Below are 56,233 nucleotides of genomic sequence, written 5' to 3'. Positions count from 1 at the left end.
ACCGCCGCGCTGCTGACCAACAGCGCGCTGTTCGGCGAGGTCCTGCCGGTGGTGGCACGCGATCCGGCCGCGGACCTGTTCCTGCTCGACATCCCCGTGTCCGGCATGGGCTATGACGTACCGCGCTTTGCCCGCGACGCCGCCGCGTTTGCCGACACCGCGGGCAAACCGATCGCGGTCGCGGTGTGGCAGGCACCGGTGGCCGAGGCCTTTCGCCAGGCCGGCGTGCCCACCTTCGCCAGTGCCGCCGAAGCGCTGGCGGCGCTGGGGCAGCTGGTGTCGCACCGGCAGCGCCTGCGGCAGATCGCGCAGGAAGGCGAGCCGCCGCTGCCCGCGGCCCCTGCCTCGCCGGCAGATAACTCCGCGAGCGTGACGCTCAGCGAGGCCGCCAGCCTGGCCCGCCTTGCCGCCGCCGGCATGCCGGTGGTCGAACACTACCTGTGCCAGGATGTCGATGCGGCGGTGGCCGCATGGCGGCGCATCGGCGCGCCGGTCGCGGTCAAGGCCAGCTCGCCGCAGGTTCCGCACAAGAGCGAGCATGGGCTGGTTGCCCTGCACTGCAACGACCCCCAGGCCGTCGCCAGCGCCTTCACCTTGCAGACCCGCACCCTCAGCGCCATGGGCGCCACTTGCGAGGGCATCGTGGTGGCGCGCATGGCGCGCGGCCAGCGCGAATGCATGATCGGCGCACACTGGGATCCGGTGCTCGGCGCGGTGCTGGTGGCCGGCGATGGCGGCAAGTATGTGGAAGCGCTGCGCGACACCGCGGTGCTGCTGGCGCCGTGCCGGGAGGCCGACGTGGCGCGGGCGCTGGAGCGGCTGCGTATCGCGCCGCTGCTGCACGGGGTGCGCGACGAACCCGCGGTCGACATCGGCGCGCTGTGCCGGCTGGCGGTCCAGGTGGGCGACCTGGTCCATGCCGCCGGCGGCGCGATCCGCTCGGTCGATCTCAACCCGGTGATGGCAAGCCCGCAGGGCGTGGTGGTGGTCGATGCGTTGATCGAGGTGCCAGAGAGGTCGCTGCCCGTGCGCGGCTGAGGAACGTGCACGGGCACGTTGACCGATCAGACCTCCAGCTCCTCCAGCACCCGTCCCTTGGTCTCGATGCCCAGGCAATGCACGGTGACGGCCGCCAACGCCGGCACCACCGACAGCGCGAAGAAGGCAAAGCTCAGGTCGCCGCTGCCGATGGTGCTGGCGATCAGCCCCGGCGCGAAGATCGCCGCCAGCTTCAGCCAGGCCCCGCCGAGGCCGCAGCCCATGGCCCGCACGCTGGTCGGGTACAGCTCCGGCGTATAGACGTAGGCAGTGATAAAGCCGCTGGCGAGAAAGCCCAGCGCCAGCGCGCACAAGGTCGCGACCACGTACACGCTGGCGGCGTGGAACACGCCCGCCAGCACCAGCGACAGCGCGCACAGCAGGAACGACACATTGATCACGGGCTTGCGCCCGACCTTGTCGACGATCATGGCGCAGACCAGCGACCCCACCACGCCCAGCACCGATGCCGCCGCGGCCAGGTTCAGCGCCAGCTGCAGCGGCGCGTGGTAGACGGTCTTGTAGACCGTGGGCAGCCACGTCGACAACCCGTACTGGATAAAGCCGCAGGTGGCCCACAGCATCCACACCGCCATGGTGCGCCCAACGTAGGCCTTGCTGACCAGGTCACGCACGCGGCGGCGCGGGTGCCGGGTCATGCGGTCGTAGGCGCTGGCATTCTGCGGCGGCGGCAGCGCTCCTTTGGCACGCGCCTCGAACGCGCGCAGCGCGGCGTCGGCTTCTTCCAGGCGGCCCTTCTCGGCCAGCCAGCGTGGCGATTCGGGGATCACGCGCTTCAGGATGAAGAACAGCACCAGCGGCACGCCGCCGATGAAGTACATCACCTCCCAGCCATAGTGCGGCACCAGCCAGGCACCGACGCCGTTCGACACCATCAGGCCGATCGGGAACACCACCTCGTACAGCAGCACGAAGCGCCCGCGGCCGTGCGCGCGCGTGACTTCGTTGATATAGGTGGCGGCCACCGGCAGTTCGCCGCCAAGGCCCAGGCCCTGCACGATGCGCAGCAGCAGGAAGATCTCGAACGACGGCGCGAAGCCGCAGGCAATGCTCATCAGGCCGATGATGCCCGCGCTCCAGCCGATCGAGCGCAAGCGGCCGAAGCGCTCGGCCAGCCCCGGGAACAGCAGCGCACCGACCAGCTGGCCGACCGACGGCGCCGCGATCAGCACGCCGATCTGCGCCGGCGTCAGCGACCACTGCGCGATCAGCAGCGGCAGCGTGGCGGCGATGGCGATGACGTCGAAGCCATCGAAGAAGGTGGCCAGGCCGATCAGCAGCCGGGCGCGGACATGCATGGCGTTGCCCGGCATGCGTTCGATGCGGGCGACGATATTGCCGCGCGTGACCGGGCCGCTGCGGGCGGTGGCTGCGGCGCCCTGGCCGGCACTGTCGGCCGTGGTCACGATACCTGCGGTGGCGGCCACCGGTGCGCCGGGGGACGCTGCGTCTTGTCTCTGGGTTAGCACGGGTATTTTTTGGGTTGGGTCTTTCGAATGGCTCCCCTCTCCCGCTTGCGGGAGAGGGGAGAAAACACTCGCGGAACGAGCAGACCGCAGGATTACAAATCCAGCACCAGCTTGCTGCCCTTGCAACCGGACACGCACACCATCATGGTCTTGTTGCTGGCGCGCTCGCTGTTGCTCAGCACGCTGTCGCGGTGATCCGGGCAGCCTTCCAGCACCGCGGTCTCGCACGAGCCGCACACGCCTTCGCGGCAGCTGTATTCGACCTCGACGCCGGAGTCGAGCAGCGCATCGAGCAGCGACTTGCCCGACGGCACCTTGACCAGCGAGCCGGTGCGCGACAGCTGCACCACGTATTCGCCTTCCTGCACCGCCTCGGTCGACGGATCGGCGGCAAAGCGCTCGATATGGACATTGGGGTAGGCATGCGCCTCGCACGCGGCTTCGAACGCATTCAGCATCGGGCCCGGGCCGCAGCAATAGAAGTGCGTCTGCGCATCCTGTCCGCCCAGCATTGCCTTCAGGTCCGGCGGCGCGCCCGCTTCGTCGTCGAAGTGGAAGCGCACCGCATCGCCATAGGCCGACAGCTGTTCGACGAACGCCGCCTCGGCGCGCGAACGCGCGCAGTAGATCAGCGTGAACGACTTGCCCAGCTCGGCCAGCCGGCGCGCCATGCAGACGATCGGCGTGACGCCGATGCCGCCGGCGACCAGCACGGTGTGCGCTGCGCTCTCGTGCAGCTCGAAGTTGTTGCGCGGGGCGCCCACCGTCAGCGTGGCACCCACGCGCAGCTGCTCGTGCACGTAGCGCGAGCCGCCGCGGCTGCCGCGATCCAGCAGCACGCCCACGGTGTAGCGGTTGCGCGCTTCCGGCGCGCCGCACAGCGAGTAGCTGCGCACCAGGCCGTTGCCCAGGTGCAGGTCGATATGGGCGCCCGGGCTGTACTCGGGCAGGGTCTTCCCTTCGGGATCTTGCAGTTCGATGCTGACCACGCCGCGCGCTTCAAAACGCATGGCCTGGACGCGCAGGGTCAGGGACTGGTGGGCACTCATTGCTGCTTCCTTCTGTTGCGCTTCTCTCTCTTACCGCTTCTCGGTCAGGAACTTGCCTGCCGGGCCGCCGGCGTTCTTCTGGCGGCGGGTGTTGCCGTCGATGCCGCCCTCGATCGCCCATTCGGCGAACATGGTCGGGCCTGGCTCGAAGGCGCGCGGCTCCCAGTGCTCGTCGAGCTGGTCTTCATCGGCGTAGTACTCGATCAGGCCGCCGGCCGGATTCTTGAAGTACCAGAAATAGGCCGAAGAGATCGGGTGCCGGCCCGGGCCAAGCTGCGTGTCCCAGCCCTTGCGCGAGACATGCATGCCGCCGCCGAACACTTCATGGATATCGCGCACGGTGAAGGCGACATGGTTCAGGCCGCTCTTCGGTTCCGGCAGCTGCAGCAGGAACAGGTCGTGGTGGCCGCCGTCCGCGGTGCAGCGCAGGAACGCGCCGCGGTCGGGATAGCGGTCGGACGGCACGAAGCCGAACTTCTCGACGTAGAACTGCTCGGTCGCCTTGACATCCTTCACGAAGAACACTACGTGGCCGACTTCGATCGGCGTGGCGTGGTCGTAGATCGGGCTGCGCTGGTTCATGCGCGGCTTGTCGTTCCACGTATTCATCAGCGCGCATTCGACCTGCACGTCATGCTTGCGCGTAACCTGGAAACGCACGGCCAGGCCATTCGGGTCGGTGCAGCCGATGCGCAGCGCGCCGCCTTCGCCTTGCCTCACAAAGCCCGGCGCATCGGCGATCGCGTCAGCCAGATGATCGAGCGATGCCTGCGACTCGACCCCCCACACCACTTCGCGCAGCGTCGGGCCGGCCTCGATCGCGGGCGGCAGCGACGGATCGTCGATGCGGCGCACCAGCACGCGGCAGCCGTTCAGCGTTTCGAAGTCCAGGCCCTGCGCGTCATCGCGCTTGATGGCCAGGCCCCAGTCCGAGAAAAAGCCACGGCAGGCGTCAAAGTCATCCGCGCCGTAGACGATCTCGTCGATTCCCAATACCTTGATCATTGCTTCTCTCCTGCGTGCCGGGCTCAGTGGCTGGCCCACGGCAGCGGTTGTTCGTTCAGGCCCCAGTACACGCTTTTCTGCTCCATGTACTGCAGGATGCCCAGCCGTCCCTTTTCGCGGCCCAGGCCGCTGTCGCGCCAGCCGCCGAACGGCGTCGAGATCGAGAACTGCTTGTAGGTGTTGATCCACACATTGCCCGCCTGCACGGCACGGGCCACGCGCCAGGCGCGCTTGTAGTCGCGCGTCCAGATGCCGGCGGCGAGCGCGTAGACGCTGTCGTTGGCCTGTTCGATCAGGTCGTCCTCGTTGTCGAACGGGATCGCCACCAGCACCGGCCCGAAGATCTCTTCCTGGCAGATGCGGGCGTTGTTATCCAGGCCTTCGATGATGGTGGGCGTGTAGAAGTAGCCGTTGGGCAGGCCGGCCACCTCGGGACGCACGCCGCCAGTGCGCAGCTGGCCGCCTTCATGCACGCCGGTCGCGACGTACGATTCGATGCTGTCGCGGTGGCGGTCGGTGATCAGTGGCCCCATCTGGGTACGTTCGTCGGCGGGATCGCCAACGCGCAGATGCGCGGCACCGGCGGCCAGGCGGTCGATAAAGGCTTCGTACTGCGAACGCGCCACGAACAGGCGCGAGCCCGCGATGCACGATTCTCCCGACGAACTGAAGATGCCGTACAGCACGCCATTGACCGCGTGGTCGAGGTCGGCATCGTCGAACACCATGGTCGGCGACTTGCCGCCCAGCTCCAGCGACACGGGCATCATCTTGTCGGCGGCGATATGCGCGATGTGCTTGCCGGTGGTGGTGCCGCCGGTGAACGACACGCGGCGCACCAGCGGATGCTTGGTGATGGCATCACCGATCACCGAGCCCTTGCCCGGCAGCACGCTGATCAGGCCCTTGGGCACGCCGGCTTCTTCGCAGATGCGCGCCAGTTCCAGTGCCATCAGCGGCGTGACTTCGGCGGGCTTGACCACCACGGCATTGCCGGCGGCCAGCGCGGGCGCCATCTTCTGCGCCTCGCTGGCGATCGGCGAATTCCACGGCGTGATCGCCGCGACCACGCCCATCGGCTCGTAGACGCTCATGGTCAGGCAATCGCCGCGCTGGGGGGTGATGGTTTCTTCCAGCGTTTCGCAGGCGGCGGCAAAGAACTGGAAGGTGCCGGCGGCGCTGGCGACCAGTGCCCGAGTTTCGCTGATGGGCTTGCCGTTGTCGAGGCGCTGGCGCTGGGCCAGCTGCTCACCCTTGGCGCGGATTAGCTCCGCCACGCGGTACAGCACGGCGGCGCGCTCGTGCGGCTTGCGCCGGGCCCAGCCGCTGGTGAGGAAGGCATGGTGGGCGCCCTGCACGGCCTCTTCCACGTCAGCCAGGCTGGCGGCGTTGAGTTCGGCCACCACTTCGCCGGTAGCCGGGTAGCGGGTGCCGTAGCGGTCGCCGGTCCCCAGGCGCCATTCGCCCGCGATGCAGATGGGGAGTACTTCTTGCGTCTTCATTGTCGTTGCCTGCTAAGTCTGTGGGGCGTGGCTGCCGGGGCTAGATCGATACCGCGTGCGCGCGGTTGCCCAGTGCGCGCACCACGCTGAACACCGTCAGCGCGGAAGTCTTGGGATTCGCCGCGAGCGGCTTGCCCCGCATCGTCAGTTCAAACCCGCCGAACGCCCCGCGCGCTTCCACGTGGTGCACGTTCTCCACCGCATGCGGGTCGGCCAGCAGCTTGACGGAGGTGCGGTCCAGCCCGAGGCCTGCCAGCGACACCGTGGCGGCCACGTTGGCGTTCTTCGGATACAGGCGCGCCGCATCGCGCGCCGTGCCTTCGAAGATCACCGTGGCTTCGGTCAGCGCATCCAGATCGAAGAGCTGCTCGGCCGGGGTGCCAGTCCACGCGCGCGCCGGCTTGCGGCCGGTGTAGATCACTTCATCCAGCCCGCCGACACGCGCCGCGGCCAGCGCATCGATCGCGCCGATCGCGCCCGACAACAGCTGCACCTGCGTGCCGCCGCGGCGCGCCGCCGCTTCCAGCCGCTCGGCCATGCCGGGTTCGGACAGCGCGCCCACCGACACCACCATGCACGGGATGCCGCGCTCCAGCGCCGGCACGATGTGCTCTTCCAGCGCATGGTGGCCGGCGCACTCGACCAGCAGGTCGGGCCGCTGGTCGTCCAGGTGCGTGGCGACGCGGGCGCGCGGCGCCAGCGCTGAGACCGCGCCGCGGGCTTCATCCATCGTGTGCTCCGGCACGATCACCACGTCAAACACCACGTCCGGATCGCTCTTGAGCAATTCCATCACGCCGCGGCCGATCGCGCCGCAGCCAACCATGGACACATGCAGCATTGCGGCTCTCCCTCAGGCGGTGACAGTGGTTTGTTCGCGCGCCGGCTCTTCGTTGTCCTTGTTCACCGGGGGGCCGGCAAAGATGGTCTTGAAGGAACCGATCGACAGCATGTCGATTTCCAGCAGGAACGGGCCGGATTCGGCCTTGGCCGCCTCGAGCGCGGCACCGACCTCGGCCAGGTTGCTGACGCGTGCGTGGCGCAGCGACAGCGACTTCGCCAGCGTGGCGTAGTCCGGCGTATGCAGGTCCACATAGTGGCGGCGGCCGCCGTATTGCGCGTCCTGGATGTTCTTGATGACGCCGTAGCCCTTGTCGTTCATCAGGACGATCACCATGTCGGCGCGCTCCTGCACCGCCGTGGCCAGCTCGCCCAGGTTCAGGATGAAGCCGCCGTCGCCGGCCAGCGTGAAAGTCTTCTTGCCCGAAGCCGTGGCCGCGGCGCCGATCGCGGCGCCGATGCCCATCGCCAGGCCCTGGCCGATGCCGCCGCCCAGCGCATGCACGCCGGCGCGGGAGTCGAAGATGCGCAGCTGGCGGTTGCCCCAGGTGCTGTTCGACACGGTCACGTCGCGCACCCAGTTGAAGTTGCGGCCGACCGCGTCCTGCAGCGCCTGCACCAGCGCCGAGTACGGACCCAGCCCATCGACCAGGCTGTTGACCGCGGTGTCGTGCGCGCGGCGCAGGTCGGCGGCGAAGGCCGGGTCGATCTGCATGCGCTTCTCGAGCCGATCCGCCAGCGCATCCAGCGCCAGCGCGGCGTCGCCACTGACGAAGTAGTCGCTCATGTAGCAGCGGCCTTCGGCGGCGGGGTCGGCGTCGATGCGCAGCAGCGGGCGCGGCAGCTTCAGCTCGTACTTCAGGGTTTCATTGCCGCGCAGGCGCGAGCCCACCACCAGCATCGCGTCGCAGCTCTGGTAGAAAGACTCGACCGGCTTGTGCAGGTTGAATGCGCCCAGCGAGCGCGGGTCGTCCTCGGGCACGATGCCGCGACCCTGGGTGCTGGTGACCACGCCGAAGCCCAGGTCCAGCAGGCGCTGCACCTGCTTGCTGGCATGGCGCGCGCCGCCGCCCAGCCACAGCAGCGGGCGCTTCGCCTTCGCCAGGCGCTCGGCCAGCGCGTCCAGCGCATGCGCGGACGGCACGTGCTGCGGCACCGGCAGCGGCTGCAGATCGGCCGGCAGGTCGATCAGCGCGGCCTGGATGTCGATGGGGATCTCCACGCTGACCGGGCCGGTCGGCGCCGTCAGCGCGGTCTGCACCGCCAGCTTGATGGTGCTGATGGCGGTGTCGGCGCTGCGGATGCGGAAGGCGGCCTTGGAAACGGCTTTCAGCATGGTGAGCTGGTCCGGCGCTTCGTGGATGTAGGCGAGGCTCTGGTCCAGGTAAGGCGTTTCGATCTGGCCGGTGATGTGCAGCATCGGCGTGCCGGCGGTCAGCGCTTCGACCATGGCGCCGGCGGCGTTGCCGGCGGCGGTGCCGGTGCTGGTCAGGCACACGCCCAGGCCGCCGGTGGTGCGGGCGTAGGCGTCGGCCATATTGGTGCCGCCCGCTTCGCCGCGCGCCGGCACGAAGCGGATCTTGCCGCGCTCGCCCATGGCGTCGAGGATCGGCATGTTGTGGATCGAGATCACGCCGAAGGCGGCCTTGACGCCGCACTGCTCGAGAAACGCCGTGATGGCGCAGCCGACGGTGACCTGCTGTTGTTCGTACTGGTGTTGATTAGGCATGACGGGAGTGTCCTCCGGAGATATCGATATGGCTGCCCGTGGTGTACGAAGACAACGGCGAGGCAAGGAACAGGATGGCGCGGGCTGCCTCGACGGGCAGGCCCAGGCGGCCAAGGGGAATATGTTTCTGCCGGGCCAGGCGCGCGGTCCACGCGGCCCAGTCCAGGTGGCGGTCTTCCTCGGGGCGCGCGTCGAAGCGGCGACGCCACTGGCCCGATTCGACCAGCCCGATCAGGATGCCGTTGACGCGGACACCCTTGGGCGCAAACTCGGTGGCCATCGAGCGCACCAGATTGAGCACGCCGGCGCGAGCGGCGGAGGTTGCCACCATGTGCGGCTCGGGCTGCTGCGCCAGCAGCGAGTTGACGCAGACGATGGCGCCCTGCCCGGACTGCTCCAGCTGCGGCAGGAATGCGCGCGTCGGGTGGATCACCGAGAAGAACTTGAGCTGCAGCTCGTCCATCCAGGCCGCGTCCTCGGTATTGGCGAAGGTGGACACGCGGCCCTGGCCGGCGTTGTTGACCAGCATGTCGACGTTGCCCAGCTTCTGCTGCACGTCGGCCGCGAAGGCCGCGACCTGTTCGGGCCTGAGCACGTCGCAAGTGGCGGCATAAAGCCGGCAGCCGGGAAATTGCTCGCGCAACTGCGCTTCGGCGCTGCGCAGGCGCGCTTCGTCGCGGCCGCACAGGGCGACCGCGGCGCCTGCCTCGAGCAGCAGTTCGACGGTCGCCAGCCCGATGCCGGAGGACCCGCCGGTTACGACGGCAACCTTGCCGCCGAGTTCAATCATGGACATTGTCCTCACTCCCGATACAGATTCACGACCTTGCCGGCGCTGTGCAGCGACGGCCGGTAGTCGAGCAGGCGCGACAGCTCGCCCGCGGTGCTTCTCACCTTCTCCACCATCGCGTCCAGCTGTTCCGGATCGATATGCGCCGCAGGGATGGTGGCGCCCAGCGCCGCCACCACCTTGCCGGTGCGGTCACGCACGGGCGCCGCGATGGTCGAGATGCTCGATTCGAAAAAGCCTTCCTGCAGCACGTAGCCGCGCTCGCGGTCGCGCTGGACGATGGCGAAGAGCGCATCGGCGGTGCGCGGCGTGCTGTCGGAGAACACTTCGAGCTGCGCCTCCGGATACAGCGCGCGCAGCTCCGCCAGCGACAGGTCTTCCAGCAGCACTCGCCCCAGCACGGTGGCATGCGCGGGCAGCCGCGTGCCGACGTTGACCGAACTGGCGAAGGGCCGCGGCGACACCGCCTTGGCCACGTAGACGATCGAGCGCCCGTCGCGCACCACCAGGTTGGTCGGGTAGCCGATCTCGTCGCGCAGCCGCTCCAGCAGCGGGCGGCCCAGTTCGGTCAGCTCCAGCGACGCCAGGTACTCGAACCCGAGCCGCAGCACCGCCATGCCCAGCCGGAAATCCCGCCCGCCATCGGCGCGCTCGACAAAGCCGAGCATTTCCAGCGTGGTCAGCAGGCGGAACACGGTGGAGCGCGGCACCTTGAGTCGGCGCGCCAGTTCCGCGGCCGACATGGTGCGGTCCTTGCTGCTGAACTCGCCGAGCAGGCGCAGTCCGCGCTCGAGGCCCGGGACGATGTACTTGTCCGGGGTCTCGTTGGCGGCGGGCGTCGTCGGGATGGCGTTGGTGCTCATGGTCAGTGCGTGTGGACGGGCCGATGGCGCATCAGCGCTTGATCTTCGTCAGCGGGTGCTCGGGCGGGTAAGTCGGCGTGATCGGCTTCTTGGCGCCGAGCATCACGCACATCAGCGCGTCTTCCTCGCCGATATTGATTTCCTCGCGGTACACGCCCGGCGGCACCGAAACCAGGTCGCGGTCGGTCAGGATGGTCTCGAAGCGCTCGCCGTCCTTTTCCAGGATCAGCTTGATCTTGCCGCGCAGGATGAAGAACACCTCTTCCACGTCGGTGTGGATATGCGACGGGCCTTCATGGCCGGCCGGGATGATCATCGTCGAGAAGGTGAAATGCTCCGATGGCACGGTGTTGGTGTCCGCGGCCACGCCAGTGCCGCCGGTGCCCAGGTAGCGCATCTGCGCGCGGCGGTACTTGGGGTCGTAGTCGGCCTGGAACTTCAGCGCGTCCCAGTCGTACTTGCGCGTGGAGAAGCGCGCCACGCGGCTTTCCATCCACTGGTCGAACGAGGCGCCTTCCGGCTGGTCCCAGGAACGCTTGATGTTTTGCTGTTGGGAAAGATCGCTCATTTGGATTCCTTCGGTTTTCTTCAGTGGATTTCGGATCAATGCATGACAAAGCCGCCGTTGACCGCCAGCGTCTGGCCGGTCACGAACCGGGCGAGGTCGGACAATGCAAACAGCACCGCGCCGCAGACATCGTCGGGCAGTTGCTCGCGCGAGATCGCGCGTTGCTCGCGGTACAGGTCGTGCCGGTGCTGGGGCACGTACTCGGTGGCTTCGACCAGCGTCAGGCCTGGCGCCACGGCGTTCACCGTGATCTGATCCTTGCCCAGTTCACGTGCCAGCGAGCGGGTCATGCCGATGATGGCGCTCTTGCTGGCCACGTAGGCGAGCAGGTTGGGCGCGCCCCACAGCGGCGTGTCCGACGCCAGGTTGACCACCGCGCCGCGGCCGCTGGCGCGCAGCGCCGGCAGGCAGGCGGCAGTCATCAGCCAGGTGCCGCGCACGTTGACGTTCATCACGCGGTCCCAGGTGGCAATGTCGATGGCGCTGGCGTCGCGGCCGCCGGAGTCGGTCACGGCGGCGTTGTTGACCAGGCCGTCGAGGCCGCCCAGTGCCTTCACCGCGGCTTCGGCGCAGGCCTGCACCGAGGCGGGATCCGACAGGTCCAGCGTGACCGGCACCACCTTCAGGCCGCGGGCGCGCAGTGCGTCGGCTTCTTGCTGCAGGCGTTCGGCCAGGATGTCGGCCATGGCCACGCTGGCGCCGGCTTCGGCCAGCGAGCTGGCGAAGGCCAGCCCCAGGCCCCGCGCGGCGCCGGTGACCAGCACCTTGCGGCCCGCCAGCAGCGTGTCGTTCTTGATGGCCTCAGGCATGGCTGGCGGCTCCGGCGGGCTTGAGCATGGCAACCGGTTCGTCGGCGACTTCCTGCTCGGCACGGCGCTTGAGCAGACGGCGCACGCGGGTGATGCCGGCGTCGTGCTGGTACAGCATCTCGTGGTCGCGCGCATTCGGCGCCATCATTTCCAGCACCACGCGGTCCTGCTCCAGCACGTCCCAGTGCAGCTGCTCCAGGCGGTTGCGATACAGGAAGCGCCACACGTCGCGTTCCCAGCCCTGCACGTGGCGGGTGCGCCAGAAGAACACCATGCAGTGGTCTTCGTCCACCGGCGTGGCCATGCCGACGATGCCGAACGGGCCGCCGGGGCCGACCTTGGCGCGGTACGGGATCGCCAGGCGCAGCCACAGCGTGCCGGTCTCGCCGAACTCGACCCAGTCGAAGTTGACGCCGCGCTGGCCAGTCTTCTCGAACACCAGGCCGTGCTCGGTCTCGCGGATCTGCATCACGGCGGACTTCTCGCCGGAGGCCATCGAGTGCGACACCGCGTGCAGGTAGGCGCCGTGCATCGGGTCCATTACGTTGTCGATGGCGTAGCGGTAGTTGCAGTCCCAGTGCGCCACGCACAGGAAGTTGCTGTGCTCGTCGCTGACCAGCTCTTCCGGCAGGCGCAGCTCGTCCGGGCTGCCTTCGCCCTGCGGAGCCTGGTCGCCAAACCAAAGGAAGATCGCGCCGGCCTTTTCCTGCACCGGGTAGCTGCGCACGCAGGTGCGCCCTTCCAGCGGGCAGCTTTCCACCGCCGGCACGCTCTTGACCTGGCCGTCGCCGCCGACTTCCACGCCGTGGTACCAGCAGGCGACGCGGTCGCCCAGGTTCCAGCCCATCGACAGGCGCGCGCCGCGGTGCGGGCAGCGGTCTTCCAGCGCGTGGACCTGGCCGGCGCCATCGCGCCACAGCACGATGTTCTGGCTCAGGCGGGTGATGCCGATCGGGGCGTGGGACACCGCCCACGAGGCGGCGACCGGGTACCAGTAGTTGCGCAGGCCGGTGTTGAGGCGGGCTTCGGCGCGGGCTTGCTTGTTCGATTCCATGTGGTTCTCGCTTAGACGCTGTGCTGGGGCGGCTGGGGCTCAGGCGCCCAGGCGGCGCATTTCCGACAGGAAGCGCTCTTCGGTCCAGGGCTGGCTGTCGACGGTGAGGAAGCTGGCGGCGTTGAACGCGCGCACGATGTCCTGCGGGTTCTGCGCACCGCCTTCGAAGGCGGCCTCGAGCGCGTCGCCGAGCGCGTTCTCATACGCGCTCGGTGCGGCGGCGCGGGTCTGCCAGACGATGTTGGCGACCTTGCCGGGTCGCTCGATATGGCCCTTGCCCGCGACGTTGTTCGGCGCCGGACGCTCCCAGGGCACCAGGTTCGGGTTGTACGAGAGGCTTTCCATTGCGCTTGGCTCCATGTCTTGCAGCTGGTGGACCGTGTTCCGCGTGCGTGCTCGGCCGGTCTGCTGGCTGCGCGCTACGTTTTACTAATGAAACACTGGTTTAGATATTGAACACAGGTACGACTATAGACAACGACGGCCTAAAAATTGACTGGGGTTAACCCGCGACCAGGCAGATTGCCCGGCGGTGCGGCGCAAGCGAGGCGCCGCCAAGGCGGAACGCGGCGACAGGACGCCGCAGGGCGGGGAATTACTGGCCGGCCGGCAGGGCCGAACGGATCAGCCGCGCCGTGGCCGCGGCCTGGTCGATATAGCAGGCGTGCCCTGCATCCGGGATCAGCGCGAACGGCAGGCCGAAGCGTTCGGCCAGCGCGGCGCAGGCGGGCGGCGTGGTGACGACATCGCGGCCGCCGCAGGCGATCTGCGTCGGGAGACGGTCAGGGCGTCGCGCCAGGTAGGCGTCGATGTCGTCGCCGCACAGCATCGCCACCGCCTGGCGGTAGCCGGCCGGGTTCAGCCGCCGCATGTTCCAGCGCACCCACGCCTGCGCGCCCGCATCGGCCGCTTCGCTGAGCAGCCGCGCCGGGCCGCGCTCGGCCAACCCTTCGACGCCCAGCGACGCCAGCGCCTCCAGGCGCTGGCTTGCCACCGCGCTGGCCTGCGCCTCCTTGCCGGCCGCGCCGTAGCCTTGCGCCACGCTCAGCAGCAGCAGGCGCGCCGGCAGCGCACGCGTGGTGGCGGCATAGGCGGCCGCCATCAGCGCGCCCAGCGAATGCCCGACCACCAGCGCCGGCTGCACGCCGAGCGCCGCCAGCAGGCCTTCGAGCCGCCGCGCATAGTCCGCTGCCAGCGGCCGCGCCTGTGCCAGTGGCGAAGAATCGCCGTAGCCCGGCGCGTCCCAGGCGATCACGCGGGCATGCGCGGCCAGCAGGCTGGCGCAAGGCAGCCACGACGCCGCGCCGGAACTGATGCCATGCAGCAGCACCACCACCGGACCTGAGCCGCCGCCGCAGCGATAGGCCACGCGCGCGCCATCCACCTGCGCCACGCGCTGGGCAAACCCGCCATCCAGGGCTTCCAGCAAGCCACGGTCCGGTTCGGGGGGTGTCGTGCGCTGATTCTGTTCCATATATAAAACGTTAGTTGGCAAATAAAACTCCTGAAGGATAGGCGCTGCCGCAGTACCGACGGGATCAGGGTTAACGATAGGCACACCGAAAAAACGGCGTCGCAGCGCCAGCCCCGGTCATCCGGGCCGGCAGCTTTAGGGATAACCCTCCTCACATCTTCAGGAAAGTCGCGGCTATATTTTGCTCAACGTTTCTTATGTTGTTTGATGTTTCATATGTAAAACGCAAAAGAGACCGAGACGACATCCGGTGCCGCCATCCGCAGGGGCACCGGAGCACAAGAGCAAAACACCACAAGACGGAAAACGGAAGGAAACCGGTAGATGAAACTTGCACGAACCGCCGCGGCGCTGCTTGCGGCCTCCCCCCTGCTGGCCTCGGCGCAATCGGCGCAATCGTCGGTGACGCTGTACGGCGTGATCGACAGCGGCGTCGAGTACGTGAGCAATGTCGGCGCTAACGGCGACGGCCTGGTGCGCATGCCCAACAACACCGCCACGGTGCCGTCGCGCTGGGGCATCCGCGGCACGGAAGACCTGGGCGGCGGGCTCAAGGGCCTGTTCGTGCTGGAATCGGGCTTCTCGCCGGACACCGGCAGCGCCAACCAGGGCGGCCGCCTGTTCGGGCGCCAGGCGCTGGTGGGCCTGAGCAACCCGTACGGCCAGCTGTCGTTCGGCCGCCAGTACACCATGCTGTTCTGGGCCATCCTCGACAGCGATATCCTGGGGCCCAACGTCTACGGCTCGGGCTCGCTGGACAACTACCTGCCCAATACGCGCGCCGACAACGCGGTCGCGTACAAGGCCAACTTCAACGGCTTCGTGGTCGGCGCCACCTACAGCTTCGGGCGCGACGCGGTCAATGCCGGGCCCAGCCCGGCCGGCACCAACTGCGCCGGCGAGAACCCCGCCGACAAGAAGGCGTGCCGCGAATGGTCGGCCATGGTCGGCTACGACAACAAGACCTGGGGCGTGATCGCGGCCTACGACTCGCAGCGCGGTGGCCCCGGCGCTTTCGGAGGCCTGACCAGCAGCAACCTGACCGACGACCGCCTGTCGCTGGGCGGCTACATGCTGCTGAAGAACACCAAGCTCGGCGCCGGCTGGATCCGCCGCGACAACGAGGGCAGCCCGACGCCGGTCAGCGACCTGTACTACGCCGGCGTCTCGCACGACATCACGCCCGCGGTCAACCTGGCCGGGCAGGTGTACTTCCTGAACTATCACGGCAGCGACAACCAGGCCATGCTGTACGCGCTGCGCGCGACCTACAGTTTCAGCAAGCGCACCTCGGTCTATGCCACCGCGGGCTTTATCAACAACGGCGGCCAGCTTGCCATGTCGGTCAGCGGCGGCTCGCCCGGTTCGGCCCCGCGTCCGGGCGAGAACCAGTGGGGCTCGATGCTCGGCATCAAGCACATTTTCTGAGTCCGTCGATCCATCGTCGCCGCCGGCGCCGCGCGCCGGATTCCACTCCACGCGGCACCGCCCCCGGGCCGGTGCCCGGTTTTACCGAGGTCTGAAGATCATGAAGTCCGCACGACGCCACCTCCTGGCCACCCTGGCCGCCGCCACGCTCGCTCCCGCCGCCCTGCTGGGCGCTGGCAGCGCGCTGGCCCAGGGCTCGTACCCGAGCAAGCCCGTCACCATCGTCGTCGCCTACCCCGCCGGCGGCGACGTCGACGTGCTGGCGCGCATGCTGGCCGAGAAACTGGCCCCGCGCCTGAAGCAATCCGTGGTGGTGGAAAACCGCACCGGCGCCGCCGGCACCATCGGCAGCGCCTACGTGGCGCGCGCCAACCCGGACGGCCACACCCTGCTGCTCGCGCCCAACACCGTCGCGATCGCGCCGCTGGTGCTGCGCGCCGGTACCGGCGCCAGCTACGACGTGCAGCAGGACTTCACGCCGATCAGCCAGATCGGCACGCAGTCGCTGTTCGTGGTGGTCAACAAGGGCACCGGCATCACCAAGGTCAGCGACCTGGTGGCGCGCGCCAAGGCTGGCAAGGTCGAGACCTATGCCACCCCCGGCAATGGCTCGCCGATGCACATCATGGGCGAGCTGTTCAACAAGTCCGCCGGCATCAAGATCAGCCAGGTGCCGTACCGTGGCCTGGCGCCCGCCATCGTCGACGTGATCGGCGGCCAGGTGCCGGTCACCTACATCACCTACGGCGCGATTTCACAGTACGTGGGCAACGGCAGCCTGGTGCCGCTGGCGGTGGCCGACCAGAAGCGCTCGCCGTTCGCACCCAGCGTGCCGACGCTGGCCGAGCTGGGCTATAAGGATGTCGAGATCGGCGCCTGGCAGGCGCTGCTGGGGCCGAAGAACATGCCGGCCGAGGTGGTGCGCACGCTCAACGCGCACGTCAACGAGATCCTGAAGATGCCCGACGTGGTGTCGCGCATGGCCACCATCGCGGTCACGCCTTCGGGCGGCGATCCCGCCGTGCTGGCCAGGCTGATTGCCGCCGACACGGCGCGCTACACCAAGGTCGTCAAGGAGTTCGGCATCCAGGCCGATTGAGCCCGCTGCGCAAGGCCGGGCTTCATGGCCCGGCCGCGGCAAACCATACTCGGCCGGTGTAAGAATTACTGCAACCGCGGCGACCCCGGCGCCACCGGCGCGCGCATTGCAATGTGGCCTGGAAGTTGCTGGCTCTCGCGTATGGACCTGTCGTTCGACTGGCGCGAAGCCCTTCTCTTCACCCTGTCGCCGCTCGAGATCATCGTGCGCGGCTCGCTGATGTACTGGGCGCTGTTCCTGCTGTTCCGCTTCGTGGCCCGGCGCGACGTCGGCTCGCTCGGTATTGCCGACCTGCTGGTGATCGTGATCGTTGCCGATGCCGCGCAGAGCGGCATGGCCGGCAAGGGCGAGAGCGTCGCCGATGCCGTGCTGCTGGTGGTGACGCTGATCGCGTGGAACCGGCTGATCGACCTGCTGGCCTTCCACTTCCCCGGCTTCCAGCGCTTTGCCGAACCGAAAAAGGTGCTGCTGGTGCGCGACGGCACCAAGCTGCGCGAAAACATGCGGCGTGAATCCATCACCGACGAGGAACTCGAGGCCAAGTACCGTGAGGAGGGCCTCGATTCGATCGACAAGGTCAAGGCGCTGTACCTGGAGGCTGACGGCAAGGTCAGCGTGATCAAGAAAAAATAGCCAGGGCCGGCATGCAAAACAGCCCGCCGGTTGCGGCGGGCTTGGCATTGCGGGGGACCGGGGCTTCAGTTCACCTGCCGGTTCATGCCCTCCCAGAAGGGCTCGCGCAGCTTGCGGCGCAGCAGCTTGCCCGACGGGTTGCGCGGCAGCGCCTCGACGAACTCGATGCTCTTCGGCACCTTGAAACCGGCCACGCGCTGGCGCGTCCAGGCGAGGATGGCATCGCGGTCCGCCGCCTGCCCCGGCTTGAGCACGACGATGGCCTTGACCGCCTCGCCCCACTTCTCGTCCGGCACGCCGATCACGGCCACGTCGGCCACCTGCGGATGGCCATAGATGGCGCTTTCGACCTCGGCCGGATAGACGTTCTCGCCGCCGCTGATGATCATGTCCTTGACGCGGTCGTGGATGTACAGGTAGCCCTCGGCATCCATGTAGCCGGCGTCGCCGGTGCGCAGCCAGCCGTCGGCATCGATGGTGCGCGCGGTCTCTTCGGGCTGCTTCCAGTAGCCGGCCATGTTGTGCTGCGAGCGCACCACCACCTCGCCGACCTCGCCCGGGGCCAGCTGGCGCCCTTCGTAATCCACCACCTTCAGCTCGACCCCCGGCAGCGCCTTGCCCGCGGCGCGCATGCGCGGCACCTCGTCGGTGGTGTGGTCCTCGGGGGGCAGCGCGACGATGGTGCCGGTGGTCTCGGTCATGCCGTACTGCTGCACGAAGCCGCAGCCGAATACCTCGATGCCCTCGCGCAGCAGCGCCGCGGGAATCGGCGCGGCGCCGTACAGCAGGTACTTCAGGCGCGAATAGTCGACCTGGCGCGCGCGCGGGTCGCGCAGCACGATCTGCATCGCGGCCGGCACCAGGAACAGCTTGCTGACGCGCTCGTGCTCGATAAAGTCGAGCACCGCGCGCGGATCGAACTCGCGCGCGACCACGCCCTTGGCGCCCGACAGCAGGTTGCGCAGGCCCCAGCCGGAGCCGCCGATATGCGCCACCGGCATCGCCACCAGCGAAATATCGTCGGCGACCCAATGCGACCAGGCCAGGTGTTCGCGCTCGCTGACCTCGGTGCCGATGGTCAGGTTGCGGTGCGTCAGCATCGCGCCCTTGGGCCGGCCGGTGGTGCCTGACGTGTACAACTGCAGCACCACGTCGTGCGCCTCCGGCTCATGCGCGGGCGGCGTGGCCGGATGCGCGTCGCGCCAGTCGGTGTAGCAAGGCCAGTGGCCCTGCCCGTCGCACGGCTCCATCACCACCACCTTGCGCACCAGCGGCAGCGCCGGCAGCAGCTTGCGCACCATCGCCGCCGACTCGGCGCCGACAAACAGCACCACGGCATCGCAATGCGCGAGGATGAACTCCACCTCGGGCGGCGCCAGGCGCCAGCTGGCCGGCGCCATCACCGCGCCGGTCTTGGCCGCGCCCAGCAGCAGCTCGAAATAGTGGTCGCTGTTCTTGCCGATATAGCCGATGCGGTCGCCCGCGCGCACGCCTTCGGCCAGCAAGGCCTGCGCCACGCGGTCGGTGTTGCGCTCGAATTCGGCGTAGGTGGTCTGCCGGCCTTCGAACGAATACGCCACCGCCTCCGGCCGCAGGCGCGCGAAATGGCGCACCGCGTGAGGCAGCGTCGTCAGATAGCTGAAATCCATCCGCGTCTCCCAAAGATTTCATGCCATGTGCGGACTCGCGTGACGCGGGTCCGCACATGGCGACAAGCCGGTCGTGAGTTCAGCGCGGCGCCATGCGGATGGCGCCGTCCAGTCGCACCGACTCGCCGTTGAAATAGCCGTTGCGGCACATCTCGACCGCCAGCGAGGCAAACTCTTCCGGCTGCCCCAGGCGCTTGGGGAACGGCACCGAGGCGGCCAGCGCGGCCTTGACGTTCTCGGCCGCGCCCTGCAGCAGCGGGGTATTGAAGATGCCGGGCAGGATGGTGTTGACGCGGATGCCCTCGCCCGCCAGGTCGCGCGCGATCGGCAGCGTCATGCCGACCACGGCCGCCTTCGATGCCGAGTACGCCGCCTGCCCCATCTGGCCGTCCTGCGCCGCCACCGACGCGGTGTTGATGATCACGCCGCGCTCGCCGCCCGCGGTGTCCAGCGTCAGCATGCCGGCGGCCGAACGCGCGATGCAGCGGAAGGTGCCGATCAGGTTGATCTGGATGATGCGCTCGAAGGCATCGGACGGGAAATGCTTGATCTGGTCCGGCGCCTCCTTGGAGCGCGAGGCGGTCTTGATCGCATTGCCGGTGCCGGCGCAGTTGACCAGGATGCGCTCCTGGCCGATGGCGGCGCGTGCCTTGGCAAAGCCGGCCTCGACCTCGGCCTCGGAGGTCACGTTGACCTGGCAGAACACGCCGCCGAGTTCACGCGCCAGCGCCTCGCCCTTCTCGGCGTTCAGGTCGAACAGTGCCACGCGCACGCCCTGCGCCGCCAGCGCCCGCGCCGTCGCCGCGCCCAGCCCCGAAGCGCCACCCGTCACCACTGCCGATACCGATGCATTGAGTTCCATGCCGTCTTTCCTTTGTCTCTTGTTGCCGTGCGGCCGCGCTGCGCGGCCGCGTTCTGGTTGAAGCCGGCAGGCGCGAGAAGCGCCTGTGCCGGAGTGGGTTCGAGATTCGGGGATCGGGGCCGCCGATGCATCGTCTGAAGCGACGAATGCGACGAATGCGCCCGGTGCGCGCCAGAACGCCGCCCGGCACACCACGCGACCGATGCGTTACAGTGGCGCGATCGATGGCCATTCCGGCGCCGGCGCGAGCCGGCAGACGATCACCCGCCATGCGCAAACCCCAACCTCACGCCTTTTCCCGGCGCCGCCGGCATGCCGCCCTGGCCTGGCTGGCCGGCCTGCTGGCGCTGCTGTGCGCCATGCCCGCGGCCCCGGCCGGCCCGCTCGCGGCCTTGCTCGCGCCGGCGGAAAAACCCGCGGCTGCCGCCAGCGCGCCCGCCGCCAGCATGCCGCTGGCGCAGTCGCTGGACCAGGTCATCGCCACGCTGCAGGACGACGGCGCGCGGCGCGCGCTGGTAGGCCAGCTGCAAACCCTGCGGCAGGGCCTGGCGGCGTCAGCGGCGATGGCGCCCGCCGCGCCGGCCGCGGCCTCGGCGCCCGGGCTGATCGGTGCCATGGCGCAGGTGCTGGACGAGGTCGACTCGCACCTGCGCGAAGACCGTGGCCCGTGGCAATACTGGGGCTGGCGCACGCGCTTCGCGGCCGAGGAATGGCGCGCCGCGCTGACGCTGGGCGGCACGCGCCCGGCACTGGACTCGCTGCGCGAATTCGCGCTGGTGCTGGCGGCATGGGCGGTGTGCGGCTGGCTGCTGTACGAGGCCGGCCACCGGCTGCGGCGGCGGCGCACCGCGGGCACCGCGCGCGCGCCGCGCGGCAAGCTGCCGGAACTGCCCTCGTGGGTCGACGTCGGCCTCTACATGCTGCGCCATATCGGGCCCTGGGTGGTGGCATTCGGGCTGACGCTGTTGCTGGCCCGGCACCTGTTCGCGCAATCGCCGGCCAGCGTCGCCGCGGTGCTGGTGGCCTACGCGATCGTGGCCGGCGCGATCGCCGCGGCGGTGTGCCAGGTCATCTTCGCGCTGTTCCGCAGCGCACACCGGCAACTGGCGGTGCGGCAACTGCTGGCGCGTTCGCCGTGGCTGCTGTTCTGCACCGGCGCGCTGGCGGCACTGGGCAACGGCGCGGCCGACGGCCGCATGGTCGCGTTGCTGGGCAGCAACCTGTCGGCGCTGGTCTCCACCCTGGCCAATATCGCCGCGGCGCTCGGCATCGGTGCGTTCGCGCTGTGTTTCCGGCGCCAGATCGGCCAGCTGATCAGCCAGCGGCCGCTGCCCTTCCGCCAGGCCCATCCCGCCGTGACCGACCTGCTGCGCCTTGCCGGCCACGCCTGGCACCTGCCTGTGCTGGCCGTGGTGGTGGCGTCAGTAATCGGCACGGTGCTGGCCACGGGGCATGCCGACGTGTTCCTGCGCCGCACGGTGGCATCGGTGGCACTGTTTGTCGCCGCGCTGCTGATGACGATGGTGCTGGGGCGCTCGCCCAAGGCCGACGCGCGCGCGCCGCGCATCCGCGACCGGCGCCGCTCGGCCTACCTGCAGCGCTTCGGGCGCTTTGCGCTGGCGCTGGCGCGTGTGGTGGTGTGGGCAGGGTTCGTGGAAATGGTCATGCGCGTGTGGGGCTCTTCGCTGGTGCGGCTGGCCGAATCGTCGGCCGCCGGACGTCACCTGACCGAGGCCGCGTTGCGCGTCACCGGTACGGTGCTGCTGGCCTGGCTGGTCTGGCTGCTGATCGATACCGCAATCACGCAGTCCTTGTCGCCCGCGCACGCGCGCGCCGCCCAGCCCAGCCTGCGCGCCAGGACCATCCTGCCGCTGGTGCGCAATGCCTCGTTCATCGGCCTGCTGGTGCTCACCGTGATCGTGGTGCTCGCCAACCTGGGGGTCAACGTGACGCCGCTGCTGGCCGGCGCGGGAGTGGTCGGCCTGGCCATCGGCTTCGGCGCGCAAAGCCTGGTGCAGGACCTGATCACCGGCTTGTTTATCGTGGTCGAGGATTCCATCGCCATCGGCGACTCGATCGAGCTGCCCGACCACGCCGGCGTGGTCGAGGCCATGACCATCCGCACCGTCAAGCTGCGCGACGGCCGCGGCGCGCTGCATACGCTGCCATACAGCCAGATCAAGGCCGTCAAGAATCTCTCGCGCGGCTATGGCTATGCCGTGCTCAGTATCGGCATCAGCTACCAGAGCGACCTGGACCGGGCGCTGGAACTGATCCGCGCCACCGGCGCCGAACTGGCACGCGACCTCCGCTTCGGCCACAAGCTGATGTCCGGGCTCGAGATCCTCGGCCTGGACCGCTTCGACCCGAGCGGCCCGGTGGTGCTGGCCCAGATCAAGACCCGGCCGCTGATGCAGGCGGAAATCACCCGTGCCTTCAATGCCCGGCTCAAGCGCAACTTCGATGCCAGCGGCATCCGCATGGCGTCGCCGAACCTGACCATCCAGGTCGATGGCGGCGCGGTGGAGTTGCCTGCCGGGGAGCTGGCGACAAAGCCCGCGCCCCGGTGACCGCCTGCACTCGGGCGAGCGGCTGAAGTTGCTTCTGGCCCAGCTCGTATCCGGCCCCGAAAGTCCACGCAGATAAGCGTGATGAGAATTTTGCGCCGCACAATCGGGGTTTCCCCCTCCAACACGGGGTATAAAACATACAACATTGTTTGGCATGATTGCGGCAAGGCAAGCGCGACCGACCAGGCACTGCCGGCAGCAGCCGTATCGGCGCCACTACAGAACGCCAGAACGGAACCGATAACACGAAGGGATGTAGCCACTTGCCGTGGCGCAGAGCAAGAGGCGTTTGCCACCGGGGGGATCTGAACATGGGCGAACACCCGACAACGGACGAGGACTTCCATCGTCTGGTCGACTCCATCTATGAGTCCGCGCTCGACGTCGCGGCCATGCCCGCCGCCCTTGACCTGTTTTCACGGTACACCTGCACCGTCAGCCCGCGCTACCTGATCTGGGACAAGCTGGCAGGCCATGCCCGCCTGGGGGTCACCCCGCACGGCTGCTTCACCAGCGGCGCCAGCTTGCCCGACTGCCTGCCCGGACCGCTCGACTGGTCTGGCGGCGCCGACAGTGCACTGCCCGACGCCGCGGCGCGCTGTTGCGGTGGCGACGCGACCGATACCGCGGCGCTGGCCTGCAACGAGCTGGAACAAGGCGTGCGCCTGGTAGAGAACGCCGAAGTGTGCGTGCTGATGAGCGGCACCAACGCCGGCAGCATCAGCACGGGCCAGCGCGAGCGGCGCCTGTCGCATGTGATGCCGCACTGGGTGCGCGCCGCGCGCATGCAACAGCGCAACTTCGAGCTGAGCGGGCTGGCCAGCCTGGGCCTGGCCGGCCTCGATACCCTGGACTTCGGCGTGATGGTGCTGCAGGCCGACCTGCGCGTGCGCTACGCCAACAGCTGGGCCGAAGCGCTGGTGCAGGCCGACAGCCACCTGTCGCTGCGGGACGGCGTGCTGCGCGCCCACAGCGACACGCTGCAGGCGGTGCTGCGCAAGCTGCTCGACGGCGCCATGCGCGGCCGCGGCGCCGACGCCGCGTCGGGCTCGTGGATGCATATCACCTCGGGTGGGCAGCCGGTGCCGATCATCGTCACGCCGCTGGTTTCGCGCCAGCCGGTGGAGGGCCCGTGGCAGCTGCCGGCGGCGATGCTGCTGCTGGGCAATTCCGAATCGCGCTCGGTGCTGGATGCCGGCGTGCTGACCTCGCTGTTCGGGCTGTCGCGCAAGGAAAGCATCATCGCCATCCGGCTGGCCGCGGGTGAAACCCTCAACGAGATTGCCGAGCGCGAGTTCCTCTCGCCCCATACCGTGCGCGTGCATATCCGCGACACGCTGCGCAAGACCGGCACGCACCGCCAGTCCGAGCTGGTGCGGCTGCTGCACCTGCTGCCCGGCGTCAACCTGGAGCGCGCCGGCATGACCTCGGCGATCCGGCCGCGCACGCCGCGCCCGCGCGCCGCCTGACGCGGCGCACGTCCTCGCCGGCTATCTTTGCGCCGCCTGCACCGCGGCCTGCGCCGCCGCCAGGAAGCGCTGCACCTGGCGGTCGCCATCATCGGGCCGCGCCGCCAGCGCAATGCCGATGCGGCCCGCCGGACGCGGGCTCGACAACGGCAGGAAGCGCACGCGCTGGTTGGCGTAGCGCGCCGCCACGCTGGGCACCAGCGCCACGCCCAACCCGCTTTCCACCAGGCTTACCTGGGTCTGCACCTGCACCGCCTCCTGGGTGACGCGCGGCACGAAGCCTGCCTGCTGGCACAGCATCATCGCCACCGCATGCAGGTTGGGCACCTGCGTCGCCGGATACATGATAAAGGGCTGGTCGGCCAGCGCGCGCAGCGCGATCGCGTCGGCGCGCGCCAGCGGGCTGTCGGCCGGCACCGCGGCGACGAAGACATCGTTCTCCAGCGGCGTGAGCGCGTAGCCGCCGCTGCTCAGGATCGGGAAACGCACCAGCCCGGCATCGATCTGGTGCTTCTCCAGCCGGTCGAGGATCGCGGCGGTGGTCGATTCATGCAGGATCAACTCGATGCCGGGATGCGCGGCGCGGAACGCCGGGATCAGCTTGGGCAGCAGCGCATAGGTGGCCGAGCCGATAAAGCCGATGCGCAACGCCCCGCGCTCGCCCTGCCCCGCCGCCATCGCCGCGGCGCGCGCCTGCTGCGCATGGAACAGCGCCCGGCGCGCGTCATGCAGCGCGGCCTCCCCTGCCTGCGTCAGCCGCACCCCGCGCGAGGTGCGCACGAACAGCGCCGTGCCGAGCTGCTCCTCGAGCTTGCGGATCGAAATCGAAAGCGGCGGCTGCGCCATGTGCAGCCGTTCGGCGGCGCGGTGGAAATTGCCGGTCTCGGCCAGGGCGACAAACTGCTGCAGTTGGCGCAGGTCCATGGTTTCCAATATCCAGACGATATCGATTGCTAAAAAACTAATATTAGACCAGCCGGTCCGCGCTGATCTACCCTGTGGCCCACAGTACAAAAGACCGGAGACACTATGTTGCCGCTTGCAGGCATCCGCGTGGTCGACCTGTCCACGGTGGTGATGGGGCCATATGCCAGCCAGTGGCTGGCCGACCTCGGCGCCGAGGTGATCAAGGTCGAGCCGCCCGAGGGCGATTCCACGCGCCGCACCGGGCCCGCCGCCGAACCCGGCATGGCGGCGATCTTCCTGGGGGTCAACCGCGGCAAGCGCAGCGTGGTGCTGGACCTGAAGCAGCCCGCCGCGCAGGCCGCGCTGGCGCGGGTGCTGGACCGCGCCGACGTGCTGATGCACAGCATGCGCCCGCAGAAGCTGGCGGCGCTCGGGCTGGACCCCGACACGGTGCGGGCGCGGCATCCGGACCTGGTCTTCGTCAGCCTGCTCGGCTTTGCCGAGGACGGCCCCTATGGCGGCCGGCCGGCCTACGACGACATCATCCAGGGCCTGTCTGGCAATGCCGCGCTGATGGCCGCGCAGACCGGCGACAGCCGCTACTTCCCGACCATTGCCGCGGACAAGACCAGCGCGCTGGTGGCGGCGCTGTCGGTGTGCGCGGCGCTGGCTGGCCGCGCCCGGCGCCGGGCCGACGGCGGCAGCGGGCATGGCACGCTGGTCGAGGTGCCGATGTTCGAATCGATGGTGGCGTTCAACCTGGTCGAGCACTTCTACGGCCGGCATTTCGAACCGCCGCGCGGCCCGAGCGGCTATCCGCGCGTGCTGGCGCGATTGCGCCGCCCCTACCGCAGCGCCGACGGCCATGTCTGCATGATGCCGTACACCGATGCGCACTGGCGCGACTTCTTCCACGCCGCCGGCCGTCCGGACCTGGCTGCCGATGCGCGCTTTGCCGGCATCGCGGCCCGCACCGAGCATATCGAGACCCTGTACGAACTGACCGGCGAGATCGTGCAGGCACACAGCACCGCGCACTGGGTGGCGCTATGCGAACGGCTGCAGATCCCGGTGGCGCGCATCAACACGCTCGACGACCTGCCGCACGATCCGCACCTGGCCGCCACCGGCTTCTTCGAGACCGCCGACGATCCAGTCATGGGCAAGCTGCGCTTTCCCGGCGCGCCGGTGCGCTTCGACGGCCAGCGCGCACCGCTGGCGCTGCCGCCGCGGCTGGGCGAACACACCCGCGCGGTGCTGGCCGAAGCCGGGCTCGGCACCGAGCAGATCGCGCAACTGCAACAGAGCGGCGCGGCGCGCTGCGCCCCCGCCACGGAGACACCATGACGCATGCAGAACTGCCCCGCCTGGGCCAGGGCTTCTACTGGCAAGACCTGCACGAGGGCCAGGCCTTCCGCACCTTCTCCCGCACCGTGACCGAGACCGACCTGGTCAACTTCATCTCGGTCACCGGCATGGTCGAGGCCATCTTTATCGAAGCCGGCTACGACGGCGGCGCGATCCAGGGCCGGCCGGTGCCGGCGGCGCTGACCTATACGCTGATCGAGGGCTTCATCCTGCAGACCATGATCCAGGGCACCGGGCTGGCGATGCTGGAACTGACGCAGCAGATCCACGGCCCGGTGCTGGTCGGCGACACCATCCACGCCACCGTGACCGTGACCGGCATCCGCCCGACCTCGCGCAGCGGCCGCGCCGTGGTGGACTCCCGCATCGAGGTGTTCAACCAGCGCGGCGAACAGGTGATGACCTATACCGCGCGCCGGCTGCTGGCGGGTCGGTAACGCTGCGGGGAATCCAAAGCACGCCTCTGCCATATCAAGCGACAGGACTCAAACGTGACCGCATTGCTCTCCACCTTCACCCTCACCACCTTGCCGCCCCACGCCGCGGCATTCCGCGCCGAGGTGCGGGCCTTCCTGGACCAGCACCTGCCGGCGCTGCCGCCGGAAACGCGGGCGCGCTCGTGGATGGGCTTCGATGCCGGCTTCAGCCGGGCGCTGGCCGCGCGCGGCTGGGTCGGCATCACGCTGCCGGCGCAGTATGGCGGCGCGGGGCTGGACCCGTTTTCGCGCTTCGTGCTGGTGGAAGAACTGCTGGCGTGCGGCGCGCCGGTGTCGGCGCACTGGATTGCCGACCGCCAGAGCGGCCCGCTGATCCTGCGCTACGGCAACGACGCGCAGAAGGCGCGCTACCTGCCCGCGATCAGCCGCGGCGAGGCATTTTTCTGCATCGGCATGAGCGAGCCCAATTCCGGCTCGGACCTGGCCAGCGTGGCCACGCGCGCGGTGCGCCAGCCGGATGGCAGTTGGCGCCTGAACGGGCGCAAGATCTGGACCACCAACGCCGACCGCTGCCACTTCATGATCGCGCTGGTACGCACCTCGGGCACGCCGCAAGACCGGCAGGCCGGGCTGTCGCAGTTCATCGTCGACCTGCACGCGCCGGGCGTCACGGTGCGGCCGATCCGCGACCTGACCGGCGATGCGCACTTCTCGGAAGTGACCTTCGACGACGTGGCGCTGGCCCCGGATGCGCTGGTCGGCAACGAGGGCAGCGGCTGGGAGCAGGTCAACGCCGAGCTGGCGTTCGAGCGCAGCGGCCCGGAGCGGCTGTATTCCAGCGTGGTGCTGCTCGACACCTGGCTCGACGCCCTGCGCCGCCTGCCGCCCGCGCGCCGCGACACCGTCACCGCGGGCCGCCTTGCCGGCCACCTGGCGGTGCTGCGCGCGATGTCGCTGGCGGTCACGGCGCGGCTGGCCGCGGGCGAAAGCCCGGTGGTGGAGGCCGCGCTGGTCAAGGACCTGGGCACCACCTTCGAGCAGTCGGTGCCGGCCCTGGTCGAAGCCGCGCTTGGCGACGAACCGGCACTCGCGGCCGATGGAGCGCTGTACCGCACCCTGGCCTATGTGACGCAGATCGCGCCGTCGTACTCGCTGCGCGGCGGCACCCGCGAAATCCTGCGCGGCATGATCGCGCGCGGACTGGGCCTGCGCTGATCCGCTCCCGTCGACCGCCATCCTGAACGAGATTGCCCATGCATAACGCCTACTCCGACGCCCTCGACGCGCTGCTGCGCGACTGCTGCACGCCCGCCACGGTGCGCGCGCTGGAATTGCAGGCCGACCCGCTGCCGCTATGGCAGGCGCTGCAAGACAGCGGCTTCGCCGACTGCCTGTTGCCCGAATCCGCCGGCGGCGCCGCGCTGGCGCTGCGCGAACTGGCACCGGTGCTGTTCGTCACCGGCCGCCACGCCCTGCCTCTGCCGCTGGCGCAGACCATCTTTGCGCGCGCGCTGCTGCATGCCAATGGCGTCGCGCTGCCAGACGGCCCGATCGCGCTGGCGAGCTTCGACGACGGTGCCGCCGCCACGCTGGTAGCGGACGCCCGCCATGCGCAGTGGTTGCTGCTGCAGGACGGCGAGCGCTGCCTGCTGCTGCCAGCCGCGGCGGCGCGCACCGAGGCCACCGGCGCCCACGGCGACCTGACGCTGCGCGTGCCGCGCCCCGACGCCGCCGCGGCCGCGGCATTCCAGTTGCCGGCCGGCACCGTGCGCACGCTGGGCGCCTGCCTGCACGCGGCACAACTGGCCGGCGCGCTATCGCAAGTGCTTGACGTTACGCTGCAATACGCCAATGACCGCCAGCAGTTCGGCCGCGCCATCGGCAAGTTCCAGGCGATCCAGCACCAGGTCAGCGAGATGGCCGAGCATGTCGCCGCGGCGCGGGTGGCGGCGCAACTGGCCTGCGACAGCGACGGCGCCACGCCCGACCCGCTGCGCGCGGCAATCGGCAAGCTGCGCGCCAGCGACGCGGTCACGCCGGTGGCGGCGATCGCCCATGCCGTGCACGGCGCGATCGGCATTACCGAGGAATATGACCTGCAGCTCTATACGCGCCGGCTGCATGCGTGGCGCGTGGCGGACGGGTCGGAACGCTGCTGGAGCCGCGTGCTGGGCGAAGCGGTCTGTGCCAGCGACGGCCGCAAGGCGGTGGAACTGGTGCGCGACTGGTGCGAGCCGGCGCCCGCCGCCTGAAGCGGCGGGGCCCGGGGGCCGCCTGCCGGTCAGGCGGCCAGGCTCAGCCCGCTGCCGTGCGGGCGACGGTGGCGGCGCTCAGGCTTGCATTCGTACTTGAGCTCGGTGCGGCCGTCTTCATAGGCCACCTCCAGCCGCACGGTAAAGCCCCACAGCCGGGTCACGTGCCGCACCACCTCATCGAAGTTGTGCGCCAGCGGACGCCGGTCGTTCTGCAGATGGCGCAGTGTCAGCGAGCGGTCGCCGCCGACATCGACGTTGGTGACCTGGATATTGGGCTCCATGCTGGACAGGTCATACTGCGCCGCCATCAGCTGGCGGATGGCGCGGTAGCCCTCGTCGTCATGGATCGCGGTCACGCGCAGCTTGCCCTCGCGGTCATCGTCCAGCACCGAGAACAGCTTCAGCTCGCGGATCACGCGCGGCGACAGGAACTGCAGCAGGAAGCTCTCGTCCTTGAAGTTGCGCATGGCGAAGTCCAGCGTCTTGCGCCAGTCGGTGCCGGCGATCTCGGGCGCCCAGCGATAGTCTTCGTCGGTCGGGTTCTCGCACATGCGGCGCAGGTCCTGGAACATCAGGAAGCCCACCGTGTAGGGGTTCATGCCGCTGTAGTAGGGGCTGTGGTACGGCGGCTGGTAGATGACGTTGGTGTGCGCCTGCAGCAACTCCATCATGAAGGCGTCGTTGACCAGCTTTTCCTCGTACAGCTGGTTGATGATGGTGTAGTGCCAGAACGTGGCCCAGCCTTCGTTCATCACCTTGGTCTGGCGCTGCGGGTAGAAATACTGCGCGATTTTGCGCACGATGCGCACGATCTCGCGCTGCCACGGCGCCAGCTTGGGGGCATTCTTTTCGATGAAATACAGCAGGTTCTCCTGCGGCTCGGGCGGGAACTGGACATCCGGCTCGGCCGTTTCGTCTTCCGACGCGAGCGCGTGCGGCCGGTGCTTGGGCAGGGTGCGCCACAGGTCGTTGACCTGCATCTGCAGGTAGTTCTCGCGGTCGGCCTGACGCGCCTTTTCCTCGGTGATCGACAGCTTCTTCGGTCGCTTGTAGCGGTCCACGCCGTAGTTCTGCAGCGCGTGGCAGGAGTCCAGCAGCAGTTCCACCTCCTGCTCGCCGTAGCGCTGCTCGCACTCGGCCACGTAGTTCTTGGCGAACAGCAGGTAGTCGACGATGGCGTCGGCGTTGGTCCAGGTGCGGAACAGGTAGTTGCCCTTGAAGAAGGAGTTGTGGCCGTAGCAGGCATGCGCGATCGTCAGCGCCTGCATCGGCATGGTGTTCTCCTCCATCAGGTAGGCGATGCAGGGATTGGAGTTGATGACGATCTCGTAGGCCAGCCCCATGTGCCCGCGCTGGTAGCTGCGCTCCGACGCCAGGAAGTGCTTGCCGTAGGACCAGTGGCTGTAGCCCACCGGCAGCCCCGCCGACGCGTAGGCGTCGAGCATCTGCTCTGCGGTGATGATCTCGATCTGATTGGGATAGGTATCCAGGCCGAATTCGCCGGCGATGCGGGAAATCTCGCGGTCATACCGGTTGATCAGCTCGAAGGTCCATTCCGAACCCGTGGACAGATAAGCCATCGTCGCCCCTTTCGTCCGCGCAGGACAGGCAGGCCGGTGCTTGCGGCGCGGGCGCGCCGCCAGGTCCCCTGTCTTGCCAATATTGCCTTCTTCACCGCGGCTTGCCGGCCATTGCCGCCAATGGCCGGCCCAGCACTGATTATGCCGCGCGTTTCTGGAACAGGTCGTGCAGCACCGGGTAGATCTCGTCCGCGCCGATGATGCGCTGCATCGCAAAGTGATCGAACTGGCTCTTCACCGTCAGATACTCTTCCCAGAGGTTCTGCGGCTCTTCCGACGCTACCTCCACATAGGCGTAATACTGCACCAGCGGCAGGATCGACTCGCGCAACAGCCGCCCGCACAACTCGGAATCGCCGGCCCAGTTATCCCCGTCCGAGGCCTGCGCGCAATAGATGTTCCACTGGCTGGGCGGATAGCGGTCATGGATGACCTCTACCATCAGCTTCAGCGCGCTCGACACGACGGTGCCGCCGGACTCGCGCGAGTGGAAGAAATCTTCCTCTTCGACTTCCTTCGCCACGGTGTGATGGCGGATAAACACCACGTCGATGCGCTCGTAGTTGCGCTTCAGGAACAGGTACAGCAGCATGAAGAAGCGCTTGGCCAGGTCCTTGCGGCTCTCGTCCATCGAGCCGGACACGTCCATCAGGCAGAACATCACCGCCTGGGCCTGCGGACGCTTCTTCAGCACGCGGTTGTTGTAGCGCAGGTCGAGCTTCTCGATAAATGGAACACGATCGATGCAGGCGCGCAGGTGCCGCATCTTCTCCATCAGCTCGAGCGTGCCTTCGGCATACGGTCCGTCCTGCTCCAGTGCCTCGGCATAGGCCAGCTCCAGCTGGCGCAGGCGCTTCTGGTATGGGCTGGACAAGGCGATGCGCCGCCCCAGCGAACTGCGCATGGTGCGCAGGATCGACAGGTTGGACGGGGTGCCGTCGATGGAATAGCCGGCGCGCACCTTGCGCACCTCGGCAATCTTGGCGAGGTGGCGCTTGGCCAGGTCCGGCAGCGCCATGTCCTCGAAGAAGAAATTGAGGAAGTCCTCGCGCGACAGCGTGAAGACGAAATCGTCCTCGCCCTCGCCGCTGTCGCTGGCCCGCGAACCGGTCCCGCCGCCGCCCTGCTGCTGGCGGTCGAAGGAATCACCCTTGACGAATTTCTTGTTGCCAGGGTGAATCCATTCGCGCCGCCCGCCCGGGCCGTGGTGGAAGATCGGTTCGCTGATGTCCTTGACCGGAATGGACACCTGCCCGCTCTGCTCGATGTCCATGATCTTCCGGCCGGACACCGCCTTTGCCACCGCTTGCCGGATCTGCTCGCGGTAGCGCTTGATGAAGCGTTGCTGGTTGACGGCACTCTTGTTGCCGCCGTTTTCGCGCCGATCGATGACCGTAGCCATATGTTGCCCTCGTTGAGAGACCTGTTCCGCGGCGCCGTTACGATGACTTTCTTACGCGCAGATACCACTCCACCAACAGTCTCACTTGCTTGGGCGTGTACCCCTTCTCGACCATGCGGTTGACGAAGTTCTCGTGCTTGTCCTGGTCTTCGCGGGAAGACTTGGCGTTGAACGAGATCACCGGGAGCAGGTCCTCCGTGGTGGAGAACATGCGCTTCTCAATCACCATCCGCAGTTTTTCATAGCTGGTCCAGACCGGGTTCTTGCCACCGTTGTTGGCCCGCGCGCGCAGCACGAAGTTGACGATCTCGTTGCGGAAGTCCTTCGGGTTGGAGATACCCGCGGGCTTTTCCACTTTTTCCAGCTCGTCGTTCAGCGCGTTGCGGTCGAGGATTTCGCCGGTGTTGGGATCGCGGTACTCCTGGTCCTGGATCCACAGGTCGGCGAACACCACATAGCGGTCGAAGATGTTCTGCCCGTACTCAGAATACGACTCAAGGTAGGCGGTCTGGATCTCCTTGCCGATGAACTCAACGAACGGCGTGGTCAGGTACTCCTTGATATACGACAGCAGCTTGGCTTCCTGCTCCGGCGGGAACTGCTCGCGCTCGATCTGCTGCTCGAGCACGTACAGCAGGTGCACCGGGTTGGCCGCCACTTCGGTGTTGTCGAAGTTGAAGACCTTGGACAGGACCTTGAACGCGAAGCGCGTCGACAGCCCGTTCATGCCCTCGTCGATGCCGGCGTAGTCGCGGTATTCCTGGTACGACTTCGCTTTCGGGTCCACGTCCTTCAGGCTCTCGCCGTCGTAGACGCGCATCTTGGAGAAGATGTTGGAATTCTCGGGCTCCTTGATGCGCGTGAGCACCGCGAACTGCGCCATCATCTTCAGCGTGTTGGGCGCGCACGGGGCGGCCGACAGCGAACTGCTGCGCAACAGCTTGTCGTAGATCTTGACCTCGTCGGACACGCGCAGGCAGTACGGCACCTTGACGATATAGATCCGGTCGAGGAAGGCCTCGTTGTTCTTGTCCGCCTTGAAGGTCTGCCACTCGGCCTCGTTCGAGTGCGCCAGGATGACGCCGTCGAACGGGATCGCGCCGAAGCCTTCCGTGCCCTTGTAGTTGCCCTCCTGGGTCGCGGTCAGCAGCGGGTGCAGCACCTTGATCGGCGCCTTGAACATTTCGACGAACTCGAGCAGGCCGCGGTTGGCCAGGCACAGGCCGCCGGAATACGAGTACGCGTCCGGGTCGTCCTGCGGGAAGTCCTCGAGCTTGCGGATGTCCACCTTGCCCACCAGCGACGAGATGTCCTGGTTGTTCTCGTCGCCCGGCTCGGTCTTCGAGATCGCGATCTGCGACAGCACCGACGGGCGCAGCTTCACCACCTTGAACTTGGTGATGTCGCCGTTGAACTCGTGCAGGCGCTTCACTGCCCATGGCGAGGCAATGGTATTGAGATAGCGCAGCGGGATGCCGTAGTCCTCTTCCAGGATCTTGCCGTCTTCTTCCGGCGAGAACAGACCCAGGGGTGACTCGTGGATGGGCGAGCCCTTCAGCGCGTAGATGGGGATCTGTTCCATCAACGCCTTCAGCTTCTCCGCGAGCGAGGACTTGCCGCCGCCGGGAGGCCCGAGCAGATACAGGATCTGCTTGCGCTCTTCCAGGCCCTGCGCCGCGTGCTTGAAGAACGAGACGATCTGCTCGATCGTGTCCTCCATGCCGTAGAAGTCGCGGAAGGCCGGATAGATGCGAATGACCTTGTTGAAGAACAGGCGGGACAGCCTGGGATCGTGGTGGGTATCCACCAGCTCAGGCTGACCGATCGCGGCGAGCATGCGTTCGGCAGCGGTCGCGTAGGCAGTCGGATCCTTCTTGCAGATCTCCAGGTATTCCTGGATGCTGTATTCCTCTTCCTTGCGAGCTTCGAACCGCGTAGCGTAATGGCCAAAAATGTCCATACCTCACTCCCGTCAGAGTTCACGTCCGAGGCGTAGGTAGTGCTACCCCCAAGGCTTCGCGCAACGTTCGCGGTACACCACCCCGGCCTGGAGACCTGTCATGTTGCGAAGTCTTTACTTCATCATAGTCAAATAACGGCGATGGTGGAGTCCGAGTTGACGAATCGTGCATCGATGCAACGGGTGTTTCGCTGCTGCATTTCCCTCTGCATTCCGCCGGATTTCGCTGTCAGCTTTTGGCTGATTCCACTCGGCTTCGCCTCCGCGCGCGACGGGCCATTGACCATGCTTGTGACACACCTTACACCTTTCCCGCCATCCGTGCACAGCCGGTTTTGTAACCATAAGCACGAAAGCCGGCACAGGTGCCGGCTTTCATTTTTCGCATGGTCTCAGACGTTTTGCGTCATGCGCGCACTAGCACATGGACAGTGCTGATAGCGCTTTGCGCCCGCCGGGCAGGGTCACAGCGTGCGCGCGACCAGCTCCTTCATGATCTCGTTGGAGCCGCCGAAGATCTTGCTGACGCGGGCGTTCGCGTACATGCGCGCGATCGGGTATTCCAGCATGTAGCCATAGCCGCCGTGCAACTGCAGGCACTCGTCGATGACCTGGCAGTTCTGTTGGGTACACCACCATTTGGCCATCGCCGCGGTGGCCGCGTCGAGCTGGCCGTCCATCAGGCGCTGCATGCAGTCGTCGACGAAGGTCGCGGCGATGGTGGCCACGGTCTTGCATTCGGCCAGCTTGAAGCGCGTGTTCTGCAGGTCGCCGAGCGGCTGGCCGAACACCTTGCGCTGGCGCACGTAGTCGGTGGTCAGCTCGATCGCGCGCTGCATGGTGGCGACGGCGCCCAGCGCAATGATCATGCGCTCCTGCGGCAGCTGCTGCATCAACTGGTAAAAGCCCTGCCCCTCCTGCGTGCCGAGCAGGTTGTCGCACGGCACCAGCACGTCGTCGAAGAACAGCTCGGCGGTGTCCTGGCCCTTCTGCCCGATCTTTTCCAGGATGCGGCCGCGACGGAAGCCTGGCAGGTCGCGGGTTTCCACCATGACCAGCGACACGCCGCGCGAACCGGCTTCCGGATCGGTCTTGGCCACCACGCAGATCAGGTCGGCGTGGTAGCCGTTGGTGATGAAGGTCTTGGCGCCGTTGATGCGATAGCAGTCTCCGTCCGCGGTCGGTTCCCGCAGCGCGCGGGTGCGTATCGCTTTGAGGTCGGAACCGGCGCCGGGTTCCGACATCGCGATGGCGGCCACCAGTTCGCCGCTGGCCATCTGCGGCAGCCATTTCTGCTTCTGCGCTTCGGTGCCGTAGCGCAGCAGGTAATGCGCCACGATGCCGCTGTGCACGTTGTTGCCCAGGCTGGTGCAGACCGCGCGCGACATCTCCTGGGTGATGATGGCCTCGTGGGCAAAGGTGCCCCCGCCGCCGCCGTATTCCTCGGGGATGCTGGCGCACAGCAGCCCGATCTGGCCGGCGCGGCGCCACATGTCGCGGTCGATGTAGCCTTGTTCGGCCCAGCGCGCCTCGTTGGGAGCGAGTTCGCGCTCGACGAAGCGGCGCACCGTGTCCTGGAACATTTCCAGCTCTTCGTTCATCCAGGGGGTCTGGCGTGCGGCGGGCGCCGCGTTCTGGTCTTGAGATCCCATAAGTCGTACCGGTATCAGGGTAAACGTGAACAATGATGCGGCAGGCGTCGGACGATGCCGGATACCTGCCTATATAGATAAGGGCGAAAACAAGGGGTGACCGATGCTGCGGGCAGCAAGCCCGGCCGGCCCCTCAGTCCGGCCAGCGGTAGCGCAGCGGCTGCTTGGCCATGAAGCGGTCGGCGGCCTCGCGGCGGTAGCCGGTGGAGAAAGCGATGCCCTGCGCGTCCGCCTCCATCGCCAGCATGGTGCCCAGGTCCTGGCCCAGCGATGCATTGAGCGCCTGCTTGGTCAGGCTGACCGCCACCGGCGAGGCCTCGGTGAATGCCTGCGCGAGCGCACGGGCGCGCGCCTGCAGGCCGTCGGCCGGCACGATTTCCATGACGATGCCAAGGTCTTGCGCGGCCTGGGCGCTGAGCTCGCGCATCGAGAACATCAGCGCCTTGGCCCGCTGCAGTCCGATCATGCGCGGCAGCGTGTAGAACACGCCACAGTCCGGCACCAGCCCCATGCGCAGGAACGGCAGCCCGAAGCGCGCGCGCGGCGTGGCCAGGATGATGTCGGCCGTCAGCGCCAGGCTGAACCCTGCGCCATAGGCCGCGCCGTCGACCGCGGCAATGACCGGCACGTCGAGCTGGATCAGGTCCTCCAGCCAGCCGTGGAGCTTGCGCAGGCGCCTGCGGCCCTGCTCCGCGCTGATTTCGACCTGCATCGAGCTGATGTCGCCGCCCGACGAGAAATCGGTGCCGGCCGCGGTCAGGATCAGCGCGCGCACGCTGTCGTCGTCCCGTATCCGGCGAATCACTTCGCCGATTTCCTCACGCATCTGGAGCGACAGCGCATTCTTGCGCGCCGGCGCGTCCAGGGTCAGCGTGGCGACGCCGTCCTCGACGGCAAAACGGATGGTTTCCATGGCTTGGCCTCCGCTACGGTGTCAGTCCAGCTGGATGTTGGCGTCGCGCACGATCCTGGCCCACTTGGGCGTGTCGCCCGTGACCACGGCGGCGAGTTCCTGCGGCGTCGAGCCGACCGGCTGCAAACCCATGCCGGCCAGCTTCTGCGTCACTTCGGGCAGCCGCACGATGCGCGCGGTCTCGGCGGCCAGCTTTGCGGTCACGTCCCTGGGCGCGTTGCCGGGCAGGAACAGTCCGAACCAGCCATTGGGCTCGAACCCCGCCAGGCCCAGCTCCGAGAAGGTCGGCACATTGGGCAGCGCCTTGTAGCGCTGGGTTCCGGTGATGCCCAGGATCTTGAACTTGCCGCTGGTGAGATAGGGATTGGCCGAGGTCACGTCGACGAAGGCGCTGTCCACCTGGCCGCCGAGCAGGTCGCTCATCAGCGGCGCCGCGCCCTTGTACGGGATATGCGCGATCTCGATGCCGGCCTGCTGCCGCAGCAATTCGCCGTGCAGGTGCGACGAGGTGCCGTTGCCGTACGAGCCATAGCTGAGCTTGCCGGACTTGGCCAGCGCCAGGAACTCGCGCATGGTGCTGGCCGGCACGCGGTTGGGCACCACGAACAGGTCCGACGACTTGGCGATCAGCGACACCGGGGTGAAGTCTTTGGCGACGTCGTACGGGGTGCGCTTGTACAGCGCCGGCGACTGGATCAGTGCGGTGATCGCCAGCAGCAGGGTGTAGCCGTCGGCCGGCGCCTTGGCGACGGTGTCGTTGCCCAGCATGCCGCTGGCGCCGGGCTTGTTTTCCACCACCACCGGCTGGCCCAGGCTTTCGGCCAGGCGCTGGCCGATCAGCCGGCCCACGGTATCAGTGCCGCCGCCGGCGGGGTATGGCACGATCAGCCGGATCGGCTTGGCGGGATACGGCTGCTGGGCGAAAACCTGGCCCGCGCCGCCAAGGATGGCCGCGCCGGCCAGGGTGCCGGCCTGCGCCAGCCATTTGCGTCTGCTCTGCTGCATGGTGTCTCTCTCTCTTTGCTGCTCGGGTTGCTGCGCTGGGTGGGCATCAGCGCCACCATCAGTTGCCGGGGTGGTCCGGCTGCATCTCGCGCTCCTGCAGCGCGCGCCACAGGATCTTGCCGGTGGCCGACTTGGGCAGCGCCTCGACCACGTCGACGATGCGCGGCACCTTGTACGCCGCCATGTGCTCGCGGCACCAGGCCATGATGCGCTCGGGTTCGGCCTCGGCCGTGCCGCGCGCGTCGGGGCGCAGCGCCACCACCGCCTTGACGGTTTCGCCGCGGCGCTCGTCGCGCGCCGCGATCACGCAGGCTTCGTGGATGGCCGGGTGGCCGTACAGCATGTTCTCCACCTCGGCCGGCCAGACCTTGTAGCCCGACGCGTTGATCATGCGCTTGAGGCGGTCGCGCATGAAGAAGTAGCCTTCCTCGTCCATGAAACCCAGGTCGCCGGTGCGCAGGAAGCGCTTGCCGTCGAGCTCGATGAAAGTGGCGGCGTTGGCGTCTTCGTTGTGCCAGTAGCCCTGCATCACCTGGCCGCCGTGGACCACGATCTCGCCGGTCTCGCCGTGCGGCAGTTCGCGCAGCGTTTCGGGATCGACCACGCGCGCGTCCACGCCGAAGGTGGCGATGCCCAGGCATTCGCGCTTGGGCTGGTTGCGCGGGTTCGACAGGATGAAGGCCGCGGTCTCGGTCATGCCGTAGGCCTCGACATAGGGCAGCCCGAAGCGCTGCTGCAGCATGTTGGCCACCGCTTCCGGCATGGCCGCGCCGCCGCCGCCGACGTAGGCCAGGCTGGACAGGTCGCGCGCGTCGATGCCGGGCTGGGAGAAAAAGTCCACCATCATCGCCGGCGGCGCGCCCCACACCGAGACGCGGTAGCGCTCGATCAGGTCCGCGGCCAGCGCCCGATCCCAGCGCGGCATCAGCACCACCGTCGCGCCCAGGTAGAGCGGCGAGTTCATGCAATTCTGCATGCCCAGCAGGTGGAACATCGGCGCCACCGCCAGCACCACCGATTCGGCCGAGCCGCCGCGCCAGATCACCGAACCGGCAGCCGCGGTCATCAGCGTGCCGTGGGTATGCATGCAGCCTTTGGGGTTGCCGGTGGTGCCCGAGGTGTAGGCCAGCATGCACAGCGTGTCGTGACCGGCCTGGTGCGGCAGCGGCCGGTGTCCGGCGCGGCTGGCGGTGTCCCATGCCACCGGCATCGCGCCCGACGGCGCGGCCTGCGGCGCGGGCGGCGCTTCGCGCAGCCAGGCCGGCACCGGCAGGCCGCCGTCGTCGCGCAGCATGCCCGCGTAGTCGTGCAGGATCACGTGGCGCAGCGCGGGACCGTGCAGCGGCGCCATGCGCGGGTACAGCTCGCCGCCGGCGAAGGCGGCGACCGCGCCGCTGTCCTGCACCACGTGGGCGAGCTCGGCTTCGAGCCACATCGGGTTGGCGGGCACGACCACGCCTTCGGCGCGCAGGATGGCGTAATAGGCAATGATGAACTGCGGGCAGTTCTGGCTGAACAGCACTACGCGGTCGCCGGGCTGGATGCCGCAGGCCTGCTGCAGGTAGCCGGCCATCCGTTCGATCTCTTCGCGCAGCTCGCCATACGAGATCGCGGTGCCGAAGTACTGGATCGCGGGCTTGTCCGGATAGCGCTGCGCCGCGACCTCGACGTTGTAGAACAGGCTGGTGCGCGGCGTATGCAGCGTGGCGGGCAGGCCGGGCGGCCAGGCGGGGGAACGGAATGGCTGGGTGGTGCGTGTGGCAGGCTTCATTGCAGCAATTGGTGGGTCAGATGCAGGTCAGATACAGCTCAGGCGGAGAGGACTCAATCCAGGCGGATATTGCGCGTGCGGATCACCTTGCCCCAGCGCACGTAGTCGGCCTGGATGGTCTGGGCGAAGGCATCCGGCGTGCTGCCGGTCAGGATCACGCCAAGCTCGCTCATGCGCTTGCGCACGTCGGGCTGGGCCAGCACGCGGTTGACGTCGGCGGAAAACTTCTCGACGATCGGGCGCGGCGTGGCGGCCGGCAGCAGCAGGCCGAACCAGCCCATCGCGTCCATGCCTTCGATGCCGGCCTCGCGGAAGGTCGGCACGTCCGGCAGTTGCGGCGCGCGCGCGGGTCCGGTCACCGCCAGCGCGCGCAGGCGGCCGGTGGCGACATGGGGCTTGGCGCCCATCACCGAGATCACCGCGGCCGGCACCTGGCCGCCGAGCAGGTCGTTCAGTTCCGGCGCCTCGCCCTTGTAGGACACGTGGAGCATGTCGATCTTGGCGGCGTCGTTGAAGACCTCGCCATACAGGTGGCCGCTGGAGCCTGCGCCAAACGAGCCATAGGAGAACTGCTTGGGCTTGGTGCGCACCAGCGCGATAAAGTCCTTCAGGTTGGTGGCCGGCACGGCATTGGCATTGACGGCGAACACCAGGTTGGTGGTGCCGAGCTCGGAGACGGCGGCAAAACCCTTCACCGGGTCATACGGCGCGCGCGCATACAGGCTCGGCGCCTGCACCAGCGGCGTGATCGTCAGCAGCGCGGTATGGCCGTCGGCCTCGGCACGGGCGACCACTTCGGCGCCCAGCATGCCGCTGGCGCCCGGGCGGTTCTCCACCACCACCGGCCGCTTCCACTGCTTGCCCAGGCCCTCGGCCAGCGCGCGCGCCAGCACGTCGGTGGCGCCGCCGGCCGGGAACGGCACCACCATGCGCACGGTGCGTGCCGGGAAGTCAGCCTGGGCGTGGGCCACGCCCGCGCCCAGCATGCCGGCTGCGAGTCCGCTCCACGCCAGCAATCCGGCGCCGAGGCGGCCGAGGGTACGGCGACGCGGACTACGCTTGCCACTACGACGATCTGCCTGCATGTGCTGTCTCCTTTGGTTTTTCCGTGGGCGGGCATGGGCATTTTTTTTGCCGCATTGCAGGATCCGCCCGGGCCGGTGGGCCGGCCTTGTAGAGGTACTTGCCGGAGAGTGCGCGATGCTGCGGTGCGTGGACAATGACCAGACGCGCCAAAATGATTGGCCGAATCGCTCAGGCGGAAGGCAGGCTTTGGCAAATCCCGATTGTGCGGCGCCGCGCGCGCTTGCTAAGGTGGCGCCATGATGTGGCCAGAGGGCTGAAAGGCCTGGAGAGGCCGGCACCGGCGCGTCGCCGTGACGAGGAGACCCATGCAAACAGCCGTTCTGCCATCGCTGCGCCCGCCGATGCCGGGCAAGCCGCACATTGCCGGCCACGCGCTGCCCGCGGCGCGCCTGCGCGAAGCCGGCAGCCCGGCGGCTTCAGGCGCGACGGTGGAACCACCCGCGCCGGCTCGCCACACCATCGCCATCCAGCATGTGACGCATATCCTGCAAGGAGCGCGGCGGCTCGGCTACGACATCGATGCGCTGCTGCGCCGCGCCGACATCTCGCCGGCCCTGCTGGCCTCGCCAAGCGCGCGTGTGACGCAGGGCCAGTATGCGGCACTGATCCGCACGCTGCGCCGGGTCATGCGCGATGAGCTGTGGGGCCTGCTGGACCGGCCCGTGACGCCCGGCGTGTTCGCGCAGGTGTGCCGCAGCCTGGTCCATTGCGCCACGCTAGAGGACGCCATCCGCACCGGGCTGCGCCTGTACCGGCAGCATATCGACGCCTTCGCGCCGCGCCTGCATGTGGGCGTCGACGGCAAGACCGCGGCGGTGGTGCTGCATCCGCGTGCGCCCGCGTCGGCGTGCCGCAGCTTTGCCGAATCGACCTTTGTGTTCCATGCCTATGCGCTGGTCAGCTGGCTGGTGGCCGGGCAGATCCCGCTGACGCGGGTCGACCTGAGCGCCGCCGCGTCGCAGGGGCGCACCGATACCGAGCGCGTATTCAAGGCCGCGGTCAGCTACGGCCAGCCCGTTACCGCCCTGCACTTCGACGCCGCCTCGCTGCGCCTGCCGGTGATGCAAGACGCCGCCAGCCTGCGCGACTTCCTGCGCGAGACCCCGCGCAACCTGCTGATCCGCTACCGCGACAACAGCTGCCTGGCGGAACGCATCCGGCAGCACCTGCGCTCGCACCTGGACGACGAACTGCCGTCGCTGGAGCAGATGGCGCAGCTGCTGCGGCTCACGCCGCAGACCCTGCGCCGGCGCCTGCGCGACGAAGGGCGCGGCTACCAGAGCATCAAGGACAGCCTGCGGCGCGACGTGGCCATCGGCATGATGGAGCGTCCCGGCATGACGCTGCAGGACGTGGCGCTGCGGCTCGGTTTTTCCGAGCCGAGCACGTTCCACCGCGCCTTCAAGAAATGGACCGGCGTGGCGCCGGGGGAATACCGGATGCGCGGCATGCGCAGGGAAGGCGTGCCGGCGGCCTAGCCGGCGATGGCGCAGCCGGCGGCTTACTCGAGCCGAATCTCGCCGTCGAAGCGCGCCTGCAGCTTCACCGCCGTCAGCTCCAGCGTCACCGCCACAGGCAGGTGTTCGTTGCCGGCCAGCGTGCCGTCGGCCACGGCCCGGGCGATGGCCTGCTCGATCTCGCGCTGGGAATTCACGCCAACCACCTTCAGGAACTTGCGGATGCTGAGGTTGAAGGTTTCTTCGTCCATGGCTGTCTCCGGGAAGGGCGCGGCATGCGGCCGCTACCCGGACAGCCTACGCCAGTGACGCGATCCCTGCAGCGGCGCGCCGGCCCGCGCGCTCGACGCGGCGGCCGGCACGCGCTCAGACCACGCCCTGCTCGCGCAGCCGCGCGATGCGCTCGGCCGACAGGCCCAGCACCGTCTGCAGCACCTGCCCGGTATGCTGGCCCAGGCGCGGCGGCGGCGCATCGTATTGCACCGGGGTGGCCGACAGCCGCAGCGGGCTCTTGACGGTCGGGCACAGGCTGCCGTCGTCGCGCACCAGGTCGACCTGCAGCTCGCGATGCCGCACCTGCGGATCTTCCAGCACCTGGCCATAGTCGTTGATCGGCCCGCACGGGATGCCCTGCGCTTCCAGCGCCTGCACCCAGTGCGCGGTCGGCCGCGTGCGCATATGCGCCTCGAGCAGGGGCACCAGCGTGTCGCGGTGGATGATGCGGCCGGGGCCGGTGGCAAAGCGCTCGTCGGCGGCCAGGTCGGGACGCTCGACACCGCGGCAATACGCCTGCCACTGCCCGTCGTTGCCGGCCGCGACGATCATGTAGCCGTCGGCGGTGGCGAACACATGGTAGGGCACCATGTTGGCGTGCGCGTTGCCGTAGCGCGGCATGGCCTGGCCGGTCACGCGCTGCGCGATGATGGGGGTGGCGCCCACCGCCACCACCGCGTCGAGCAGCGCCATGTCGATATGCTGGCCCTCGCCGGTGCGTTCGGCATGGCGCAGCGCGGCCAGCACGGCCACGGTGGCGTACATGCCCGTCAGCATGTCGACCACCGCCACGCCCACCTTCTGCGGCCCGCCGCCGGGCAGGTCGTCGCGCTCGCCGGTGACGCTCATCAGGCCGCCCAGGCCCTGGAAAATAAAGTCGTAGCCGGGCTTGTGCGCGCTCGGCCCGGTCTGGCCATAGCCCGTGATCGAACAGTAGACCAGTGCCGGGTTGACCGCCTTCAGGCTGTCATAGTCCAGCCCGTAGCGCTTCAGGTCGCCGACCTTGTAGTTCTCCAGCACGATCTGCGACTTCGCGGCCAGCTCGCGCACGATCTGCTGCCCCTGCGGGCTGGCGATATCGAGCGTGACCGACTGCTTGCCGCGGTTGGCGCCGGCAAAGTAGGTGGCGTCGCGCGACGGCTGCCCGTCCGCGCCGGGCAGCCACGGCGGCCCCCACGAACGGGTATCGTCGCCGGCGCCGGGGCGCTCGACCTTGATCACCTCGGCGCCCAGGTCCGCCAGGTTCTGCGCGCACCACGGGCCGGCCAGGATGCGCGACAGGTCCAGCACGCGCACGCCGGCAAGCGCGCCGCGCACCGGGGCTTGGCCGGCCGTCATCAGATCGGGTCCCAGCTGATCACGTCGGGCGAGCGCTCCAGCTTGAAGAAGCTGCTGCGCATCGCCGGCATGGCGACCTCGCCCACCGATTCCGGCGTCCAGCCCTCGCTCATATGGACCGAGCGCACCGGACGCGGCTGGCTCATCAGGATGATCTCGTTGGCGCGCACCGCGAAGATCTGGCCGTTGACCTCGCTCGCCGCCGGGCTGGCCAGGAAGACCGCGACTGGGCCGATCTTGCCGGCTTCCATCTTTTGCAGCTTGGCCACGCGCGCCTTTTCTTCCGGCGTTTCGGCGGGGATCGAGCTGGTCATGCGGCTCCACGCGAACGGCGCGATGCAGTTCGAGCGCACGTTGAAGCGCTGCATGTCCAGCGCGATCGACTTCGACAGCGCGGCGATGCCCAGCTTGGCCGCCGAATAGTTGGCCTGGCCCAGGTTGCCGATCAGGCCCGAGGTGGAGGTCATGTGCACGTAGGCGCCGCTCTCCTGGTCCTTGAAGTAGTTGGCCGCGGCGCGGCTGACGAAGAAGGTGCCGTTCAGGTGCACGTCGATCACCGAGCGCCATTCTTCCTCGTTCATCTTGAAGAACATGCGGTCGCGCAGGTTGCCGGCGTTGTTGACCACGGCGTCGATGCGGCCGAAGTTGTCGAGCGCGCATTGCACGATGGCGTTGGCGCCGGCCCAGGTCGACACGCTGTCGGTGCTGGCCACGGCTTCGCCGCCGGCGGCACGGATTTCCTCGACCACGCGCTGCGCGGGACCGGCGTCACCGCCCTCGCCGGTCATCGACACGCCCAGGTCATTGACCACCACCCTGGCACCGGCGGCCGCCATGGCCAGCGCGATGCCGCGTCCGATCCCACCCCCGGCGCCCGTCACCAGCGCAACCTTGCCTGCCATCAAACCGCTCATTGCATGCTCCTCGGAACTCGTCCTCTGAATACTTTTTGTGCGGTCACCGACCGCAAACCCGGTGAAACAGCCGCCGCGCAGCGGGCCACGCCCGCCGCTGCGGTCAATCCGGATGTCCACGCCGCAGCGGATACGATAAATTGACGCCCGAGCCTTTGGAATTCACGAATCACAAAACTGGCCTTTGGCCTGACAGAAGCCCATGCATTACGACCTGACCGACCTCCGCCTCTTCCTGAATGTCGGCGAGACGGAGAACCTGACCCGTGCCGCCGAGCGCAGCTTTCTGTCGCTGCCCGCCGCCAGCACGCGGATCAAGCAGCTGGAAGAGGCGTTCCAGACACAATTGCTGATCCGCCAGGTCAAGGGCGTGCGGCTTACGCCGGCGGGCGACGCGCTGCTGCGCCACGCGCGCGAGGTCTTCCGCGAACTCGAATGCCTGCATGCGGACCTGCGCCCGTATGCCAAGGGCGTGAAGGGGCGCGTGCGGCTGCTGGCCAACACCACCGCGACCAACTCGTTCCTCGCCACCGGCGTGTCGCGCTTCCTCAGCGAGAACCCGGACGTGGATATCGAGCTGGAAGAGCACCTGTCGCAGGAGATCGTGTCGGCAATCAGCGCGGGCGCCGCCGACCTCGGCATCGTCGCCGGCGAGGTTGCCACCCAGGACCTGGATGCGATGCACCTGTGCAGCGACGCGCTGATCGTGATCGCGCCGGTCAACCATCCGCTGCCGACCTTCAAGCGGCTGCATTTCGCCGACCTGCTCGATACCTGCCGCTTTGTCGGGCTGAACCAGTTCAGCGCGATCCAGTCATTCCTCGACCGCATTGCCGCCGGCATGGGCAAGCGCATCAGCCTGCGCATCCAGGTAGGCAGCTTCGATGCGGTATGCCGCATGGTCGAGGCCGGCGCCGGCATCGCCATCGTGCCCAACAGCTGCGCGCGCCGCTATGCCAGCCGCAAGGTGCTGCGCTTTATCCCGCTGGAAGACGAATGGGCCAGGCGCGAGCTGCGCCTGGTGCGCCGGCCGGGGCGAGAGCTGCCGCAGTTCGCCGAAACCCTGATCCAGTACCTGGTCGACGCCGCGCGCGAGCCCGTCTAGAGCGCCGCGCGGTTTCAGCCTGCGCCGGGCGCGCCGCCCAGGACCATCAGCGCCGCCAGCGGACGCAGCGACACCACCATCACCAGCAACAGCAGGCCCATGGCGAACACGCCCGGCCAGCTGGTGCGGCCGCGGCGTTCCAGCGAGTCGTTCACCAGCTCGGGCGAGTAGTGGTACTCGCGCACATGGCGGATGGTGGCCTCGGCGTGCCAGCGGTACAGCTCGTTGCCGTACAGCCCCAGCAGCAGCGCCATCGCGTACAGCAGCGGCCGGCCCGCCATCGGCAGCTGCAGGCCGAACAATGCATGCAGCAGCGGCTCGGCGCCGACGATCAGCGCATACACGCCCACCTGCCAGTACATGCGCCGGTAAGCCATCCAGAACGGGCCCAGCAGGCACGCCGCCCAGTTCCACGAGATGCCGCCGTGGGTCTCTGCCACCGACCAGCGCTCGCCGTAATACGGAAAGCGCGGCCCCACGAATGCGGCCAGCGCCGCGTCGTCACGGATCGATGCATGCATGCCAACCTCCCCTCTGCTGCGTCGGCAGCGCCCTGGCTTCGCGGCGCAACCTGTGCCACAGCATAGGGCGCGCGGGGCCCCGGCTGTGTGCGCCGGCGCGCATTCGGCGCGCGTTGGCCGCACGAACACCAAGAAAAAGGGTGGATTGGCGCGCAAGGGCACAGACCGGCGCACCGGTCCGTGGTGCGGCGACGTTACTTCCAGCGCTGCAGGATCTGCAGGATGACCAGCGTGAACACCGTGGCGATCACCGCCGTGGTGTCGCGCCCGAGCCCGGCCGCCACGCCGATCGCTGCCACCATCCAGATGCTGGCCGCGGTGGTCAGGCCCTTGATATGAGCTTCATCGTTCTGCTTGAGGATGGCGCCCGCGCCGAGGAAGCCGATGCCGGCGATCAGCCCCTGCAGCACGCGGCTCATGTCGGCCAGCGGCACGCCCGCCTGCAGCGGCACCAGCACGAACAGGGCCGAGCCCAGCGCCACCAGCATATGGGTGCGCAGCCCCGCCGCCTTGCCCGAGGACTCGCGCTCATAGCCGATCACGCCGCCGAGCAGCACCGCCATGAACAGCCGCACCAGGATGCGGGTGGCCTCGGCCGCGTCCGGCACATCGGCAAATTCCGCGCGAAAGGTACGGAAGATATCGGTCCAGACAGACTCCATCGCCAGCCTCCGGGGACTAGGGTGCAGGCCTGAGCGTAGCACGGCACACCTGGCACGCGGCAAGACTTGTGCGGCACATCCGGTCCTTCCGGCGTGTGCGGCGGCGTCCTACACGGCAAGCGGAAGCTCCCCGACAGTCCCGCCGACGCGGCATTCCTATATTGGAATCACCAACAACAGTCCTCCAATGGAGTTGCACCATGCCCTATATCCTCGCCTGGCTACTTGGTGTTCCGGCCTTTGTCCTGATCCTGATCTGGCTCTTCGTCCACTGATCGGCAGGCAGTGCCACGGCACCGGCCCACCCTCCACCGGCGCCCCGCGCGCCACACCTGCACGCCCGGTTCGCCGGGCGTTTGCATGGTGGCGCGGCCTTCGCTGCGACGCTTGCTGCCCACCTAAGCCGGCCCTAAGCCGCTCTTTCGCAAATCCGAATTTCAGCGTGCAGGGGGCTCGGGAATAATGGCCTCCAGTTCCCATCGACCCGGCCACCATGCACGCAGACCAGGATCCCGACCAGCTGTACCCCGAAATCCGCGAGGCGGTGCGCAGCCTGTGCGCGGGCTTCGATTCGGCGTACTGGCAACGGGTGGAAGAGCAGGAAGCCTTTCCCGAAAGCTTTGTGCAGGCGCTGACGCAGGCCGGCTGGCTGTCGGCGCTGATTCCGGAAGCCTATGGCGGCTCCGGCCTGTCTCTGACCGCGGCGTCGGTCATCATGGAGGAAATCAACCGCAGCGGCGGCAATTCCGGCGCCTGCCATGGGCAGATGTACGTAATGGGCTGCCTGCTGCGCCATGGTTCCGACGCGCAGAAGCAGCGCTGGCTGCCGGCCATCGCCTCGGGCGAGCTGCGCATGCAGTCGATGGCCGTGACCGAGCCCACCACCGGCACCGACACCACCAAGCTGAAGACCACCGCGGTGCGCCAGGGCGACAAGTACATCGTCAATGGGCAGAAGGTCTGGATCTCGCGCGTGCAGCACTCGGACCTGATGCTGCTGCTGGCGCGCACCACGCCGCTGGACCAGGTCAAACGCAAGTCGGACGGGCTGTCGGTCTTCGTGGTCGACCTGCGCGATGCCATCGGCAAGGGACTGACCGTCAAGCCGATCCGCAACATGGTCAACCACGAGACCAACGAACTGTTCTTCGACAACCTGGAAGTCCCCGCCGACAACCTGATCGGCGAGGAAGGCAAGGGTCTGAAGTACATCCTCGACGGCCTCAACGCCGAGCGCATCCTGATCGCCGCCGAGTGCATCGGCGATGGCTACTGGTTCGTCGAGCGCGCCAGCAACTATGCGCGCGACCGCATCGTGTTCGACCGCCCGATCGGCCAGAACCAGGCCGTGCAGTTCCCGATCGCGCGCGCCTACGTCAACGTCGAGGCGGCCAGCCTGATGCGCTACCAGGCGGCACGGCTGTTCGACGCCGGCAGACCGTGCGGCAAGGAGGCCAATATCGCCAAGCTGCTGGCCGCCGATGCCTCGTGGGAAGCCGCCAACGTCTGCCTGCAGACGCATGGCGGCTTCGGCTTCGCCGCCGAATACGACATCGAGCGCAAGTTCCGCGAAACCCGCCTGTACCAGGTGGCGCCGATCTCCACCAACCTGATCCTGTCCTACGTGGCCGAGCACGTGCTCGAGTTGCCGCGTTCGTTCTGAGAACCCTACATGTCCCACTCCTCCCAAGGCATCCGCCCGCTCGACGGCATCCGCGTGGTCTCGCTCGAGCACGCCGTGGCCGCGCCGTTCGCCACGCGCCAGCTGGCCGACCTGGGCGCGCGCGTGATCAAGGTCGAGCGTCCCGGCGTGGGCGACTTCGCGCGCGGCTATGACCAGTCGGTGCACGGCCAGGCCTCTTACTTCGTCTGGCTCAACCGGGGCAAGGAAAGCCTGGCCCTGGACCTGAAGGACAATGAAGCGCAGGCCATCCTGCATCGCCTGCTGGCCGATGCCGACGTGCTGGTGCAGAACCTCGCCCCGGGCGCCGCCGCCCGCATGGGCCTGGATTTCGAGACTCTGCACGGCAAGTACGAGAAGCTGATCGTCTGCGACATCTCCGGCTACGGCGACTCGGGCCCCTATCGCGACAAGAAGGCCTATGACCTGCTGATCCAGGCCGCCGCCGGCCTGGTGGGCCTGACCGGCGGCCCGAACGAGCCGTCGCGCGCCGGGGTGTCGATCGCCGACATCGCGGCCGGCATGTACGCGTACAGCGGCATTCTCTCGGCGCTGCTGCAGCGCGGCCGCACCGGCCGGGGCCTGCGCGTGCAGGTGACCATGTTCGAGGCGATGGCCGAGTGGATGAACCAGGTGCTGTATTTCGGTCACTACGGCGGCACGCCGCCGGCGCGCTTCGGCGCCTCGCATCCGACCATCGCCCCGTATGGCGTGCATCGCACCAGCAATGGCAGCGTGATTTTCAGCGTGCAGAACGAACGCGAGTTCGCCAACTTCTGCGAGATCGTGCTCGACGACCGCGCGCTGGCGCAGGACGAGCGCTATTCCAGCAATACCGCGCGCGTGCGCAACCGCCCCGAACTGACCGCGCTGATCGAGGCTCGCTTTGCCTCGCTGACGGTGGCGCAGGCCGAGGCGCTGCTGGACCAGGCGCAGATCGCCAATGCGCCGATGAACGACATCGAGGCGGTGTGGAACCATCCGCAGCTGCAGGCGCGCCAGCGCTGGCGCGAAGTCTCCACCCCGAACGGCCCGATCGGCGCACTGCTGCCGCCCGCCAACCTGTCGGGAGTCGAACCGGTCATGGGCGACGTGCCGGCGCTGGGCGCGCACAGCCGCAAGATCCTGGCCGAGCTGGGCTACGGCGAGACCGACATCGACGCCCTGGCTGACAAGCGCACCATCTAAGCCAACACCGGCGCCCGGCCAGCCGGGCGCCCTTCTTTTTCCGCAAGCACTGTTCAATCTCCGGAGCCGGCATGAGCCAAGCCGCAGACACCACTTACCCGACCCGCCAGCTTTGCGAATTCCTGGCCAACCTCAAGCTGGCCGACGTGCCCGCGCCCGTGATCGAGCGCACCAAGGACCTGTTCCTGGACTGGATTGCCTCGGCCATCGCCGGCAAGGACGCCCCGGCCGTGCGCAAGCTGCAGGAATTCGCCGCGGCCATGGGCCCGTCCGACGGCGCCGCCGAAGTGCTGGTCGACCGCCGCCGTACCTCGCCCTACTTCGCCGCGCTGATCAATGGCGCGTCCTCGCACGTGGTCGAGCAGGACGACGTGCACAACGGCTCGGTGCTGCATCCGGCCGCGGTGGTGTTCCCGGCCGTGGTCGCCGCCGCGCAGGCCGAGGGCAAGACCGGTGCCGAGGTGCTGCTGGCGTCGATCGCCGGCTATGAAGCCGGCATCCGCATCGGCGAATTCATGGGCCGCTCGCACTACCGCGTGTTCCACACCACCGGCACCGTCGGCACGCTGGCCGCCGCCGCGGCGGTGGCCAAGCTGTTCGGCCTCGACGCCGAAGGCATCAACCAGGCGCTGGGCTCGGCCGGCACGCAGGCCGCCGGCCTTTGGGAATTCCTGCGCGACGCCGCCGATTCCAAGCAGCTGCACACCGCCAAGGCCGCCGCCGACGGCCTGCAGTCGGCGTGGCTGGCGCGCGCCGGCTTTACCGGCGCGAAGCAGATCCTCGAAGGCGCCCAGGGCATGGCCGCCGGCATGTCGAGCGATGCCAACCCCGCCTGCCTGACCGATGGCCTGGGCACGCGCTGGGCCACCGCGGAGACCTCGTTCAAGTTCTTCGCCTCGTGCCGCCACACCCACCCGGCTGCCGATGCGCTGAAGGCGCTGATGCAGCGCGAAGGCGTTGCCGCCGACCAGATTGCCAGCGTCACCACGCATGTGCACCAGGGTGCCATCGACGTGCTCGGCCCGGTGGTCAATCCCGCCACCATCCACCAGGCCAAGTTCTCGATGGGCACGGTGTTGGGCCTGGTGGCCGTGCATGGCCACGCCGGCCTGGGCGAGTTCGAGCAGCATGCGCTGCAGGACCCCGCGGTGGCCGCGTTCCGCGGCAAGGTCGACATGGAGCTGGATGCCGAGATCAACGCCGCCTACCCGCGCCAGTGGATCGGCCGCGTGACGGCAAAGACCACCGACGGCCGCACGCTGGCCGCGCGCGTCGACGTGCCCAAGGGCGATCCCGACAACACCCTCTCGCGCCCGGAACTGGAAGCCAAGGCGCTGCAGCTGGGCGCGTTCCGCCAGGGCGCCAGCGAGGCCGAGATGCGCGCCATCATCCAGCGCGTGTGGGCGCTGGAGCAGGCCCCGAACGTCAACGACTGGCTGCCCGCCGCGCGCTGAGGATCGCCATGTCCACCGCCGTTACCTACCTGTTCGTGCCAGGCGACCGGCCCGAGCGCTTCGACAAGGCCGCCGCCGCCGGCCCCGATGTGATGATCCTCGACCTCGAGGACGCGGTCCATCCGGACGCCAAGCCCGCCGCGCGCGAAGCCATCGCCGCATGGCTCGCCGGCCGGCCCGGCGCCAACGCCTTCGCGCGCATCAACGACAGCGCCTCGCCCGCCTTTGCCGCCGACCTGGCCTGGCTGCGCACTCTGCCCCAGGGCACCGCGCTGGCCGGGCTGCTGGTACCCAAGGCCGAGGATGCCGCCGCGCTCGACACCATCGCCCAGGCCCTGCAAGCGATCAGCCCGCAGGGCGAACTGGTCGCCATCATCGAGACCGCGCTGGGCCTGCACCAGGTCGATGCCGTGGCAGCGGCCAGCGGCGTGGCGCGCCTGGCCTTCGGCTCGCTCGACTATGCGGTCGACCTGGGCTGCAGCCACACCCGCGACGCCCTCGCCTTCGCGCGCGCGCGCCTCGTGCTGGCCTCGCGCGTGGCCGGGCTGCCGCCGCCGGTCGACGGCGTCACCACCGCGCTCAAGGACGAAGCCGTGCTCGCCAGCGATGTCGCCTACGCACGCGAACTCGGCTTTGCCGGCAAGCTGTGCATCCACCCGGCGCAACTGGGTGCGGTCCGCGCCGGCTTCCTGCCCAGCCCAGAGCAGCTCGACTGGGCCCGGCGCGTGCTCGACGCCACCGCCAGCGGCAGCCACGCGGTGCAGGTCGATGGCAAGATGGTCGACCGGCCCGTGATCGAGCAGGCCCGCCGGCTGCTCGCGTTGGCGCCATAGCGCACACTCCGACTCCCCTCATGCATCTGAAGGCCACCTGCCATGACTGACGCCACTTCTGAACTCGAACGCCTGCGCGGCTGGATCGGCCGCAGCGAAACGCGCACCGAAACGCTGTCGCCGGAACCGGTCGCCGGCCTGGCCGCCACCTTCGACCTCGACCCCGAAGCCATCGCCGCCGGCCCGCTGCCGCCGCTGTGGCACTGGCTCTACTTCCTGCCGCGCGCGCCACAGCGCGAACTCGGCCGCGACGGCCACCCCACCCTGGGCGGCTTCATGCCCCCCGTGCCGCTGCCGCGCCGCATGTGGGCCGGCAGCGAAGTCAGCTTCAACCATCCGCTGCATATCGGCGACACCGTCACGCGCACCTCCACCATCCGCGACGTCCAGTACAAGACCGGCCGCACCGGCGAGCTCTGGTTCGTCGCCGTCGACCACGAACTGACCGTCAACGGCAACACCGCCGTCAACGAGCGCCACGACATCGTCTACCGCGCCATGCCCGACCCCACCAAGCCGCAACCGCCACGCCCGCGGCTGGAGCAGACCGCGCAATGGCAGCGCACGCTGCAGGCCGACCCGGTGATGCTGTTCCGCTATTCCGCGCTGACCTTCAACGGCCACCGCATCCACTACGACCGCCAGTACACGCGCGAGGTCGAAGGCTATCCCGGCCTGGTGGTGCACGGCCCGATGCAGGCCATGCTGATGCTGGACCTGGTGGCGCGCGAGCAGCCCAAGGCACGCGTGCGCCGCTTCGGGTTCCGAGGGCTGGCGCCGTTGTTCGACCAGGACACCATCACGGTCGGTGGCGCGGCCGATCCGGCGCAGCCGGGGCGGCTGGAGCTGTGGACGGGGGATGATGCTGGCGGGCAGGCGATGCAGGGGTGGGCGGAGGTGGAGGGGTAAAAAATAGGCGCGGCCGGGGATGCTGCAGTCGGACTTATCCGTCCGCTTGCCAGCGTTGCGCCGTCTCGCCGATGCGCGCCCCGGCTTGTGTTATCGGCCGATTGCCAGGCGAACGGGCTTGCCAATTCGGCTCAACATCTCGACCAGTGTGTCGATGGTGAACTTGGACGTCTTTCGGTTCACGACGTCGGACACGCGCGGACGAGACACCATCAGGATTTCTGCAGCGTCCGCCTGCTTCAGGTGATGCTGCTCGATCCATGCAGCCAGCTCGTCCATGAGTTGTTCCTTCAACTGCAAAGTGTCGTTGATCTGCTTTTTCGACGCGGCCTGCAGCCGCTTGGCTTCCGCCGGCGGAAAACCCAGTTCCAGGAACAGGTTGGCGCCCGGCTTGGTGACGTGGCGAATCTGGGTGTCGATCTTCATGGTTTGCCATTCCTCGCGTTGACGAATCCGCGGCGCGCTTCGTGCCGGTCGGCACGAAGCCTCGTGGGCCGCGATTGTTAACCGACCATCGCCTCCTCAATTCCCTCCGCGACGTCTTCTACCTTGTCGGCCAGCAATCCAAGGGACGCTTGACACAGCCCTCGCAAGGCATCCAACGTAGCCGCCTGCAAGGCTACGCTCCCCTCTTCCTGTGCATCGCATTCGCTGTGAGTCACCAACGTCAGCACGCATGCGGTGCCTCGCGCAACCGCATCGGCCTGGTCCAGCAGATTCAATAACAAGAGTTGCCGAGGAACAGGCAGCGCGTCCTTACGCGCTGCACGGCGGGTTTCGGGACTGAACCGGGAGAGGGAATCATCAAGTCGAGGCGGGATAAAGGCGTCGGATTCGATGTTGGGCTGATGCATTGCTGACCTCCATATCGTGGATGTGGCGGCCCGCCGCTCATTCTCACCTGAGGTGGCGGGCCAGACGACGGGGGTGAGAAAACCGGACGATATGGAAACCGGCCCAGCCGAAGCTGGCCCCGCCCGGCCCGCCGTAAAGTGAAGGCGCACACAAGCGCAACGGACTCGAAAATTGCCGCTTGCGCGACCGTCCGCTGTATCGTGAACCGGGTTCTCACACCCGACTCCTGTTGATCAGGAGCCAAGCCAGTCTAGAGAACCTTGCCGTTCACAATCAAGGCGCAGATTGTGAAGGATAGATACGTCGCGTCAATCGTAGAAGTTGGCAAACTTCACGTAGCACTCAGAGAAATCCGTGTTCCAAGCCTGCCAGACAAGGCCAAGTGCATACCTCGAGCGCCGTGGGTCGATTGTCCAAAACCTGTTGGACAATCGCGGAGTCGGGCCACATCTTCGGAGGCGCTAAGCGCGGGTCCTGGCTGGTGGGCTTGGCGCCGCGTCGCGTCAATCGCTTAAGAAATTTCTGGCGCAGGACGGGGCTGTGCGAACCGGATGGCTTTACTTCGTTGTAGCGCCGGCCCTCACCCCCGCCCCTCTCCCGCAAGCGGGAGAGGGGAGCAAACAAGCGGGAGGAAACACGCTGTTGGGATCGCACGCGACAGCGCGGTGCGAGCGCAGCGACGCACTCCGTGCCCGAGCCGTAGACCGGAGATAGGGAGCGCGCGCAGCGCAGCCGAAGGCGTCCCACCGATAGCGCCAGCAGCAGGCTGCCTACACCCTGTTGGGATCGTTCAAAAGTGGGTAATCGCAGGCACCGCCCCTGACTCACATAGCGTTAGCAGGCTCGAACGGCCACCCACGCCAAACGGAAATCACCACCGCCCGACCCACCAACGCCGTCAAATTGATTGCCAGCCGCACAGGCGACGCGTTTCTTGCCTACTTCTTGGCGCTCGGCCAAGAAGTAGGTCGCCGGCTACGCCGGCGAAACAGCCACGCCAGTCAAGAGCGTTCATCCCAAAATACACCCGCGCCCCCCAAACAACGACAAGGCCGGCTTCCCGCCGACCCATCGCGCCAATCCAAGAATCCCTTTCAATCCGCCTGGATATTCGCCTTCTTCACCACCCCACCCCACAACGCCAGTTCCCGCTGAATCCGGTCCCCCAGCGCCTTGGGCGTGCTGATGTTGACGTCATAACCACCGGCGGTCATCCGCTGCCGGAAGGCGGCATCCTCGCCCACCGCCTTCTGCGCCTTGACCAGCTTGTCCACCACATCGGCCGGCAGCTTCTGCGGCCCAACCAGCGCGTACCAGCCGGTCAGGTCATAGTCCTTCTGGCCCGACTCGATCATGGTCGGCACGTTGGGCAGCGCCGGGTTGCGGGTCTTGGACGTGACCGCCAGCGCGCGCACCTTGCCGCCGTTGATATGACCGATGGCGGTGCCGGTGATGTCGAACATGAACGTCACCTTGCCGCTCATCACGTCGGCCATCGCCGGCGCGTTGCCCTTGTACGGCACGTGCAGCATCTTCACGTTGTTCATCTGTGCCAGCAGTTCCGCCGACAGGTGGTTGGAAGCCCCCACGCCGGCGGAGCCGAACGAGACGCCCTCAGGGTTCTTGCGGGCGTAGGCGACCAGCTCGCCGACGTTTTTGGCGGGGAAGTCCTTGTTCACCAGCAGCACGTTGGTGTAGTCGGTGATCAGGCCGATGTAGGTGAAGTCCTTGACCGGACTGAAGTTGACCGAGTGCTGGATCAGCGGCGTCATGGTCATGGTGGGGCTGGCGACGAAATACAGCGTGTAGCCGTCCGGCGCCGCCTTGGCGGTCATGTCGGCGGCGATCGCGCCGCTGGCGCCGGCGCGGTTGTCGACCACCACCGGCTGCTTGAGCACGCGGCCGAGCTGCTCGGCGTAGATGCGCGCGGCGGTGTCGACCGGGCCGCCGGGCGCGTAGCCCACCAGCAGCTTGACCGGGCGCGACGGGTAGGCGTCCGCGGCCCATGCCGCGCCCTGCAGCAGCAGCGTGGCGGTCAGCGCCGCCAGCGTCTTCCATGTTTTCATTTGTAATCTCCTCCAGGATGGCTTATTGCCCGGGGCCGCGTGCCCCGGGGGCTTAGTCGAGCATGGCGCGCAGCGGCTGCTTGAGCAGCTTGCCGCTCGCCGTGGTCGGAATCACGTCGACGGTGCGGACTTCGGCGGGCCGCTTGTACGGCGCGAGGCTATCGCGCAGGTAGGTGTCCAGCGCCTTGCGGTCGAGCTCGGCGCCTTCCTGCAGTTCGATGAAGGCCACCACCTCTTCGTTGCCGTCGGCCGTGCTACGCCCGACCACCGCGGACTGGCGCACGCCGGCAAAGGCGTTGATCACCGACTCCACTTCGATCGGGTACACGTTGAAGCCGGAACGGATGATCAGGTCCTTGGAGCGGCCGGAAATGAACAGCGCGCCGTCGGTGTCGAGATAGCCAAGGTCGCCGGTATTGAGCCAGCCGCCCGGCAGCAGCGCCTCGGCGGTCTGTTCGGGATTGCGGTAGTAGCCGACCATCACGCCCGGGCCGCGCACGCGGATCTGGCCGCGTTCGCCGGCGGGCAGCGGCTTGCCTTCGGCGTCGGTGATGGCGATCTCCACGCCTTCGACGATATAGCCGGCCGAGCAATCGGCGCGTGGCGCGTCCATGCGCGTGATGAAGAGCGAGCCGGCGTATTCGGTGATGCCGTAGCCGTGGTGCAGCGGCTGGCCGAACAGCGTCTCGACGTCGCGCTTGAGGGTGGGATCGAGCGGCGC

50 protein-coding genes (2 of these 50 running past the window's edge) are annotated in these 56,233 nt (G+C 68.1%); 17 read left to right on the top strand and 33 right to left on the bottom strand.

Annotated elements, in window-relative coordinates; genetic code table 11:
* Positions 1-1,038 carry the 3' portion of an acetate--CoA ligase family protein gene (locus MKD50_RS15920; protein WP_252667658.1) on the top strand. Its footprint begins 1,074 nt before the window's first position, so the window shows 1,038 of its 2,112 coding nt (coding positions 1,075-2,112); its start codon lies off the left edge, out of view; the stop codon is at positions 1,036-1,038.
* Positions 1,039-1,064: 26 nt separating this feature from the next.
* Here MKD50_RS15920 and MKD50_RS15915 read toward each other — a convergent pair whose 3' ends face one another.
* The 13 genes from MKD50_RS15915 to MKD50_RS15855 all read right to left on the bottom strand — a co-directional run bounded on the left by MKD50_RS15915 (position 1,065) and on the right by MKD50_RS15855 (position 14,211).
* Positions 1,065-2,486 (bottom strand): MFS transporter, encoded by a 1,422-nt coding sequence (locus MKD50_RS15915; RefSeq protein ID WP_252667656.1) that lies wholly within the window; start codon positions 2,484-2,486, stop codon positions 1,065-1,067.
* A gap of 134 nt (positions 2,487-2,620) precedes the next feature.
* The gene (locus tag MKD50_RS15910; RefSeq protein ID WP_252667654.1) at positions 2,621-3,577 is read right to left on the bottom strand and encodes a PDR/VanB family oxidoreductase; all 957 of its coding nucleotides are present in this window, start codon (positions 3,575-3,577) and stop codon (positions 2,621-2,623) included.
* A 30-nt stretch (positions 3,578-3,607) separates the two neighbouring features.
* A complete protein-coding gene (locus MKD50_RS15905; protein WP_252667652.1) occupies positions 3,608-4,582 on the bottom strand; it encodes a VOC family protein in 975 nt (324 codons plus the stop codon).
* Between the two features lie 23 nt (positions 4,583-4,605).
* Positions 4,606-6,084 carry an aldehyde dehydrogenase gene (locus tag MKD50_RS15900; protein ID WP_115699885.1) on the bottom strand — a complete coding sequence of 493 codons (1,479 nt, stop codon included), beginning with the start codon at positions 6,082-6,084 and terminating at the stop codon, positions 4,606-4,608.
* Positions 6,085-6,124: 40 nt separating this feature from the next.
* A complete protein-coding gene (locus MKD50_RS15895) occupies positions 6,125-6,925 on the bottom strand; it encodes an aspartate dehydrogenase (protein WP_115699884.1) in 801 nt (266 codons plus the stop codon).
* A gap of 12 nt (positions 6,926-6,937) precedes the next feature.
* Positions 6,938-8,653, bottom strand: coding sequence for a thiamine pyrophosphate-binding protein (locus tag MKD50_RS15890; protein WP_240071770.1), 1,716 nt, complete (start codon positions 8,651-8,653; stop codon positions 6,938-6,940).
* Positions 8,646-9,449, bottom strand: coding sequence for an SDR family oxidoreductase (locus tag MKD50_RS15885; protein WP_240071769.1), 804 nt, complete (start codon positions 9,447-9,449; stop codon positions 8,646-8,648). The genes MKD50_RS15890 and MKD50_RS15885 overlap by 8 nt, the downstream gene beginning before the upstream one ends.
* Positions 9,450-9,454: 5 nt before the next feature.
* Positions 9,455-10,306: an IclR family transcriptional regulator gene (locus MKD50_RS15880; RefSeq protein WP_115699881.1), complete on the bottom strand. Its 852-nt coding sequence runs from the start codon at positions 10,304-10,306 to the stop codon at positions 9,455-9,457.
* A gap of 31 nt (positions 10,307-10,337) precedes the next feature.
* Positions 10,338-10,874, bottom strand: coding sequence for a cupin domain-containing protein (locus tag MKD50_RS15875; RefSeq protein WP_252667650.1), 537 nt, complete (start codon positions 10,872-10,874; stop codon positions 10,338-10,340).
* A gap of 35 nt (positions 10,875-10,909) precedes the next feature.
* On the bottom strand, positions 10,910-11,683 hold the full coding sequence (locus tag MKD50_RS15870) for an SDR family oxidoreductase (protein WP_252667648.1): 774 nt from the start codon (positions 11,681-11,683) through the stop codon (positions 10,910-10,912).
* Entirely contained in the window at positions 11,676-12,737 is a 1,062-nt protein-coding gene (locus MKD50_RS15865) for an aromatic ring-hydroxylating dioxygenase subunit alpha (RefSeq protein ID WP_115712606.1), read from the bottom strand. The genes MKD50_RS15870 and MKD50_RS15865 overlap by 8 nt, the downstream gene beginning before the upstream one ends.
* A 39-nt stretch (positions 12,738-12,776) precedes the next feature.
* A complete protein-coding gene (locus MKD50_RS15860) occupies positions 12,777-13,082 on the bottom strand; it encodes a recombinase-like helix-turn-helix domain-containing protein (protein ID WP_252667646.1) in 306 nt (101 codons plus the stop codon).
* Between the two features lie 250 nt (positions 13,083-13,332).
* Positions 13,333-14,211: an alpha/beta fold hydrolase gene (locus MKD50_RS15855; protein ID WP_252667644.1), complete on the bottom strand. Its 879-nt coding sequence runs from the start codon at positions 14,209-14,211 to the stop codon at positions 13,333-13,335.
* 324 nt (positions 14,212-14,535) lie between these two features.
* Between MKD50_RS15855 and MKD50_RS15850 the strand changes: the two genes are divergently transcribed.
* The 3 genes from MKD50_RS15850 to MKD50_RS15840 all read left to right on the top strand — a co-directional run bounded on the left by MKD50_RS15850 (position 14,536) and on the right by MKD50_RS15840 (position 17,371).
* Positions 14,536-15,639, top strand: coding sequence for a porin (locus MKD50_RS15850; RefSeq protein ID WP_115699875.1), 1,104 nt, complete (start codon positions 14,536-14,538; stop codon positions 15,637-15,639).
* Positions 15,640-15,739: 100 nt separating this feature from the next.
* Positions 15,740-16,738, top strand: coding sequence for a Bug family tripartite tricarboxylate transporter substrate binding protein (locus tag MKD50_RS15845; RefSeq protein ID WP_240071763.1), 999 nt, complete (start codon positions 15,740-15,742; stop codon positions 16,736-16,738).
* 141 nt (positions 16,739-16,879) lie between these two features.
* Positions 16,880-17,371: a DUF421 domain-containing protein gene (locus MKD50_RS15840; RefSeq protein WP_115699873.1), complete on the top strand. Its 492-nt coding sequence runs from the start codon at positions 16,880-16,882 to the stop codon at positions 17,369-17,371.
* 65 nt (positions 17,372-17,436) lie between these two features.
* Here MKD50_RS15840 and MKD50_RS15835 read toward each other — a convergent pair whose 3' ends face one another.
* Both MKD50_RS15835 and MKD50_RS15830 read right to left on the bottom strand, forming a co-directional pair.
* Positions 17,437-19,020, bottom strand: coding sequence for a fatty acid--CoA ligase (locus tag MKD50_RS15835; protein ID WP_240071762.1), 1,584 nt, complete (start codon positions 19,018-19,020; stop codon positions 17,437-17,439).
* 79 nt (positions 19,021-19,099) lie between these two features.
* Positions 19,100-19,882, bottom strand: a complete 783-nt coding sequence (locus tag MKD50_RS15830) for an SDR family NAD(P)-dependent oxidoreductase (RefSeq protein WP_115681554.1) — start codon at positions 19,880-19,882, stop codon at positions 19,100-19,102.
* Positions 19,883-20,151: 269 nt separating this feature from the next.
* Between MKD50_RS15830 and MKD50_RS15825 the strand changes: the two genes are divergently transcribed.
* Together MKD50_RS15825 and MKD50_RS15820 are read left to right on the top strand one after the other, a co-directional pair.
* Positions 20,152-22,452 carry a mechanosensitive ion channel family protein gene (locus tag MKD50_RS15825; RefSeq protein ID WP_252667642.1) on the top strand — a complete coding sequence of 767 codons (2,301 nt, stop codon included), beginning with the start codon at positions 20,152-20,154 and terminating at the stop codon, positions 22,450-22,452.
* Positions 22,453-22,763: 311 nt separating this feature from the next.
* Positions 22,764-23,921 carry a helix-turn-helix transcriptional regulator gene (locus tag MKD50_RS15820; protein WP_115699869.1) on the top strand — a complete coding sequence of 386 codons (1,158 nt, stop codon included), beginning with the start codon at positions 22,764-22,766 and terminating at the stop codon, positions 23,919-23,921.
* A 21-nt stretch (positions 23,922-23,942) separates the two neighbouring features.
* Here the strand turns inward: MKD50_RS15820 and MKD50_RS15815 are convergent, their stop codons facing one another.
* Entirely contained in the window at positions 23,943-24,845 is a 903-nt protein-coding gene (locus tag MKD50_RS15815; RefSeq protein WP_252667640.1) for a LysR family transcriptional regulator, read from the bottom strand.
* Positions 24,846-24,950: 105 nt separating this feature from the next.
* Here MKD50_RS15815 and MKD50_RS15810 point away from each other — a divergent pair, with 105 nt between their 5' ends.
* The 4 genes from MKD50_RS15810 to MKD50_RS15795 are packed head-to-tail and all read left to right on the top strand — an operon-like array spanning position 24,951 to position 28,884.
* Complete coding sequence (locus tag MKD50_RS15810; protein ID WP_252667638.1) at positions 24,951-26,174, top strand: CaiB/BaiF CoA transferase family protein; 1,224 nt, start codon at positions 24,951-24,953, stop codon at positions 26,172-26,174.
* Positions 26,171-26,632, top strand: coding sequence for a MaoC family dehydratase (locus tag MKD50_RS15805; RefSeq protein ID WP_252667636.1), 462 nt, complete (start codon positions 26,171-26,173; stop codon positions 26,630-26,632). Before MKD50_RS15810 ends, MKD50_RS15805 begins: the two co-directional genes overlap by 4 nt.
* A 54-nt stretch (positions 26,633-26,686) precedes the next feature.
* Positions 26,687-27,847 carry an acyl-CoA dehydrogenase family protein gene (locus tag MKD50_RS15800; RefSeq protein ID WP_115699865.1) on the top strand — a complete coding sequence of 387 codons (1,161 nt, stop codon included), beginning with the start codon at positions 26,687-26,689 and terminating at the stop codon, positions 27,845-27,847.
* Positions 27,848-27,885: 38 nt separating this feature from the next.
* Positions 27,886-28,884 (top strand): acyl-CoA dehydrogenase family protein, encoded by a 999-nt coding sequence (locus tag MKD50_RS15795; RefSeq protein ID WP_115699864.1) that lies wholly within the window; start codon positions 27,886-27,888, stop codon positions 28,882-28,884.
* Between the two features lie 29 nt (positions 28,885-28,913).
* Here the strand turns inward: MKD50_RS15795 and MKD50_RS15790 are convergent, their stop codons facing one another.
* From MKD50_RS15790 to MKD50_RS15755, 8 genes are all read right to left on the bottom strand, one after another.
* A complete protein-coding gene (locus tag MKD50_RS15790) occupies positions 28,914-30,467 on the bottom strand; it encodes a SpoVR family protein (RefSeq protein WP_115699863.1) in 1,554 nt (517 codons plus the stop codon).
* 139 nt (positions 30,468-30,606) lie between these two features.
* A complete protein-coding gene (locus MKD50_RS15785; RefSeq protein ID WP_115681563.1) occupies positions 30,607-31,869 on the bottom strand; it encodes a YeaH/YhbH family protein in 1,263 nt (420 codons plus the stop codon).
* 37 nt (positions 31,870-31,906) lie between these two features.
* The gene (locus MKD50_RS15780) at positions 31,907-33,829 is read right to left on the bottom strand and encodes a PrkA family serine protein kinase (RefSeq protein ID WP_012355394.1); all 1,923 of its coding nucleotides are present in this window, start codon (positions 33,827-33,829) and stop codon (positions 31,907-31,909) included.
* Positions 33,830-34,293: 464 nt separating this feature from the next.
* Positions 34,294-35,481, bottom strand: a complete 1,188-nt coding sequence (locus tag MKD50_RS15775; RefSeq protein WP_252667634.1) for an acyl-CoA dehydrogenase family protein — start codon at positions 35,479-35,481, stop codon at positions 34,294-34,296.
* Positions 35,482-35,614: 133 nt separating this feature from the next.
* Complete coding sequence (locus MKD50_RS15770) at positions 35,615-36,394, bottom strand: enoyl-CoA hydratase/isomerase family protein (protein ID WP_115681565.1); 780 nt, start codon at positions 36,392-36,394, stop codon at positions 35,615-35,617.
* 21 nt (positions 36,395-36,415) lie between these two features.
* Positions 36,416-37,399, bottom strand: a complete 984-nt coding sequence (locus MKD50_RS15765) for a Bug family tripartite tricarboxylate transporter substrate binding protein (RefSeq protein WP_115699860.1) — start codon at positions 37,397-37,399, stop codon at positions 36,416-36,418.
* A 58-nt stretch (positions 37,400-37,457) separates the two neighbouring features.
* On the bottom strand, positions 37,458-39,170 hold the full coding sequence (locus MKD50_RS15760; RefSeq protein WP_240071754.1) for a long-chain fatty acid--CoA ligase: 1,713 nt from the start codon (positions 39,168-39,170) through the stop codon (positions 37,458-37,460).
* 53 nt (positions 39,171-39,223) lie between these two features.
* Complete coding sequence (locus tag MKD50_RS15755; RefSeq protein ID WP_252667632.1) at positions 39,224-40,255, bottom strand: Bug family tripartite tricarboxylate transporter substrate binding protein; 1,032 nt, start codon at positions 40,253-40,255, stop codon at positions 39,224-39,226.
* Between the two features lie 306 nt (positions 40,256-40,561).
* On the opposite strand from MKD50_RS15755, the gene MKD50_RS15750 reads away from it, so the two are divergent.
* The gene (locus tag MKD50_RS15750; protein WP_252667630.1) at positions 40,562-41,734 is read left to right on the top strand and encodes an AraC family transcriptional regulator; all 1,173 of its coding nucleotides are present in this window, start codon (positions 40,562-40,564) and stop codon (positions 41,732-41,734) included.
* Between the two features lie 23 nt (positions 41,735-41,757).
* Here the strand turns inward: MKD50_RS15750 and MKD50_RS15745 are convergent, their stop codons facing one another.
* From MKD50_RS15745 to MKD50_RS15735, 3 genes are all read right to left on the bottom strand, one after another.
* Complete coding sequence (locus MKD50_RS15745; RefSeq protein ID WP_252667628.1) at positions 41,758-41,964, bottom strand: DUF6494 family protein; 207 nt, start codon at positions 41,962-41,964, stop codon at positions 41,758-41,760.
* Positions 41,965-42,079: 115 nt separating this feature from the next.
* On the bottom strand, positions 42,080-43,324 hold the full coding sequence (locus tag MKD50_RS15740) for a CaiB/BaiF CoA transferase family protein (RefSeq protein WP_115699855.1): 1,245 nt from the start codon (positions 43,322-43,324) through the stop codon (positions 42,080-42,082).
* The gene (locus tag MKD50_RS15735; protein WP_240071752.1) at positions 43,324-44,238 is read right to left on the bottom strand and encodes an SDR family NAD(P)-dependent oxidoreductase; all 915 of its coding nucleotides are present in this window, start codon (positions 44,236-44,238) and stop codon (positions 43,324-43,326) included. Before MKD50_RS15735 ends, MKD50_RS15740 begins: the two co-directional genes overlap by 1 nt.
* A gap of 202 nt (positions 44,239-44,440) precedes the next feature.
* Between MKD50_RS15735 and MKD50_RS15730 the strand changes: the two genes are divergently transcribed.
* A complete protein-coding gene (locus MKD50_RS15730; protein WP_012355383.1) occupies positions 44,441-45,343 on the top strand; it encodes a LysR family transcriptional regulator in 903 nt (300 codons plus the stop codon).
* Between the two features lie 14 nt (positions 45,344-45,357).
* Here MKD50_RS15730 and MKD50_RS15725 read toward each other — a convergent pair whose 3' ends face one another.
* Together MKD50_RS15725 and MKD50_RS15720 are read right to left on the bottom strand one after the other, a co-directional pair.
* Positions 45,358-45,864 (bottom strand): DUF2628 domain-containing protein, encoded by a 507-nt coding sequence (locus MKD50_RS15725; protein ID WP_240071751.1) that lies wholly within the window; start codon positions 45,862-45,864, stop codon positions 45,358-45,360.
* Positions 45,865-46,058: 194 nt separating this feature from the next.
* Positions 46,059-46,526 (bottom strand): MgtC/SapB family protein, encoded by a 468-nt coding sequence (locus MKD50_RS15720; RefSeq protein ID WP_115699852.1) that lies wholly within the window; start codon positions 46,524-46,526, stop codon positions 46,059-46,061.
* Positions 46,527-47,019: 493 nt separating this feature from the next.
* On the opposite strand from MKD50_RS15720, the gene MKD50_RS15715 reads away from it, so the two are divergent.
* From MKD50_RS15715 to MKD50_RS15695, 5 genes are all read left to right on the top strand, one after another.
* Positions 47,020-48,189 (top strand): acyl-CoA dehydrogenase family protein, encoded by a 1,170-nt coding sequence (locus MKD50_RS15715; RefSeq protein ID WP_115699851.1) that lies wholly within the window; start codon positions 47,020-47,022, stop codon positions 48,187-48,189.
* A gap of 9 nt (positions 48,190-48,198) precedes the next feature.
* A complete protein-coding gene (locus MKD50_RS15710) occupies positions 48,199-49,395 on the top strand; it encodes a CaiB/BaiF CoA transferase family protein (protein ID WP_252667626.1) in 1,197 nt (398 codons plus the stop codon).
* A gap of 71 nt (positions 49,396-49,466) precedes the next feature.
* Positions 49,467-50,849, top strand: coding sequence for an MmgE/PrpD family protein (locus tag MKD50_RS15705; RefSeq protein ID WP_115681575.1), 1,383 nt, complete (start codon positions 49,467-49,469; stop codon positions 50,847-50,849).
* 8 nt (positions 50,850-50,857) lie between these two features.
* The gene (locus MKD50_RS15700; RefSeq protein ID WP_252667623.1) at positions 50,858-51,682 is read left to right on the top strand and encodes an HpcH/HpaI aldolase/citrate lyase family protein; all 825 of its coding nucleotides are present in this window, start codon (positions 50,858-50,860) and stop codon (positions 51,680-51,682) included.
* 42 nt (positions 51,683-51,724) lie between these two features.
* Positions 51,725-52,591: an HTD2 family dehydratase gene (locus tag MKD50_RS15695; RefSeq protein WP_252667621.1), complete on the top strand. Its 867-nt coding sequence runs from the start codon at positions 51,725-51,727 to the stop codon at positions 52,589-52,591.
* Between the two features lie 90 nt (positions 52,592-52,681).
* Here the strand turns inward: MKD50_RS15695 and MKD50_RS15690 are convergent, their stop codons facing one another.
* The 4 genes from MKD50_RS15690 to MKD50_RS15675 all read right to left on the bottom strand — a co-directional run.
* Entirely contained in the window at positions 52,682-53,017 is a 336-nt protein-coding gene (locus MKD50_RS15690) for a helix-turn-helix domain-containing protein (protein ID WP_115681578.1), read from the bottom strand.
* A 77-nt stretch (positions 53,018-53,094) separates the two neighbouring features.
* Positions 53,095-53,445, bottom strand: a complete 351-nt coding sequence (locus tag MKD50_RS15685; protein WP_115681579.1) for a hypothetical protein — start codon at positions 53,443-53,445, stop codon at positions 53,095-53,097.
* Between the two features lie 1,095 nt (positions 53,446-54,540).
* Positions 54,541-55,512, bottom strand: a complete 972-nt coding sequence (locus tag MKD50_RS15680) for a Bug family tripartite tricarboxylate transporter substrate binding protein (protein ID WP_115699843.1) — start codon at positions 55,510-55,512, stop codon at positions 54,541-54,543.
* Positions 55,513-55,564: 52 nt separating this feature from the next.
* Positions 55,565-56,233 carry the end of a class I adenylate-forming enzyme family protein gene (locus MKD50_RS15675; protein ID WP_252667619.1) on the bottom strand. It continues 852 nt past the right edge of the window, so only the last 669 of its 1,521 coding nucleotides appear in the window; its start codon lies beyond the right edge, outside the window; its stop codon occupies positions 55,565-55,567.

Source organism: Cupriavidus mimosae, from assembly GCF_023952485.1.
Lineage (GTDB): Bacteria > Pseudomonadota > Gammaproteobacteria > Burkholderiales > Burkholderiaceae > Cupriavidus > Cupriavidus taiwanensis_C.
Note: the sequence above shows the minus strand (reverse complement) of the source record. Positions and strands in the feature narration are given on the sequence as shown.

Excerpts from the sequence above, each read along its gene's own strand:
- MKD50_RS15725 (WP_240071751.1), bottom strand. The coding sequence starts at position 45,864 with ATGCATGCATCGATCCGTGACGACGCGGCGCTGGCCGCATTCGTGGGG.
- MKD50_RS15780 (WP_012355394.1), bottom strand. The coding sequence starts at position 33,829 with ATGGACATTTTTGGCCATTACGCTACGCGGTTCGAAGCTCGCAAGGAA.
- MKD50_RS15760 (WP_240071754.1), bottom strand. The coding sequence starts at position 39,170 with ATGAAGCCTGCCACACGCACCACCCAGCCATTCCGTTCCCCCGCCTGG.
- MKD50_RS15745 (WP_252667628.1), bottom strand. The coding sequence starts at position 41,964 with ATGGACGAAGAAACCTTCAACCTCAGCATCCGCAAGTTCCTGAAGGTG.
- MKD50_RS15840 (WP_115699873.1), top strand. The coding sequence starts at position 16,880 with ATGGACCTGTCGTTCGACTGGCGCGAAGCCCTTCTCTTCACCCTGTCG.
- MKD50_RS15690 (WP_115681578.1), bottom strand. The coding sequence starts at position 53,017 with ATGAAGATCGACACCCAGATTCGCCACGTCACCAAGCCGGGCGCCAAC.
- MKD50_RS15885 (WP_240071769.1), bottom strand. The coding sequence starts at position 9,449 with ATGTCCATGATTGAACTCGGCGGCAAGGTTGCCGTCGTAACCGGCGGG.
- MKD50_RS15795 (WP_115699864.1), top strand. The coding sequence starts at position 27,886 with ATGCATAACGCCTACTCCGACGCCCTCGACGCGCTGCTGCGCGACTGC.
- MKD50_RS15805 (WP_252667636.1), top strand. The coding sequence starts at position 26,171 with ATGACGCATGCAGAACTGCCCCGCCTGGGCCAGGGCTTCTACTGGCAA.
- MKD50_RS15785 (WP_115681563.1), bottom strand. The coding sequence starts at position 31,869 with ATGGCTACGGTCATCGATCGGCGCGAAAACGGCGGCAACAAGAGTGCC.
- MKD50_RS15830 (WP_115681554.1), bottom strand. The coding sequence starts at position 19,882 with ATGGAACTCAATGCATCGGTATCGGCAGTGGTGACGGGTGGCGCTTCG.
- MKD50_RS15770 (WP_115681565.1), bottom strand. The coding sequence starts at position 36,394 with ATGGAAACCATCCGTTTTGCCGTCGAGGACGGCGTCGCCACGCTGACC.
- MKD50_RS15700 (WP_252667623.1), top strand. The coding sequence starts at position 50,858 with ATGTCCACCGCCGTTACCTACCTGTTCGTGCCAGGCGACCGGCCCGAG.
- MKD50_RS15755 (WP_252667632.1), bottom strand. The coding sequence starts at position 40,255 with ATGCAGGCAGATCGTCGTAGTGGCAAGCGTAGTCCGCGTCGCCGTACC.
- MKD50_RS15825 (WP_252667642.1), top strand. The coding sequence starts at position 20,152 with ATGCGCAAACCCCAACCTCACGCCTTTTCCCGGCGCCGCCGGCATGCC.
- MKD50_RS15685 (WP_115681579.1), bottom strand. The coding sequence starts at position 53,445 with ATGCATCAGCCCAACATCGAATCCGACGCCTTTATCCCGCCTCGACTT.
- MKD50_RS15865 (WP_115712606.1), bottom strand. The coding sequence starts at position 12,737 with ATGGAATCGAACAAGCAAGCCCGCGCCGAAGCCCGCCTCAACACCGGC.
- MKD50_RS15815 (WP_252667640.1), bottom strand. The coding sequence starts at position 24,845 with ATGGACCTGCGCCAACTGCAGCAGTTTGTCGCCCTGGCCGAGACCGGC.
- MKD50_RS15835 (WP_240071762.1), bottom strand. The coding sequence starts at position 19,020 with ATGGATTTCAGCTATCTGACGACGCTGCCTCACGCGGTGCGCCATTTC.
- MKD50_RS15910 (WP_252667654.1), bottom strand. The coding sequence starts at position 3,577 with ATGAGTGCCCACCAGTCCCTGACCCTGCGCGTCCAGGCCATGCGTTTT.
- MKD50_RS15820 (WP_115699869.1), top strand. The coding sequence starts at position 22,764 with ATGGGCGAACACCCGACAACGGACGAGGACTTCCATCGTCTGGTCGAC.
- MKD50_RS15695 (WP_252667621.1), top strand. The coding sequence starts at position 51,725 with ATGACTGACGCCACTTCTGAACTCGAACGCCTGCGCGGCTGGATCGGC.
- MKD50_RS15870 (WP_252667648.1), bottom strand. The coding sequence starts at position 11,683 with ATGCCTGAGGCCATCAAGAACGACACGCTGCTGGCGGGCCGCAAGGTG.
- MKD50_RS15850 (WP_115699875.1), top strand. The coding sequence starts at position 14,536 with ATGAAACTTGCACGAACCGCCGCGGCGCTGCTTGCGGCCTCCCCCCTG.
- MKD50_RS15890 (WP_240071770.1), bottom strand. The coding sequence starts at position 8,653 with ATGCCTAATCAACACCAGTACGAACAACAGCAGGTCACCGTCGGCTGC.
- MKD50_RS15730 (WP_012355383.1), top strand. The coding sequence starts at position 44,441 with ATGCATTACGACCTGACCGACCTCCGCCTCTTCCTGAATGTCGGCGAG.
- MKD50_RS15790 (WP_115699863.1), bottom strand. The coding sequence starts at position 30,467 with ATGGCTTATCTGTCCACGGGTTCGGAATGGACCTTCGAGCTGATCAAC.
- MKD50_RS15810 (WP_252667638.1), top strand. The coding sequence starts at position 24,951 with ATGTTGCCGCTTGCAGGCATCCGCGTGGTCGACCTGTCCACGGTGGTG.
- MKD50_RS15900 (WP_115699885.1), bottom strand. The coding sequence starts at position 6,084 with ATGAAGACGCAAGAAGTACTCCCCATCTGCATCGCGGGCGAATGGCGC.
- MKD50_RS15845 (WP_240071763.1), top strand. The coding sequence starts at position 15,740 with ATGAAGTCCGCACGACGCCACCTCCTGGCCACCCTGGCCGCCGCCACG.
- MKD50_RS15895 (WP_115699884.1), bottom strand. The coding sequence starts at position 6,925 with ATGCTGCATGTGTCCATGGTTGGCTGCGGCGCGATCGGCCGCGGCGTG.
- MKD50_RS15705 (WP_115681575.1), top strand. The coding sequence starts at position 49,467 with ATGAGCCAAGCCGCAGACACCACTTACCCGACCCGCCAGCTTTGCGAA.
- MKD50_RS15710 (WP_252667626.1), top strand. The coding sequence starts at position 48,199 with ATGTCCCACTCCTCCCAAGGCATCCGCCCGCTCGACGGCATCCGCGTG.
- MKD50_RS15750 (WP_252667630.1), top strand. The coding sequence starts at position 40,562 with ATGCAAACAGCCGTTCTGCCATCGCTGCGCCCGCCGATGCCGGGCAAG.
- MKD50_RS15880 (WP_115699881.1), bottom strand. The coding sequence starts at position 10,306 with ATGAGCACCAACGCCATCCCGACGACGCCCGCCGCCAACGAGACCCCG.
- MKD50_RS15905 (WP_252667652.1), bottom strand. The coding sequence starts at position 4,582 with ATGATCAAGGTATTGGGAATCGACGAGATCGTCTACGGCGCGGATGAC.
- MKD50_RS15775 (WP_252667634.1), bottom strand. The coding sequence starts at position 35,481 with ATGGGATCTCAAGACCAGAACGCGGCGCCCGCCGCACGCCAGACCCCC.
- MKD50_RS15875 (WP_252667650.1), bottom strand. The coding sequence starts at position 10,874 with ATGAGCGATCTTTCCCAACAGCAAAACATCAAGCGTTCCTGGGACCAG.
- MKD50_RS15735 (WP_240071752.1), bottom strand. The coding sequence starts at position 44,238 with ATGAGCGGTTTGATGGCAGGCAAGGTTGCGCTGGTGACGGGCGCCGGG.
- MKD50_RS15740 (WP_115699855.1), bottom strand. The coding sequence starts at position 43,324 with ATGACGGCCGGCCAAGCCCCGGTGCGCGGCGCGCTTGCCGGCGTGCGC.
- MKD50_RS15715 (WP_115699851.1), top strand. The coding sequence starts at position 47,020 with ATGCACGCAGACCAGGATCCCGACCAGCTGTACCCCGAAATCCGCGAG.
- MKD50_RS15680 (WP_115699843.1), bottom strand. The coding sequence starts at position 55,512 with ATGAAAACATGGAAGACGCTGGCGGCGCTGACCGCCACGCTGCTGCTG.
- MKD50_RS15765 (WP_115699860.1), bottom strand. The coding sequence starts at position 37,399 with ATGCAGCAGAGCAGACGCAAATGGCTGGCGCAGGCCGGCACCCTGGCC.
- MKD50_RS15860 (WP_252667646.1), bottom strand. The coding sequence starts at position 13,082 with ATGGAAAGCCTCTCGTACAACCCGAACCTGGTGCCCTGGGAGCGTCCG.
- MKD50_RS15855 (WP_252667644.1), bottom strand. The coding sequence starts at position 14,211 with ATGGAACAGAATCAGCGCACGACACCCCCCGAACCGGACCGTGGCTTG.
- MKD50_RS15720 (WP_115699852.1), bottom strand. The coding sequence starts at position 46,526 with ATGGAGTCTGTCTGGACCGATATCTTCCGTACCTTTCGCGCGGAATTT.